The organism is Mesorhizobium sp. M0045 (genome assembly GCF_040323385.1).
In the GTDB taxonomy this organism is placed as follows: Bacteria; Pseudomonadota; Alphaproteobacteria; order Rhizobiales; family Rhizobiaceae; genus Mesorhizobium.
On the sequence record NZ_JAMYUY010000002.1, the window covers coordinates 113861 to 170882 of the forward strand.

The following is a 57022-nucleotide window of genomic DNA, read 5'->3' on the forward strand; positions in this document are numbered from 1 at the left end:
CGTTGAAACGCGAAATACGTCGCAAATGTCTGACGGTTTCGCGCTTCTAGGCATGTTCTGTATCGGCGGTGTGTCGCGCGGGTCACAGGAAAGGTTCATCGCGGTTGCACGCAAGATGCAGAGCGGGCGCCTTTTAGGCTGGCGGACTGACACAGGCCAAGGATGAAACGCGTTATCCCCGGCGGATTTGCCGCCGCGTGCCAAATATGCAACGTCGCCAAAATACGTTGGCTGTATGAGCCGTCAGATGGTCGCCACCCAGGCGCGGGCGATGGCCAGGCCGGCGGCATCGGCTTGCGGTCCGTTGCGGGCCATTTCATCGTCGAGCCGTCCCGCCCATTCAGGATGCCGCTCGGCGATCAGCGGTGCGAAGGAGGTGCTCCAGTCGCGCACCATCGGACTGTCGGCCTCGAAATGGAACTGGAAGCCGTAGATGGCGCGGCCGATGCGGAACGCCTGGTTCTCGGCGACGGCATTGCCGGCCAACCGCACGGCGGTCTCGGGCAAGACAAAGGTGTCGTCGTGCCATTGGAAGATCGGGAATTTTTCGGGCAAGGCGGCGAGCACCGGATCGGCCTGCGCCGCCGCGGTGAGCGCGACCTCGTGCCAGCCGAACTCCGAGGCACCGCCTATCTGGTTCTCGCCGCCAAAGGCGCGCGCGACCAACTGGCTGCCAAGGCAGATGCCGAGCACCGCGCGATCCCTGTCGGCAAAGTTGCGCGTCAGATCGAGCAGGCCCGGGAAATACGGGCAGAGCTCGTCGTCGAGCGCATTCTGGGCGCCGCCGAGCACCACCATGGCGTCATGCCAGCCGCTATCTTGGGGCAGCGCGTCGCCGCGATACGGCCGGCGCAGGTCGATATCGGCGCCCGCCTCGACAAGCGCCGCGCCGATCTGGCCAAGGCCCTCATTGTCGAAATTCTGGACGACCAAGACCCGCATCGAAACCTGCTGACATGAAATTGATGCAGCGAGCGATATCATGGCGTCAGCATTGCAGCCAACAGGGAACGCCTATGCCACTGCAAAACCGGGTCGACCCGTTCGGCGCCATCCATGCCGTGCCGGAGCGCGGCCTGTTCATGGGCAATCGCGGCATCATTCACGACCCCGAGACGAGAACGCTGTTGAAGAAGCGCTGGGCGCTGCAAGCCTGGATCATCTGTGTCTGCGAATACGGCGACGTGCGGCGCCAGCCGATGGGGCGCAACCGGCAAAGCAACGACCAATTAGGCGGCAAGGCCGGCTGGACCGAGCTGTTTTTCCTCGACGAGGTCACGGCACTTGCCGCCGGGCACCGGCCCTGCTTCTTCTGCCGGCGCGAGCGGGCCAGGGATTTTGTCCAGCGCTTCGGCGATGCCTTCGACATTGCCGAGCCACGCGCGCCGCAGCTCGACAAGCGCCTGCACAAGGAGCGCCTGGCATCGGGCGGGCGGGCGCCGCGACTGAAACCGGAGGCGCTTGCGGACTTGCCGGACGGCACGATGATCTCGTCAGGAGACAGGGCGTACGCCCTGTTTGACGGCGCCGCGCTGCCCTGGAGTTTCGGCGGCTATGGCGATCCGGTGGGATTCGGCGATTTTACCCACGGTCCAATCGGCATGCTCACGCCGGCGACAACTGTTTCCGTGCTGAAGCGTGGCTACAGACCTGTCTGGCACGCCAGCGCGGAGGCTTGACGCCGGCGACGGCCTCGCCCATTCCTCGGCGATGCGCGCCAATTACAAGATGCAGCGGCTATTCGTGCCGGACGAACTTGGACTGGATATCGAGTTCGACGTCGGCCAGCAGCAGAGCCATTATCTCTCGCATGTGCTGCGGCTCGGCGAAGGCGCCGAGGTTCTGGTCTTCAACGGGCGCGACGGCGAGTGGTCGGCGGCGATCGCCGCGAAGTCGAAGAAGGCGTTACGCCTGAAGGTGATGAGGCTGCAGCGCTCGCAGCCGCCGCTGCCCGATCTCGTCTATTGCTTCGCGCCGCTGAAGCAAGGGCGGCTCGACTACCTCGTGCAAAAGGCGGTGGAGATGGGCGCCGGCATCCTGCAGCCGGTCATCACCCAGCATACGCAAGTGGCAAAACCCGGCATCGAGCGCCTGCGCGCCAATGTCGTCGAGGCGGCCGAGCAATGCGGCATATTGGCGGTGCCGGAGCTGCGCGAAGCCGAAAAATTCGAGCGCCTGCTGGCGGGCTGGGACCGCGAGCGGCGGCTGATCTTCTGCGACGAGGATGCATCGACCAACAATCCCCTGCCGGCATTGCAGGCGGTGCGGGAGAGAAAGCTCGGTCTGCTGGTCGGGCCTGAGGGCGGCTTTTCCGACGAGGAACGCAGGATGCTGAGAGCGCTGCCCTTCGTTACCGCCATTCCGCTCGGGCCGCGCATCCTGCGAGCGGATACGGCGGCGGTGGCGGCACTGGCGCTGATCCAGGCGACAATCGGCGATTGGTGATCAATTCCCGTTATCCTCTGGCTCAGGATTTTTCGCTTGATCGGCTACTGACATTTCGTCCATCTAGCGCCGGCAGTGGCCGCGTGTCCTTTCGGACACGCAAAGGACGCTGTAGCATTTGATTGGGCACCTGATCCCTTCAGAAAATCGAAGCCGGTTTTCGGGGTCATGTGCGGAGGGCTATTATGGCGCGCGATACCACCGATTTCCGGCCGATCGAAGGCGTCGACGAACTCGTCGAGCACCTGGCCGAAGGCAACAAGCCGCGCGACAAATGGCGCATCGGCACCGAGCACGAGAAATTCCCGTTCTATGTCGACGGCAATGCCCCGGTGCCCTATGGCGGCGAGCGCGGCATCCGCGCCATCCTCGAAGGCATGCAGGACAAACTCGGCTGGGACCCGATCATGGATGCCGGCCGCATCATCGGACTGGTCGAGCCGACCGGTCAGGGCGCGATCTCGCTGGAACCAGGCGGCCAGTTCGAGCTGTCCGGCGCGCCGCTGGAGACGATCCACCAGACCTGCCGCGAAGGCAATGCGCATCTGGCGCAGGTGCGCGAGATCGCCGAACCGATGGGCATTCGTTTTCTCGGCCTTGGCGGCAGCCCGAAATGGTCGCTGGCCGAGACGCCGAAAATGCCGAAATCGCGCTACGAGATCATGACCCGCTACATGCCCAAGGTCGGCACCAAGGGCCTCGACATGATGTACCGGACCTGCACGATCCAGGTGAACCTCGACTTCGAGAGCGAAGCCGACATGCGCCGCAAGATGCAGGTGTCGCTGAAATTGCAGCCACTGTCGACGGCGCTGTTTGCCAACTCGCCCTTCACCGAAAGCCGGCCGAACGGCTTGCAGAGCTGGCGCGGCGAGATCTGGCGCGACACCGACAATCAGCGCTCCGGCCTGCTCGAATTCTGCTTCTCGCCCGATTTCGGCTTTGCCGATTATGTCGAATGGGCGCTCGACGTGCCGATGTATTTCGTCATCCGCGACGGCCAGTACCATGACATGACGCACATCACCTTCCGCCAGTTCATGGCGGGCGCTGCCCGTGACGAACTGCCGGACGGGCTGCCGACGATGGGCGACTGGGCGAACCATCTGTCGACGCTGTTCCCGGACGTGCGGCTGAAGCGCTTTCTCGAAATGCGCGGCGCCGATGGCGGGCCGTGGCGGCGCATCTGCGCGCTGCCGGCCTTCTGGGTCGGGCTGCTCTACGACGCGGCCGCGCTCGACGCGGCCGAGGCGCTGACCTCGAGCTGGAGCTATGACGAAGTGCTGGCAATGCGCAACGCGGTGCCGCAACATGGCATTTCGGCGCCCTTCCGCAACACGACGTTGCGCGAGATCGCCCGCGACGTGCTCGTCATCTCGCGCATGGGACTGAAGAACCGTGGCCGCAAGAACCGCGACGGCTACGACGAGACCTCGTTCCTCAACACGCTGGACGAGGTCGTCGCGCGCGGCACGACCAGCGCCGAGGAGATGCTCTCCGCCTACCACACACGCTGGGGCGGCTCGATCGAGCCGGTATTCATGGAATACGCGTATTAACGCTTCCCTGTCCGCATGAGCCACGGTCCGGCAAATTCGCTTCAATCAGTGATGGAAACGAACTAGGCTTCTCCAACGAGGATTTTCGCGGAGGAGAAAACAATGCCTTCCTTGTTCGATATTCTGGCACAGGCCCAGAACGGCAACGGCATGCAGGCGCTGGCCCAGCAGTTCGGGCTGTCGCAGCAGCAGACGCAGGCGGCGGTCGCGGCGCTGCTGCCGGCCTTTTCGCAGGGGCTCAAGCGCAACATGGCGGACCCTTATGGGCTCGGCTCCTTCATGACGGCGATGGCCAGCGGTCAGCACGCCAAATATTTCGACGATGCAAGCCGGGCCTTCTCGCCGCAGGGCCTCGATGAAGGCAACGGCATTCTCGGCCATTTGTTTGGCTCGAAGGACCTGTCGCGCGCAGTCGCCAGCCAGGCCGCGCAGGCGAGCGGCGTCAGCCAGCAGGTGTTGCAGCAGATGCTGCCGGCAATCGCCTCGATGATGATGGGCGGGCTGTTCAAGCAGACCACCAACCGGCTAGGCGGACAGATGCATGCGGCAGGCAGTGGCGGCAATCCGCTCGGCGAACTCATCGAGCAGATGATGCGGCAGGCGGGCGGCGGCAGCCAGGCACCGGCCCCTCAGCCTGCGGCCCCCACGGATAACCCGCTCGGCAAGGTGCTGCAGGATATGTTCGGCGGGCAGCAGCCCCAAAGCCAGCCGCAGCAGACACAGAACCCTTATGGTGACAATCCGCTCGGCAAGGTGCTGCAGGATATGTTCGGAGGCGGTGCACCACAGCCACAGCAGCCGCAAAACCAACCCCAGCAGACACAGAACCCTTATGGTGACAATCCGCTCGGCAAAGTACTGCAGGACATGTTCGGTGGTGGCGCACAACAGTCTCAGCCGCGTCAGGCGCCGCAGCAACCCCAGGCGCCGCAGCCGCAGGCCAATCCGAGCGGCAGGCCGAGAAATCCGTTCGACGACCTGTTCGGCAAAATGTTCGAGACAGGCGCCCAGCAGCGCGACGACTACCAGAAAGGCATGGAGTCGATCTTCGACCAGTTCAAGCAAGGCATGGGCCGGCGCTAGACCAGACACCGGCAAGCAATCATCAGTGCCGCCCAAAAAAGAAAGCCCGGTCCTGGGAGGACCGGGCAGCGCGCAGGCTGGCCGGGGGGATCCGGCAGGGAGTGGGGAGCCTGCGTAACTTGGTGGCGTCGTGCCTCAAGAGGTTCAATGCGACCAAAATCGCGAATTTGTGCGATCACACCACCTTGCGGGCAAGATCCTCGATCGTTTCGGCGCGCTCGATGGCGATGACGCGAAGCCTTTCTGTCGGATCTCGGCCAAAAGGTACACCGACAGCGACGTGCAGGTCGGCGCGGGTCAGGCCGATGTCGGCGAGCTCGGCATCCGACATCTCGCCGAGGCGATAAAAGGCGCGGCGGTTTTTCCAGGCGCGGTAAACATTGGCAGCGGCATTGGCCACGCGCGTCGCAACGGCCGGACGCGAGGTGATGCGCGAGGTCTCGGTAGCGAAATCAAACGTAGCCATGTCGGTCTCCTTCACATTCGAACGGGCGAAACCGATCGATCGGGCGCTGGCAACAGCGGCCGTTCCGGCTTCGATTCACATGCGTTCATGTGGACAATCGGAATTTGCCATGGCCCGATTGATTAATCCAACGAATGTTTCTAATCTTTAGCATCAGCATCAATGATGGATTAGGCCAATGAAAGCGCCGCTCGATCTCGATCAGTTGCAGACCTTCATCTCGATTGTCGACACCGGCAGCTTTACCCGCGCGGCGGAAGCGGTGCATCGCACCCAGTCGGCGGTGTCGATGCAGATGCGGCGGCTGGAGGAACGGATCGGCAAGCCGCTGTTCGAAAAAGACGGCCGCACCAACAGGCTGACCGAGGAAGGCGATAGACTGCTCTCCTACGCAAGGCGGCTGCTCTATCTCAACAAGGAAACACTGGCCGCCTTCGACGACCGCCGGCTCGAAGGCACCATCCGCATCGGCACGCCGGATGACTATGCCGATCGCTTCCTGCCAGAGATCATGGCGCGGTTTGCCCGCTCCAACCCGCATGTCGAACTGACCGTTATCTGCGAACCGACGCCGGGACTGGTCGAACACATCAAGCGCGGCAATCTCGACCTGGCGCTGGTGACGCACAATGACGCGCGCGGCCAGTCGGAAGTGGTGCGGCGCGAACCGCTGCTGTGGGTTACCTCGGCCAACCACGCGACGCATGAGCAGCCGATCCTGCCGATGGCCTTCGGCCGGCCGAACTGCATCTGGCGGCGGGCCGCCGCCGACGTGCTCGACCAGCAGAGCCGCGACTATCGCATCCTGTTCACCAGCTTCTCTGCCACCGTCATCGCTGCGGCGGTGCTTTCCGGCCTGGCGATCTCGGTGCTGCCGGAATGCGCGCTGCGGCCCGGCATGCGGGTGCTGGGCGAGGCCGACGGTTTCGGCGCCCTGCCCGATTGCCGCATCGGCATCATGCGCGGCCAGACCTCGCGGCCGGAGATCGTCGACGCGCTTGCGCGCCACATTTCGGAAAGCCTCGACAATATTTCCGTGCCGCTCGGCGAGGAGACCGGCACGTTCGATTTCGCCGCCCTCGCCTTCGCCAAGATGAAACGGACCAAGCCGAACCAGATCCTGCCGGGCTGGTGATCGCGCGATTGGGGCCGACATCGAACACGGCCGCCTTGACGGCGGCCAACAACCGTTCCCCAATCGGCCAATGAGCGACGCAACATCCGAATCACGCACCAACGCCACCGAGTATACGGTGAGCGAGATTTCCGGCGCGCTGAAGCGCACGGTCGAGGACGTCTTCGGCAATGTACGGGTGCGCGGCGAGATTTCCGGCTATCGCGGACCGCATTCGTCCGGCCATGCCTATTTCTGCCTGAAAGACGATCGCGCGCGGCTCGATGCCGTGGTGTGGAAGACCACGATGAGCCGGCTGAAATTCCGTCCCGAGGAAGGCATGGAGGTGATCGCCACCGGCAGGCTCACCACCTATCCCGGAAAATCCAACTACCAGATCGTCATCGACAATCTCGAGCCGGCCGGTGCCGGTGCGCTGATGGCGCTGCTGGACGAGCGCAAGCGCCGGCTGCAGGCCGAAGGGCTGTTCGACGCGGCCCGCAAGCGGCGTCTGCCGTTCATGCCGCGCGTCATTGGCGTGGTCACCTCGCCAACAGGCGCCGTCATCCGCGACATCATCCACCGCATCAAGGACCGCTTTCCGCTGCACGTGCTCGTCTGGCCGGTGCGGGTGCAGGGCGAGACGGCTGGTGTGGAAGTGACCGCTGCCGTCAACGGCTTCAACGCACTGCCATGGGACGGCGCCATCGCGCGGCCCGACCTGTTGATCGTGGCGCGCGGCGGCGGCAGCCTGGAGGATCTGTGGGGCTTCAACGACGAAGCGCTCGCCCGGGCCGTCGCCGCTTCGGGCATTCCCGTGATTTCGGCCGTCGGCCACGAGACCGACTGGACGCTGATCGATCTGGCAGCGGATGTGCGGGCGCCGACGCCGACAGGCGCCGCCGAGATCGCCGTGCCGGTCAAAGTCGACCTCGAAGCGACGCTTGCCGGCCTTGGCGCGCGGTTGAAGACCGCACTGTCGCGCAATTTCGAACGCAAGCGGCAGGCGGCGCGCGCAGCCGCCCGGGCGCTGCCCTCGCCCGACCAGTTGCTGGCGCTGCCCCGGCGGCGCTTCGACGAGGCGACGAGCCGGCTCGGCCGGGCGCTGTCGGTCAGCGTCGAGCGCAAGCGGGCCAGGCTTCTGGGCCAGCGTCTGACACCGGCGACCTTGTCGCGGCGCATGAACGAAGCCCGCACACTGACCCGCCGCGACCTCGCCCGAGCGCAAGCGGCGTTCTTCGCCATCGTGCGCGAGCGTCGGGCACGGTTTTCGCGCACGGCCGCCAGACTGTCATCGGCGCCGATCGCCAGACGGCAGAAACTGCGAGGCGATGCCCTGCTGGCACTGGCATGGCGGCAGGACCAGGCGATTTCGCGGCGGCTGGACCGTCTGCGTGGAAAACTGACGCAGGCCGATCGATTGCTGGCGACGCTGTCGCACAAGGCCGTGCTGGCGCGAGGCTTCGCACTGGTCAAGGATGCGGACGGCGCGGTGGTCAAGCGTTCGGCGGAGGTCGTGTCGGGAATGGCGCTTTCGCTGGAGTTCGCCGACGGCACCGCCGATGCCGTCGCCATCAGTGGCACGGCGCGGCCGAAGGCGATTGCCAAGTCGGCAGCCAAGCTCAAGGCGCCGGGCGGCCAAGGCTCGCTTTTCTGAGGAAGACCAAGGCGCTTTTCTGAGGAAGAAATGACCGATCCGCATCTTACGACGCCCTCGGGCAAACTGCGTGCACGCGCCGTCGATATCCCATTCGAAGGCACCCCAGGCCGCTTCAATGCCATCACCGATGTGCCCGGCGTGACGGTCGGCTATACGACGCTGATCTCAGGGGACGGGCCGCTCGTTGTCGGCAAGGGTCCGGTACGCACCGGCGTGACCGCGATCCTGCCAAGGCCCAGAGACGAGTTGGCCGTCCCGGCGTTCGCCGGTGTGTTCAGCGCCAATGGCAATGGCGAACTGACCGGCTCGCCTCTGATAGAGGAGCTCGGAGCGTTCAATCTTCCCATCACCATCACCAACACGCATTCCTGCGGCGTCAGCCGCGACGCAACGTTGCGCTGGATGCAGACGGTGCTGCCGCACGCGCTCGACAGCGCCTGGGCGCTGCCGGTGGCGGGCGAGACTTATGATGGCTTTCTCAACGATATCAACGGCCATCATCTGAGCTTCGAGCACGTGTTTTCCGCGCTCGACACGGCTGAAAGCGGGCCGATCGACGAGGGCAGCGTCGGCGGCGGCACAGGCATGATCACCTTCGGCTTCAAAGCAGGGTCCGGCACATCCTCGCGCAGCGTCGACTGGAACGGAGAGCGTTTCACGATCGGCTGCTTCGTCCAGTCGAATTTCGGTGCAAGGCGAAACCTCGTCATCCGTGGCATCAGGGCCGGAGCGGAACTCGCCGAACCGGCGATCCGGGACAACACGCCGCGAGCCGAAAAGAGCTCGATTATCGCGATCGTCGCCACCGATGCGCCATTCATGCCGCACCAGTTGAAACGGCTGGCGAAACGCGTGCCCCTCGGCGTCGCGCTGACCGGCGGCTATGGATACAATTCGTCCGGCGATATTTTTCTGGCGTTCAGCACGGCCAATGCCGATGCGGCGCGCGGCGCGGCCGGCAGATTGGCCAGCGCCGGTTACATACCGGATGCCGACATCAACCCGTTCGTCGACGCCGTCATTCAGAGCGTGGAGGAAGCAATCCTCAATGCTTTGGTCGCCAATGAAGACATGAGCGGGCGCGACGGCAATTTCGTACCGGCGTTGCCGAAAGGGTGGCTCGAAGGTAGATTCGGGGCGCATCACACTGCAGATCGATCTTGGTTAAGCTTTCGCGGTCTTCGCCGTCTTCGGCACGGAATGGCCCTGGAAGCCGCGAAGGATTAACCCAAAGCAGCTCAACGACGAATAAACGACCCCAAAAAATATCAATTGGAAGACTCATCGCCCAATCGGAGCCATAGTATGAGCAACCCAGATGGTCCCGCACCCGTGCACAAGGCGGTGATGAGACATAGCTCGGCTGAAGTCATCCAGGCCATCTCAGAGGGGAAAGATGTCGATGCGTTAGATCGCGAAGGCCGGACGCCGTTGTTTTATGCGTCAAAAGATGGCGAGACCGCAATCGTCGCTGCACTGATCGAGCGTGGAGCGAAGGTGAATGTGCAGGACAAGAATCTGGAAACACCGCTGCACTTTGCTGCTCGCGAATATCGGCTCGAGGTGGCGGAACTTCTAGTCAAGGGCGGCGCAGATGTTTCTTCCCAAGACATTCATGGAAACACGCCGCTGTGGCGTGCCGTGTTTGAATCACGGGGCCGTGGCGAGTTGATCAAGCTCCTTCTCTCAGCTGGCTCAGATAAGACACTGAAAAACAAGCTTGGCTGTTCGCCGCAAGACCTCGCAAAGACCATTGGAAATTACGACATTAACGCGTTCCTGGGCTGAAAATCCGCTAGCTTCACCCAGCAAGCAATTAATGGTGTATGCTGTGCTTCAAATAGTTGGCGCCAGGAACTTCGATCTCGACAAGCCACTGTCGCATACTGTTCCTAAGCATATTACTCGGCGGGCTTGTTCGAATTCTTTTCGTCCTGCTCGGCCTCGGCCGCCTCTTCGAGCCTCGAAGCAATGAGTTCCTGAATGTCGCCGACCTCTTCCTGAATATCCTCCAGGGGTATGCCGGCTTCGGCAGCCTTGGCCGCGCATTCCCTGGCGAGGGTCTCGGCCTGCTTCTCGATTCTGGCTGGCGAGGGCTGGCAGTGGACTTTTTCGCCAATCCACCCGCGCAAGAACTCGATCGCGTGTTCACTCATACTGCTGTTTCCCTAGCGGCTATGCCGATTGGTAATCATAAACGTCGGCATCTTCGAAAAGATGCGTGCTGCCATTCGAGCCGAGTCGGCTTCGCCCGGCAAGCCGAACTTGTCCGAGGTCCACAGAGCCGAAGGGAATGGAGGGTTCAAGGAGCACGTTCTAGTTCTTGAGGACTGATTCTCTCGAGGAAACTCGTTCGACCCGCGCTATTGTTTCTATTTGCTTTTTTTCGGTTTTCAAGCCGTTTTAGATCACAATAGATGTCACAATAGCTAGCACATTTACCGCGCTCTCGCTGGCACGACGTAAAAGGCGAGCCGTCAAAGCCGCCGCTATATAGTGACAACCATTTGCAATGTCGACTCCGCTCCCGGTCCTGCTTCTTTCCGCCGCGCTTGCTGGGAGAGATGTGGTGTGACCGGCCTTGCAGTGCAAGCTGCCGAGCGCCTCATGCAAGGCATGCAATAGCGTCTTGTGGAACCCTGAAGTGCTTGTCTCAGGGTGGCTCTCTATCGCTGGCGGTAAAGGATCATGCCGGCATGATGGAGGACGCCTTCGACGAACTCACCATCCGCGGTGAAGCCCGTATCGTCCCAGTATTCTATGTGGTTGCCCCGCACTTCCTAGCGTCCCCGGTAGGCGCTCTCGCGGTCACCGCGCGCTTCGTCATAACGGCCGTTCGGCAGGAGTTCGTGCCTGATATGGCGATCCTCGGTGACCCAAAGTCCGACGTAAGGATGATCTTGCTGCGTCATTGGTTCCTCTGCAAGGATTGGAGTTGAAGGAAGGGTCAGGCCGGTTGGAGCTACAGCAAGGGCAATCCCCGTAAGCACTGCGCTCAAAGTGGATGGCATCAATGCGCCGCCTTCGTCGGACGCACGACGATCTCGTTGACGTCGACATCGTCGGGCTGTTCGATTGCGTAGCGCACTGCCTTGGCGATGGCATCGGGTTGCAGGGCAATAGCACGCCAGGTTTTCATGGCGGCGGCAGCGGCTTCGTCGGAGATCGTGTTCGCCAGCTCGCTTTCCACCACGCCGGGATGAATGCAGGTTACCCGGATATCGTCACTCTCCTGGCGGAGCCCATCGGAAATCGCGCGGACAGCGTATTTCGTTGCGCAATAGACGGCAGCCATGGGCGAGACGGCCAGTGCGCCAATGGAACCGATATTGATAATATGCCCGGAGCCACGTGCCGTCATCTCAGGCAGCACCGCCGCGATGCCGTACAGAACACCCTTGATGTTGACGTCCACCATCAGCTCCCACTCGTCGACCTTCATGGCTGACATGGCCGACAGCGGCATGATGCCCGCATTGTTGACGATGACATCTACCTGGCCCCATTCGGCCCGGGCGGCATCGGCGAATGCTGCGACGTCCGCCCTCCTGGTGACGTCGAGCGCTCGCACGCGAACCGTTCCACCAGCCGCCTCGATTTCTGCCGCAAGCGCTTCAAGGCGGTCGGTGCGCCGCGCGCCGAGCATCAGCTTTGCACCTGCCGCGCCAAGTTCGCGGGCGATGCCAGCACCGATGCCGCTGGAGGCACCGGTGATCAGAACAACTTTGTTCATGGTCATCGTAGATGATCCTTTTGGTTTTTATTTCACGATGTGAAGGGATGGCGTGCGGATGAGCTCCCGCGGCGCGCCGGCTTTATAGGGGATCACTGGGCGGTGTAGCCGCCATCGACCAGAAGCAACGCCCCGGTGATGAAGCTGGATGCCGGCGAGGCAAGAAAGGCGATGGCCTCGGCAACTTCTTGCGGCTGGCCGATCCGGCCGATCGGATGCGCATTGCCGAAGCTGCGCAGCATCTCCCGGCCATTCTCCACCACACCTTCCATGATGTCGGTTTCGATCACGCCAGGGGCAACGGCGTTGCAGCGAATGCCCATACGCCCATATTCGATCGCGATTACCTTGGTCAGCTGTGCGACAGCCGCCTTGGAGGAGGCATAGGCCGCCTGCGTCTCGAAGGCCGCGACGGCCGAGATTGATGAGACATTGACGATCGCGCCGCCACCACCGGCGGCCATCAGTTCCACAGCGGCACGGGCGGTGACGAAGCTGCCGCGCGCGTTGATCTGCAGAATGCGGTCGTAGTCGTCGACCGAGGTCTCCGTCAGACGTTTGTTGAGCGTGCGACCGGCATTGTTCACGACGATGTCAAGGCGTCCGAAGCGCTTCGCTGCGAGCTCGACCGAGCGTCGGGCCAGATCCTCGTCGGCGACGTCGCCGACCAGGGTTGCCACGTCCTCGGCTTCCAATTCGCGTACGGTGTCGCTGAGATCGCTTGCCACGATCCGGGCACCCCGCGCACGCAGCAGCTCCGCCGTGCAGCGACCGATGCCGCGTGCCGCGCCGGTCACGAGGGCGACTTTTCCATCCAGGTCCCAGGAGGAAGGGAGTGATGTCATGGAATATCTCCTTGTCGGTCGGCTTCGGCTTGGGTCGGGAGGATCAAGCCTTCTTGCCGTTGCGACAGAGATAGAGCCATGGCATTGTCGCGATAAGCCGCCCATTGTTAACCTCTAAGATAAGTCTTGCTAACCAATGGACATCGATCTCAATGCAATTGCCGTCTTCGTCACGGTGGCCGAGGAACGCAATTTTCGCGCTGCGGCGGACCGGTTGGGCGTGACGCGCTCAGCGGTCAGCCAGAGCATCCTCAGGCTTGAACAGCGCCTTGGCATCGCATTGCTGCAGCGCACGACACGCAGCGTAAACCTGACCGAAGCGGGCGAGCGCCTGCTGGCGAGCGTCGCACCGGCGATCGCCGACGTGAACGCGGCAGTCGAAGCCACTACGGAGTTTCTGGACCGCCCGCGCGGCCTGCTGCGGATCGCGGTTTCGTCGATCGCAGAGGCCTTCCTGTCAGGACCGTTGCTGGCGTCCTTCACCGAAACGTTTCCCGAGGTGCATCTGGACATCGTGGTGACAGACGAGGAGTTCGACATCGTGGCCGAAGGCTATGATGCCGGGGTCAGGCTCGGCGAAGTGATCGAGCAGGACATGATCGCCGTGCCGGTATCGGGCGATCAGCGGCAGATGGCCGTCTGCGCTCCGCGCTATCTCGAAAAGTTCGGAGCACCCGCCCATCCGCGCGAGCTTGTGGCTCATCGCTGTATCGGCTGGCGGCCGGCGCCGGGAGTTTCGCCCTATCGGTGGGAGTTTGGCGAGGACGGGCGCGAATTCGACGTGGCGGTTGCGCCCGAGATCACGACCAACGACATGTGGCTGATGATCCGGCTGGCGGTTGCAGGCGCTGGGATCACGTTCGGCATGGCGGATACATTCCGCCCCTGGATTGACCGCGGCGAGCTTGTACCAATCCTCGACGGCTATTTCCCGCCGTTTGCGGGTTTCTATCTCTATTTCCCCAGCCGACGGAATGTCGCGCCGAAGCTGAGAGCCCTCGTGGACCACCTGCGCGGCGCGCGTCAGGCGCGGGACCGTGGGTGAGGCAACCGGTCATAAGACCGCTTTAGCAGTATTTTGCCGGTCAGAAGTGTGGCTGAAAGGTGATGGTACCGTTGGCTGGGATCGAACCAGCGACCTCCGGATCCACAATCCGGCGCTCTAACCATCTGAGCTACAACGGCACGTTTTGCCAGAGCGGGATCGAGATGAAACGTTCGGGACCCGCTCTGTCGTTCGGCGATGCGTCCATACGGGCTATCGGAGTTTAATTCAAGGCTTTTGGCAAGGCAAAAGCTCGCTCCGGCATCGCGTCGTTTTCCGCCGGACAAAGAAAAGGCCGGCGGGAGGAGGTGCCGGCCTTTTCCTGTTACGAGCCAGCGGGAGGAGGTGCTGGCTGGTTACCCCGGTGAGCAGAGGGAGGAGGTTCCACCCGCCGGGTATTCACTTAAACCACTATATCGCACATCTATTTGTCTGACGAAATGCGACCTTTTGATGCATCGTTAGACTATGTGCAAATACTAGGCGATCTTGATTTCTTTCACGGCCTTCTCGAAGGCGGTCTTGATCGGCTTGGATACGTCCTCGGCCGCCTTGGCAGCAACCGCCTGGAAGTCCTTGGCCTGCTCGACGGTCATTTCGACGCGCTTGCGCAGGAAAGCGGTCTGCAACTCGACGACTTCCGACAGCGACTTGGCGCCGATCAGCGCTTCGAAATGCGAGAAGCCGGCTTCGGCATTGGCGCGCAGGGCGGCGATGGTCTTGAGCGACAGGTCGCTGGAAACGGACTTGGCGGTCTCGTAGGTCGACTCCAGAGCCTTCTGGGTCTCCTCGGCGCCGGTCTTCAGCTTGGCATAGGCCTCTTTCGACTGCTCGACGCCCTTTTCGGCGAAGGCGCGGATCTGGTCAGTGGCCTTGGAAGCGTCGAAGCTCGGGAATTCAACGTTTTCGATCGTTTCAGCGGTCTTGGTCCTGGACATTTTCCATCCTTTTCAGCGGCAGCGGCTTTGACGAAAAGCCGTCTCGTTCATGTATCATGGCAATATAAAGGCAATTTTTGTGCATTGCAACATGTTTGTTGCATCGCACCATATAATATTTGTTCGTGGCGTTAACCACGCGCCTAGAGATTCCATTGGTTGCACGCTATGACTTGTGGACCTTCGCGCCGTCGGCTTTTATTAACAAAGCGTTAACCGCAAATTGCCCGCTCTGTGAGGGTCGCCAAACGCATGCCGGCTGAAAACTACTCCTTCCTCGATGTCGCCGTGCTCGACGCGGTCCGCCTGCGCTTCGCCGCAGGCGACGCGATCGCTATTCTGTCGGCAGATCTCGAGCAGGTGATCTGGGCCAACGGCCCCGGCGCAGCGGTATTCGGCTATCCCGACATCGGCGCGATCATCGGCGCCTCGGCAGGTTTGCCGCTGATCGCCAGGCGCCAGATCATGGCAACCAGCGGTTTTCCGCAGATCGGCCGCGACCGTGCCATCACGGTTCGGCTGGCGACCGGCCTGACCAGCCGCGCGGTCGGCTTCCTGGCCAGCGCAGTGACCATGCCCGATGGAGAGGAAGCAATCATGCTGGCGCTGCCGGCGGCGCAGACCGGCTCGCGCAGTGCGGCCGAGATCGCCGATCGCGCCATCGGTGGTTTTACGGAAGACGGCCACTACATCGCCTTTGTCGACGCCAAGGGCAATATCGACGCCGCATCGGACGGCTTTTCGGCACTCGGCATCCGGCCTGAGACGCTGGCCGCGCTTGTCGCCGACGTGGCGAACGAGAGCGACCGCATCGTCAAGCGCCTGGTCCCGGGTGGATCCAGCTCCTATCCGGCGGGCCTTGCCCGGCTGACGGACGAGCGGCATCTGCTGGTGGTGATCGACGAGGACCGGCTCGACGGCGGGGCCCCTGATGGCGAGCGCGCCGGGGGGGAAACCGGCAGCGAAGCAGCAGCGGCACCGAGCGGTGGCGATCTTCCCCAGCCGACGGGCCAAGACAACGAGCCGCCAATCGCCAGGATGGGCGCGGCGGAGATCAACCTTGCAGCGATGGAAGGCACCTCAGCATCGGCGGAGCACGAAGCTGTCGACGCGGCTGACAATCAACACACGGTTGGCGAAACGCCGACGCAGCATGATCATTGGTACTTCAATGCCGGCGACGACGCGCAGGTCCCGCCCGGGGCAGCTGCGTCCGGCAAAGCCGAGACCAGCCCGGACGCTTCGGAGGCCGGCGCGGATACTTCGCCGGAAAGCGCCGCAAAAAAAGCCACCAAAGCCGCCTCCCCGGCCGAACGCCGCGCTTCGGCGATCGATCGCACCGCCGCGCCCATGCGTTTCGTCTGGCGTACCGACGCGGAGGGCCGGTTCAGCGCCCTGTCGCCGGAATTTGCCGAGCTTGTCGGCAGGCCTGCCGCCGACGTGATCGGCCGCCGCTTCGAGGATGTTTCGGCCGCCTATGGCCTCGATGCTTCTGGCGAGATTGCCGGCCTGCTCGAACGGCGCGACACCTGGTCCGGCCGCTCCGTGCTGTGGCCGGTCGCCGGCACCGATCTGAAGATACCCGTCGATCTGGCGGCGCTCCCGGTTTACAGCCGCAGCCGGGTTTTCGAAGGTTTTCGCGGCTTCGGCGTCGCCAGGAGCGGCGATGCGGTGGTCGATCCGGATGCCGTCGGCATGGCGCTTGTCGCCGAGGAGAAGCCCGCCGCGAGCGTTGGGCCGGAAGCCGTCGAACCTGCCCCGGCGACACCGAAACCCGCCGATCCGTTCAGGGGCGAAGTGCCGGCGTTGACCATCGTGCCAAAGCCCGAGCGGCGCTTTGCCGACAAGGTGATCCGGCTGGCCGAGCACCGGCAGCCGGCCAACGACAAGGGCCTGTCGACGCTGGAACGCAGCGCGTTTCGCGAGATTGGCGAGCGTCTCAAGAAGGACAGCACCCCGGCCGAAGAACAGCCCAGCGCCGGAAAGCAGAAGCCGGTTGAGAAAGTCGAGGCAGCCGCCAATGCCGACGAGCCAAAGCTGAAAGGAGCCGGCCCGACGGACAAGGGTGAGATGCCGGAACCAGGTCCGGAAAGCGGGGCGGCTGCCGCCGAACCACCCGAGGCCGATGCCGAGGACCAGAAGGACCTCGCCCGGCTCGACAGCGAGCAGCCGGATGAGGCGGTAGCAGAGGCGCAAGCCGGCGAACCCGTCACACGCCCTGTTTCCGGATCTCTGCTCGACTATGCCAACCGCGAACCCAGCGATGAAGCGCAGGAAGGCGACGAGCCCAGCACGGACGGTCGAACGATCGTCGCCGAAGCGCCGCGGGATGGCGACGATGATAGCATGACGGCCGAAGATTTCCGTGACGCCGAGGACAGCGAGGATTGGTCCGAGGACAGCGCAGCCGACGCTGCCGGCCAGGTGCCGCCCGTCGAGCGGCCGCAGGCACCACCGCTCAAACTCGGCGGCTTCGTGCCGTCGGCGTTTGCCGGAGCGGACAACAAGGGGCCGGATACCTCGATCCTCGGCAAGCTGCCGGTGCCGTTGCTTATCCATTCCGGCGATCAACTGCACTACGCGAACGACGAATTCCTCGGCTTGACCGGCTATGCGACGCTCAACGCCCTGGACGAGGCGGGCGGGCTCGGCGCGCTGTTTGCCGACCCTTATGCCGACGACGGCAGTTCGGAGGGCGGCGACCGCGCATTGCGGCTGAAGACGCGCGACGGTCAGGAGTTTCCGATCGACGCAATTTTGCGTTCCGTCCCCTGGGCAAACGGCAAGGCACTGATGCTGGTCGTACGCCGTTCCGGCGACGACGAAGCAGCAGCCATTCCGCATGGCGCTGCCGACGACCAAACGCAGCCGGATGTTTCCGAGCTCAAGGCGCGCATTGCCGAAATGCGCACCATCATCGACACCGCCACCGACGGCGTTGTGCTGATCGGCCGTAACGGAACGATCCGTTCAATTAGCCGTCCGGCGGAAGCGCTGTTCGGCTTCGACAGCGACGAGGTGACCGGCAAGCCGTTCGTCTCGCTGTTTGCGATCGAAAGCCAGCGCGCGGCGCGTGACTATCTCGAGGGTTTGTCGGAGCCCGGCGTTGCAAGCGTGATGAACGATGGCCGCGAGGTGATCGGACGCGAGGCGCAGGGGCGCTTCATTCCGCTGTTCATGACCATCGGCAGGCTGCCCAACGACAGCGGCTTCTGCGCAGTGGTGCGCGACATCACCCAGTGGAAGCGGGCCGAAGAGGACCTGACCCAGGCGCGCGCGGTCGCCGAACGCGCCTCGTCGCAGAAGACCGATTTTCTGGCCCGCATCAGCCACGAGATCCGCACGCCGCTCAACGCCATCATCGGCTTTTCCGAGCTGATGGTCGACGAGAAATTCGGACCGGTGGCCAATGACCGCTATCGCGACTATCTGCGCGACATCAACCGTTCGGGCAACCACGTGCTCGATCTGGTCAACGACCTGCTCGATATTTCGAAAATCGAGGCCGGCCAGCAGGAGATGGCCTATGAGGCGGTGTCGCTTAACGACACGCTGGCCGAAACCGTGGCGATGATGCAGCCGCAAGCCAACCGGGAACGCGTCATCATCCGCTCCAGCTTCGCCTCACGACTGCCGGAAGTGGTGGCCGATCTGCGCAGCGTTCGGCAGATCGCGCTCAACATCCTGTCGAACGCCGTCCGCTACACGCAGGCCGGCGGCCAGGTTATCGTGTCGACGGCCTACGAACTCTCCGGCGATGTCGTCATGCGCGTGCGCGATACCGGCATCGGCATGAGCCCGTCCGAGATCGAGCAGGCGCTGAAGCCGTTCAAGCAGATCAATGCGCTGAAGCGCGGCCGCGGCGACGGCACCGGTCTTGGGCTGCCGCTGACCAAGGCGATGGTCGAAGCGAACCGGGCCCGGTTCACCATCAACTCGACGCCCGGCGAGGGAACCCTGGTCGAAGTCGCCTTTCCCTCGACCCGTGTGCTCGCCGGTTAGCTATGGTTGCGCAAAGAAAAAAGGCGTCCAACAGGACGCCTTGAATGATAGGATTGCTGTCACAACGGGGCTTGAGCGAATCAGATCCTCTCGGGGCTAAGAGGAACGGGATTTCTCCCTCAAGTTACGCACGACTATCGATGCCGGGCCTTAACAAATCCTTACCGGCACGCCGGAAAATTTACCAATGTGTACCACTCATGAAATCTAGGTAAATTCCGAAGAGATAATTTGTTAACGATACCTGAGACCTCAAAACGGCTCCCGCCTTGGATCCCGGGTCAGTCGGCAAGCTGCGGCAGGTTGCGGAACAGCTCGAGCGCTTCGGGATTGGCGAGCGCTTCCTTGTTCTTGATGGCGCGGCCATGCACCATGTCGCGTACCGCGAGCTCGGTGATCTTGCCCGATTTGGTGCGCGGAATATCGCTGACGGCGACGATCTTGGCCGGCACGTGGCGCGGGCTCGCCCCGATGCGGATTTTCGCGCGGATGCGTTTTTCCAGCTCGGCATCGAGATCGACGCCTGCCGCCAGCCGCACGAACAGCACGACGCGAACATCATTCTCGAAATCCTGGCCGATGCATAGTGCTTCGAGGATTTCCGGCATCTGCTCGACCTGATTGTAGATCTCCGCCGTGCCGATCCTGACACCGCCCGGATTGAGCGTGGCGTCGGAACGGCCATGGATGATCAGGCCGCCATGGGCGGTCCATTCGGCGAAATCGCCGTGGCACCAGACATTGTCGAACCGTTCGAAATAGGCGGCTCGGTATTTCCTGCCGTCAGGGTCGTTCCAGAAGCCGAGCGGCATCGCCGGAAACGCCTTGGTGCAGACGAGCTCGCCCTTCTCCTGGCGGAGCGGCCGGCCGTCATCGTCCCAGACATCGACGGCAAGACCGAGCCCGGGCCCCTGGATCTCGCCGGTCCATACCGGTTCGATCGGCACGCCGAGCACGAAGCAGGAGACGATATCGGTGCCGCCGGAAATCGAAGCCAGATGCACGTCCTTCTTGATGCCTTCGTAGACGAAGCGGAAATCTTCCGGCGATAGCGGCGAGCCGGTCGAGGAGATGGTGCGCACGCTGGAAAGATCATGCGTGCGGGCCGGCTTGAGGCCAGCCTTGCGCACGGAATCTATGAATTTGGCCGAGGTGCCGAAATACGTCATCTTCTCAGCATCGGCGAAGTCGAACAGCGTATTGCCGTCCGGGTAGAAGGGCGAGCCGTCGTAGAGCAGCAAGGTGGCACCCGACGCCAAGCCGGACACCAGCCAGTTCCACATCATCCAGCCGCAGGTGGTGAAGTAGAAGAAGCGGTCGCCGTCGAGCAGGCCGGCGTGCAGCCGTTCTTCCTTGACGTGCTGGATCAGCGTTCCGCCGGCCGAATGGACAATGCATTTGGGGATGCCGGTCGTGCCGGACGAAAACAGGATGTACAGTGGATGCGAAAACGGCAGCCTCTCGCAGCTGACAGACCTGGCGGCAAAGGGTGACAGCGCCTCTTCGAGCGCGGCCGCCTTGCCGATGGTCGCCGCGACGTCGAGCGAGGTGCCGAGATAGTCGACAATGAGGACCTTGCGGACGGTGGCGAGCTTGCCCGCCACCGCCGCGACCTTGTCGGCGACTTCGATCGCCTTGCCATTGTACCAGTAGCCGTCCGGCGCGATGAATATGACCGGCTCGATCTGGCCGAACCGGTCGAGAACGCCCTGCTCACCAAAATCTGGGGAGCAGGACGACCAGACGGCGCCGATCGAGGCGGCCGCCAGCATCGCAGCAACGGTCTCCGGCATGTTGGGCATCATCGCGGCGATGCGGTCGCCCTTCTTCACCTTGAGCGACAGGAAAAGCTGCTGCAGGCGCGAGGTCAGCGCATGCAGCTCGTTCCAGGACAGCCGCCGCTCGACCTTGTCCTCGCCGCGAAAAACGATTGCGTCGCCAAGCCCGGTTTTCTTGAGGAGATTCTCGGCGAAGTTCAGCTTCGCATCAGCGAAGAAGGTCGCGCCGGGCATCTTGTCGCCATCGATCAGCACGCGTTCGCCCTTGTCGCCGACGATGCCACAAAAGTCCCAGACCAAGCTCCAGAAGGTCTCGCGGTCATCGATCGACCAGCGATGCAGGTCGGCATAGGAGGAGAAAGACTCGCCGGCCATGCTCGCCGCGGCGTTCATGAAGGCGGTCATCGGCGCCGCGTCGATGTGCTCTTGCGTCGGGATCCAGAGCGGTGCGTCGTCAGCCATCATTGTTCCTCCGCAGGCTGCATCGCTTATGCAATATCGCGATGCAGCAGAGCAAGATTTTGTTGGACCGCGCCGGTCAGGGTGTGCGCAAATGCCATCGCCGGGCCATAAAGACTTGAAATGCGTCAGCCGTCGGTTACACCCGTCGGGCGATTTTGTCGGAATGGAAGCATACAGGGCGATATGCCATCACCTTTGATCCGACGCGGAATATGGGCGATCGGCGCAGCCGTCATCGTCATCGCGCTGGTCGTCGCAGCCTTGCCGCTGATCGCCTCGACCCGTATCGTGCGCGACCGCATCGCATGGGAAATGAGCGCCTGGAGCGGTTTCCGGGTCACCATCGACGGCGCGCCGCGCATCGAGGTCTGGCCGAATTTCCGGGCGATCCTGAGCGACGTGACGCTGTCGCAATGGACAGAGACGGATGCGCCGCCCGTGGTCGAAGCCGAACGGGTCGAGGTCGACCTCTCGGCGATGGCGGCGCTGCGTGGCGACGTGGTGTTTTCGACGGCGCGGCTGGTACGACCGACGATCCGGGTTCAGCGTACCGCGAGCGGGTTTTTCCTGCCTGCGATTCCCAGCGGCGGGCGCATTACGCGTTCGATCGATGCTGCCCGCGCGGTGATCAACACAAATCCCGCCAAGCCGGATCTCGGCAAGCTGCCGACAGATCCGTTCGGCACAGTCGAGTTCAGGGACGGCCGCGTGGTGGCTGCCATCGGCGGCAAGGACCAGGAGATATTGAGCAGCCTGAGCGGCCAGGCGAACTGGGCCGCGATGAACAGCAATGCGACGCTGTCGGCGACCGGGATATGGCGCGGCGAAAGTGTTGCCATCGACGCCGCATCGCCGAACCCGCTTGTGTTGTTTGGTGGCGGCACAGCACCGGTCACGTTTTCCTTCAAGGCGGCGCCGGCCAGTTTTTCGTTCGACGGCCGCGCAAGCATGTCGGAAAACGGCTATTTCGACGGCCAGGCAAAATTCGCCGCACCTTCGCTCCGACGTGTGCTCGAATGGTCGCAGGCCGGCATCGCGCCCGGTGCGGCAATCGGCTCGATCTCGGTTTCAAGCAAGATCACGGCGACGGCCGGGCGCGTCAAATTCGAAAACACCGCCCTGACCCTCGACAACAACCCCGGAATGGGCGCGCTGGACTTCACCTACGGCGAGGCATTGCCGGTGATCTCCGGCACACTTGCCTTCGATACGCTCGACCTCAGATCATTTCTCTCCGCCTTTGCCCCGGTGCCATCGGCCGGCGGCACCGATCCGGGCGAAATCGATACGAGCTTCGCCGACCGGATCAATCTCGATCTCAGGCTGTCGGCGGCGCATGCCACGGCCGGCGCCATCCAGCTTGCCGACGTCGCCGCCACCGCCCAGGTCAAGAACGGCCTTGCCGTCTTCGACATCTCGGATGCATCCGCCTTTGGCGGCAACGTCCAGAGCAGCGTCCGTTTTGACCGCAAGCCCGCCGGCACCGAAGTCGAGATCCGGCTGCTTGCTTCCGATATCGACGGCGGCGCTTTCGGCACCGCGGCCGGGATGACACGGCTGGTGCCGATCGGCACTGGAACCGTTTCGGTCATCCTCAAGGGGCCTGGCAGAACCTGGGACTCCATTTTCGAAAACGCCAATGGCTCGCTGTCCGCGACGTTTGGCGCGGGCGCGCTGAGCCGGCTTAACCTGCCGGCGTTCCTCAAGCACACCGAACAGGGCGGATTCTTCGCGCTGGACGACGTCTCGGACGGAACGCTGCCGATCGACGGGGCCGAGCTCAAGGCGAGCATTTCGAACGGCGTCGCGCGCATCGACAAGGCCGAGGTGAATTCCGCGCAATACAAGATCTGGCTTTCCGGTATTGCATCCTATGCCGGACGCGGGCTGGCACTGTCCGGCGGCATCGTCCGGCCGAGCCAGGCTGCCACGCAGACGAACGGCCAGGGACCCAATCAGTCGTCGTTCTTCGTCGGCGGCACGTGGAGCACGCCGTTCATCTCGCCGGTAAGCCGCGGCGTTTCAGGAGAGTAAGCAGCAGCAGCTTCAACCGCGCTGCGCGGCCTGCTCGTCGCGCTGGCGCTGCACTTCGCGGCTCTTGTTGACAAGCGAAGCGATGATCACACCGACGGCGACAACGGCGATCAGGATGGTGCAGGCGGCGTTGATTTCCGGCGTCACGCCGAGGCGAACTTGGCTGTAGATCTTCATCGGCAGTGTCGTGGCGCCGGGACCCGAGGTGAAGCTGGCAATAACCAGGTCGTCGAGCGAGAGCGTGAAGGCCAGCATCCAGCCGGAGACGATGGCCGGCATGATGACCGGCAGCGTGATCTGGAAGAAGGTCCTTACCGGCGGTGCACCGAGGTCCATCGCGGCCTCTTCCAGCGAACGATCGAAGGTGATCAGGCGCGACTGCACCACCACCGCGACGAAGCACATGGTCAGCGTGGTGTGGGCAAGCGTCACCGTCAGAAAGCCGCGGTCGAGGCCGACGGCGACGAAGAGCAGCAGCAGCGACAGGCCGGTGATGACTTCCGGCATGACCAGCGGCGCAAACACCATGCCCGAAAACAGAAGCCGGCCGCGAAAGCGCGTGTAGCGCGTCAAGGTGAGCGCCGCCAGCGTGCCGAGCACGGTCGCCACGGTTGCCGAGATGACGCCGACCCGGGCCGTCACCCAGGTGGCGTCCATCAGACCCCGGTTGTGGAACAGCGAGACGTACCATTTCGTCGAAAAGCCGCCCCAGACGGTGACCAGCTTCGACTCATTGAAAGAGAACACAACGAGCAGGACGATCGGCAGGTAAAGAAAGGCAAAGCCGAGCACGATCGAAATGACGTTGAAGCGGCTCCAGGTGGCGTTCATTGGTCCTGCTCCTGAGCACGCGCCTGGGCCCGCTGGAAAATCATGATCGGCACGATCAGCAGCAGCAGCAGGATGACGGCAACGGCGGACGACACCGGCCAGTCACGGTTGGCGAAGAACTCGTTCCACAGCGTCCTGCCGATCATCAGCGTCTGCGAGCCGCCGAGCAGGTCGGGAATGACGAACTCACCGACGGCGGGAATGAACACCAGGAGGCAGCCGGCGATGACGCCGGGCAGCGATAGCGGAAAGGTGATCTTCCAGAAGGCGCTGGTCGGCGGACACCCGAGATCCTTCGCCGCCTCGATCAGCGTATGGTCCATCTTCTCCAACGACGAATAGAGCGGCAGCACCATGAACGGCAGATAGGAGTAGACGATACCGATGAAGATAGCCGTATAGGTGTTGAGGATGATCAGCGGCTGGCTGATGATGCCGCTGGCGAGCAGCAGCTGGTTGAGCAGGCCCTCGGGCTTGAGGATGCCGATCCAGGCATAGACACGGATCAGGAACGAGGTCCAGAACGGCAGGATCACCAGCATCAGCAAGGTCGGGCGGATCGTCGCCGGAGCGCGCGCCATGCCATAGGCAATGGGATAGCCGACAAGCAATGTCAGGACCGTCGAGATGGCGGCGACGACGACGCTCGTCACATAGGCGTTGAAGTAGAGCGCATCCTTCGTCAGCCACGTGTAGTTGTCGAAATTGAGCGCGCCAACCCCCGAGATGAACCCGGAAATGCCGCCGCGGAAATCGAGCACCGGAGTATAGGGCGGCATGGCGATCGCCGTCTGCGACAGCGAAATCTTGAAGACGATGATGAAGGGGACAAGAAAGAAGAACAGCAGCCAGAGATAGGGGACGATAATGACGAGACGGCTAACGAAAGCCGCGCTCAGCCTGGCCGGGGCGGATTTGCCGGCAGCATTTGCCGGAGAGCTTGTTGCGGCAGTGACAGCGGACATGATCAATCCCTACCGTGTCAGCACGACGCCGGCGTCAGGGCGGAAGGAAATCCAGGCGCGGTCGTTCCAGCTCAGCGGATCCTCGGTGAGGCGTGCCGCGTTCATGGTGCTTGCCCGCACCACCTGACCATCGTCCAGCCTGACGTGATAGACGGTCATGTCACCGAGATAGGCGATATCGTAGACCTCGCCCTGGATGGCATTGACGGCACCGGCGGGTTTCGTCGAGGACACCTTGATCTTCTCCGGCCTGATGGCGAAGGTGACGGATGTCCCGGCGGCGGCACTGCCGGCGTTTTCGGTTCGGATGGTGATGCCGTTGCCGGCATCGATGCTTGCGCTGCCGGCCTCGCCAGCCGCGATCCTGCCGTCGAACATATTCACGTTGCCGACGAAGCCGGCGACGAAGCGCGAGCCCGGCGCTTCGTAGACCTCGGCCGGTGTCGCCACCTGCATCACCTCGCCCTTGTCGATGATGGCGATGCGGTCGGCCATCGTCATCGCCTCTTCCTGGTCATGGGTGACGACGACGAAGGTGAGGCCGAGATTCTGCTGCAGGTCCATCAGCTCAAACTGGGTTTCCTCGCGCAGCTTCTTGTCCAGCGCGCCAAGCGGCTCGTCGAGCAGCAAGACTTTCGGGCGCTTTGCCACCGAGCGCGCGAGCGCGACGCGCTGGCGCTGGCCGCCCGACAATTGGTGCGGCTTGCGCTTGGCGAACTGCTCGAGCTTGACCAGCTTCAGCATCTCGGCGACGCGCTTTTCCATATCGGCCTTGACCATGCCTTCCTGCTTGAGGCCGAACGCGATGTTGTTCTCGACCGTCATATGCGGAAACAAGGCGTAGGACTGGAACATCATGTTGACCGGCCGCCGGTAGGGCGGAATGCCGCGCAGATCCTGGCCATCGAGCAGGATGCGGCCGGCGGTCGGCTCCTCGAAGCCGGCAAGCATCCTGAGCAGCGTCGATTTCCCGCAGCCTGAGGCTCCAAGCAAGGCAAAGAATTCGCGTTCGAAGATGGTCAGCGACAGGTTGTTGACCGCCGTGAACTCACCGAATTTCTTGGTGACGTTGTCGAACTGGATGTATGGCTTGGCGTTCGGGTCGTTCCATGGCGCGAAATCCCTGCGGATGCTGCCAAGCGATTTCATGTCCCACTCCGTCCTGCTGCTCGCCCCATGAGAAAGCGGCCCCGCCAACCGGCTGCCGGGGCCTGGCTCAGATTGTTATTGGCCAGTGACGATCTTGGTCCAGGTGCGAGTGATGATGCGCTGGGTCTTGGGATCGTAAGGCGAAACGGTGTAGAGCTTCTGCAAGGTGGCGGCGTCTGGATAGATCGCCGGATCTTCCAGGATCGCCTTGTCGATGAACTGCTGCGAAGCCTTGTTGCCGTTGGCGTAGAGCACATAGTTCGACGATTTGGCGATCACTTCGGGCTTCATCATGTAGTTCAGGAACTCATGCGCTTCGGCGACATGCTGCGCGTCGGCCGGGATCGCCATCTGGTCGAACCACATCTGCGCACCTTCCTTCGGCACGGAGTAGCCGATCTCGACGCCCTGCTTGGCTTCGTCGGCGCGGTTGCGGGCCTGGAAGACGTCACCCGACCAGCCGACCGCCAGGCAGATGTCGCCATTGGCAAGAGCGTTGATGTATTCGGACGAGTGGAACTTGCGGATATAGGGCCGGACCTTCAGCAATGTTTCTTCGGCCTTGGCGATGTCGTCGGGCGATGTGCTGTTCGGGTCGAGGCCCAGATATTTCAATGCCGCCGGTATGATGTCGGCCGGCGAATCCAGCACATAGACGCCGCAGTCCTTCAATTTGGCCAGGCTTTCGGGATTGAAGAACACGTCCCAGCTGTCGATCTTGTCGGTGCCGAGCGCTGCCTGCACCTTCTTGATGTTGTAGCCGATGCCGACAGTACCCCACATGTAGTTGATCGAATATTCGTTGCCGGGATCATATTTGGCGGTCCGTTCCATGACCGTGTCCCACATATTGGAAATGTTCGGCAGTTTCGACTTGTCGAGCTTCTGGAACACACCCGCCTGGATCTGGCGTGCAAGGAAATTGCCGGTCGGCACGACGACATCGTAGCCGCTGCCGCCGGCGAGCAGCTTCGTTTCCAGGATCTCGTTGGAATCGAAAGTGTCGTAGACGACCTTGATGCCGGTTTCCTTGGTGAAGTCGTCGATGATCGAACTGTCGATATAGTCCGACCAGTTGAACACGTTGACGACGCGATCCTCGGCATGCGCGCCTAGGGTGAAAACTGCCAGAAACGCCGAAGTCGCCGAAAGCCAGAGCGCTTTGCGGGTCATGCTATTCTCCTTTGATGAGTGTTCCGTCGCCAGCTCGTCGCGGCGTTCGCGCGGCTGGGCATTTGCTTCAGGGTATTGGGCTTGCAGGCAGGCGACAAGCGCGAATTGCCGGCGCCATTATGCTTCGGCGACGAGGCGACAGCGAAGACTTGGCGTGGCGTTGCTGGTGTTCCGGCGCCGTCGGAAGCTTTCGCTACGGCGCGGGCAGGGAGACGACGATGTTGTCCGGCCTCGATGCGGCCGGCATGGAGACTTGGCAAGATACGCCTGTCTTGTTGTTGCCGTGATCGCAGCCTGCCCGCGCGGCCGCGACATTGTCAATGGTTCATCTCGCTTTGACGCGTGCGCTGCATCAATTAGGCGACGGCACACCGGTGACGCCCGCTCGAGCGGGCCGCGTCTGACGCTTGAATTCGAGCCCGATATGGACGAGCAGCGCGGTGACGACGACCGCACCGCCGACGATGGTGCGCGCCGACGGCACCTCGGAATGGATGAGCCAGACCCAGATCGGGCCAAGGATCGGTTCGAACGTGCCGAGCAGCGCCGCGACGGCGGCCGGAACAAGCCGGGCGCCGGTGGCGAAGAAGGCGAGGCCGAGTCCCAGATTGATCACGCCAAAGACAAAGAGAAAGCCCATATCATGGCTCGAGACGCCGAGGGCCGACCCTTGCGATGCCGCAAAGGCGGCCGCCAGCATCGTGCCGAGGCAAGTCGCCGGGGTCATGCGCACATGGGCAAAGCGGCGCGTGATGACGGTTGCGACCGAGAACATGACGGCGATGAGCAGCGCCAGCCCGTCGCCGATCGGCGATACCGCGCCATCGAGCGATTCCGATACCATGATGGCGACGCCGGCAATGACGGCGGCAATCGCCAACCAGGTCGCCACCGCCACCCGTTCGCGAAAAAGCGCCCAGGCAAACAGCGCCGCCAGAAGCGGCACGCCGGCCTGCATCAACAGGATGTTGGCGACGGTGGTATAGGCAAGCGCGACGACGAAAGAGGTCGAGGCCGTGGCGAAGCAGAACGCCACCGCAAGGCCGGCCAGGCCCATGCCACGAAACAGCTTCAGCGTGCCACGCCAGCCGTCGCGCCAGACCATGAAGCAGAGCAGGAAGGCGGCGGCCCAGACCGAGCGCCAGAACACCACCGTCCAGCTGTCAGTGCTGTCGATGAAGCGCGCAATTGTGCCGCCAAAACTCCACATCAGCGCCGACAGGAATACCAGCAGGAAGCCGACGCGTTCCCCTTGCGGCGACACGATCTGCGAAGCGGCAACCGGAGATGATGCGGTATCGGTCATGGGTGCGACTGTCGGCGAATTCGGAGCAGCACGACGTGCAATGGACGACAGAGACGTGCCTCATTCGCGTAACGCAAAGCAGAAGGCCGGGCGTGATCCAGTTCAATGTTCCGTTTGGCGCACTGATGAGGGCGCCTCGCCCTCGCCCGGCGATGATCCGAGGCGACCTGTCGACGATCGCTTTACGACGTGCCCCTGTTGCCGCGGATAAAGCGCCAGAGACCGGCCAGGGGAACCAGCAGGAGCAGGCCAAACTTTTTCAGCGCGATCAGCGCCACGACCAGAAAACCTGCTTTCGCCGCCAGCTTTCCGGCAATCAGGCCACCGACGCCAATCGCCGCAACCGTATCGACGCCCGGCACGAAATCGGCGTATGTCTTGCCAGTATTGAAGTCCGCGAGGCCAAGCACTTCATCCAGGCTTTGTCTTATCTCCGGCAATTGTTCCACCGTCGCGATATAGCTCATCACGAAGACGCCCTCCCTGCCAAGGAAACGGACGTCGTAGTTGAGCGTATGGGCGGCATCGTTCCCAAATTGCAGCTCCTTGGCCCAGTGAAGGCGCTTGTGGGCCGCGTCATAAACCGGCGGCGACGCCCAGCCGATCAGCGTAATGGGCGCGTAGCCGTCCTTTACCCTCTGATCGTTGCCGGACAGAGTGTCTGACTGCATGTTGCGCAGCAGTTCATTGTAATCGATGGACGCGGCGTCACTGTCGTCGACGTAACCAATCTTTTCCCAGCGCAGCTCTATCCCCCAATTGTTATCGGCAATGGGATCATGGGAGACTGGAAAGATCATGCCGAGGGCATCGGAACCAGAGTCGGGCGGATTGCCCCAGGCTTCGGTGAGGACGGAGAGCGTGTCCTTCTTGTCCAGAAAATAGAACTTGTCCTTGAGATCGAGATGGATGCCTTCGGCAAGATTTATCGCGCCGGTCTTCGGATCGATCTTGTCCAGGAACGCCTTGCCGGCATCATTATACTGTTGATAGGACTTGAAGAAATCCGAGGACTTTTCAGCCAATGCGGGATCGGCCACCGAAAACGCGAGCGCCAAGCCAAGCCAAAAAACCGTCCTGCCCATCATTGATCCCCCGACCGTTGCGCAGTTCTTTTTTTTGATACCGTACTGTCAATGCTGAATCAATATTCGGCTGAATCAATATTCGGCTGAATCAATATTTTGGCTGAATCAATATTTTGGCCGGCAGCTGCGAACCAGCTTACTGGTTGCCGCCGCAGGAACAGATGAGGTTCTTCGGTCGAAGATTCAGCCGCAATATTGCTGGAGCCGAATCACTGAAAATCGAATGCCGACAGCCCCGTCACCATCTCATCGAGGCCGAGCGGGCGTGTAACGGGTGGCTCGGCGCGGGCGAGGCAGCCGATGCGCTCGCACAGCCGGCAGGCAGGGCCGACCGGCGTCGCCGTCGCCGTGGCGCTCTGTCCGGTCTTGCCTATGGCAGCTGGCCTCGGCAACGCCGCTCCATAGACGACCTCGTCGCTAAAACCGATGTCGCAGCCGAGCAGCAGCGCGGTGCGGCGCGGCCGCTCGGCAAACGAGCCCTGCGGCCCCTCGAGCGTGCGGGCAATGCAGAGAAACGCTGCGCCGTCGGGCATTTCCACCGCCTCGACCAGGATCTGGCCGGGCTGGGCGAAGGCGGCATGGACCGGCAGCCTCGGACAGCCGCCGCCGAAGCGGCTTTGCGGAAAGCCGTGGCTGCCCGCCTTGCGGAAGCGATTGCCGGCACTGTCGACCTCGAGCATGAAGAACGGCACACCTGACGCACCCGGCCGCTGCAGCGTGGCCAGCCGGTTCGCCGCCTGCTCGAAGGAAACGCCGAAGCGCGACCGCAACATGTCTATGTCGTAGCGGGTGCGGACCGCAGCGGCGTGAAAAGGCTGATAGGGCATCATCAGCGCGTGCGCGGCATAGCGGCCGAGCTCGAAACGCGCCAGCCGGCGGGCCTCGTCCGTGGTCAGCTTCAGCGCCTGGATCTCAGCGGCGACAGCGACGCTCATCCGGATCAGACAGGCCTCCATAGCCACCTCGCGCAGCTGATCGAATGGCGACAGGCGCTCGGACAGGAACAGGCGTTGCGAGTGACGGTCATAGCGACGGCGCCAGTTGGGCATGGTGGCGACCGGCAGTACCTTGACGACGATGCCGAATTCACGCCGCAGCCAAGCCTTCAACGCACTGAAAAGATCGTCGCCGGGATCGAGCACCGACGTGAATGCCTCGGCTTCCTCTTCGAGCGCGGCAAAATGATTCGGCCGGTGTTCGAAAATCTCATGCACCTCGTCGATCGGCAGCCGGGCACCGGAGAGTGCGGTGGCCTTGCCCTCGCGCGCGAGCAGCTCGTTGAGATCCGATAATCGCTTAGCCTGCTCGCGATAGGCGCGAAACAATTTTATCACAGCGGCGGAAGCGTTGGGCGCCGCCTCGGCAAGCTCGATGAGTTCCTGGTCGCCCGGCAGTTCGCCGGCCAGCAACGGATCTGAAAACACTTCCTTCAAATCGGCGACCGATCCCCGCGCCTCGCCTTGCAGTTCGTGCGGGTCGACCTTGTAGACGGATGCCAGCCTCAGGATCAGCTGCACCGTCAGCGGCCGCTGGTTGCGCTCGATGAGATTGAGATAGGACGGCGAGATGCCGAGCCCTTCGGCCATCGCCGTCTGGGTTAGCCCCTTGGCGTTGCGGATGCGACGAATGCGCGGCCCGGCGAAGATTTTATGGTCGGCCAATCGACTGCCCTTGACAGAAATTTACATCCGCCGATGGTATGGCGGCCTTTACAATCATGACAGATTTACAGCTCTCATTAGTCAAACACAACACAGGTTTTCCCTTATTTTCTGGCTAATCTGGAGGTTTACCTCGCTTGCGTCGTGCCGGCGTGTAAATGATGTCACACATGGCGCACATATTTTTCCCTCTAAGACGCCATCCGAAAACCGACATCAAACCCGCCTGGAGTGACTAATGACCGACTTTTACAACCTTGTCCCGTCGGCGCCGCAAGGCCGCTTTGATGGCATCGAACGGCCTTATTCGCCGGAGGAGGTGAAGCGGCTGCGCGGCTCGGTGCAGATCCGGCAGAGCCTCGCCGAAATGGGGGCAAACCGGCTGTGGCAGCTCATCCATGAAGAGGATTTCGTCAACGCGCTGGGTGCCATGTCGGGCAACCAGGCGATGCAGCAGGTGCGGGCCGGGCTGAAGGCGATCTATCTGTCGGGATGGCAGGTCGCCGCAGATGCCAACACCGCTTCCGCCATGTACCCGGACCAGTCGCTCTATCCCGCCAATGCGGCGCCCGAACTGGTCAAGCGCATCAACCGCACCCTGCAGCGCGCCGACCAGATCGAGACTTGCGAAGGCAAGGGGCTGTCGGTCGACACCTGGTTCGCGCCGATCGTCGCCGATGCGGAAGCCGGTTTCGGCGGGCCGCTCAACGCCTTCGAGATCATGAAGGCATTCATCGAGGCGGGTGCGGCCGGCGTCCATTACGAGGACCAGCTGGCTTCAGAGAAGAAATGCGGCCATCTCGGCGGCAAGGTGCTGATCCCAACCGCCGCACACATCCGCAATCTCAACGCGGCGCGCCTTGCCGCCGACGTCATGGGCACGCCGACACTGGTCGTGGCGCGCACCGACGCGGAAGCGGCAAAGCTCCTGACCTCCGACATCGACGAACGCGACCGGCCCTTCGTCGATTATGGCGCCGGCCGTACGGCGGAGGGCTTCTACCATGTCAGCAACGGTATCGAGCCCTGCATCGCCCGTGCCGTCGCCTATGCGCCCTATGCGGACCTGATCTGGTGCGAGACCTCCAGGCCCGATCTGGGGCAGGCAAGGACGTTTGCCGAGGGCGTGCGCAAGCATCATCCAGGCAAGCTGCTTGCCTATAATTGCTCGCCGTCTTTCAACTGGAAGAAGAATCTCGATGACGCGACGATTGCGAAGTTCCAGAAGGAACTCGGCGCCATGGGTTACAAGTTCCAGTTCATTACGCTGGCCGGTTTCCACCAGCTCAATTTCGGCATGTTTGAGCTCGCCCGCGGCTACAAGGAGCGGCAGATGGCAGCCTATTCGGAATTGCAGGAGGCGGAATTCGCCGCGGAAGCCAATGGCTACACCGCCACCAAGCACCAGCGCGAGGTCGGCACCGGCTATTTCGACGCCGCCTCGATGGCGATCACCGGTGGGCAGTCTTCGACCACGGCCATGCATGGATCGACCGAGCACGCCCAATTCAGGCCGGCGGCGGAATAGCGGAATAGCAGACAAACAGAGGAACGCCCAAACGGCATGGCAACACAACAGGCATGGCAACACAGGGAGAAGACCAATGGCATCGATAAGCCGCGTCAAGGAACGGGCCGAAGAGCAGGCCACCAGCATGAATGTCGACCAGCAGGCGACCATCCGAATGCTAGCGAACGATCTGCACAGGCTCAATCAGTCGGTAATGAAGGCGGTCGAGGCCGGCGTCTCGGTCGAACTGGTGCGCTCGGCACGGCACCATGGCGGCGACGGCAACTGGGGCGACCTGCTGATCCCGGTCATCGTCACGCAACGGAGCCACGACTGATGAATTCTACCGCACCGCGCCTTTTTTGAGCGCATGTTATCGCACCCCGCACGCCGCGGCTCTGCCTAGTCCGGCAGAGCCGCTAGTGCAACGATTTCAATGACAAGATCAGGCTGCGCAAGTGCTGCAACGCCGATAACTTCCGAGGGCGGCGGGTTGTTGTAGCTGCAGTGCTTCGGGCAGTGCTCGGCAAAGAATTCGTCCAGGACGTCCAGGCGAAAATTGGGAGAGCTCAGAACGCCGCCATCGGGAAATGGCCCCTTAACAAAGAAGGTCAGCCTGATGAGATGGTCGAGCGCAGTGCCAAGCTCTTCCAGGTCTGATTTGATGTTGGTGAGAATTTCGCGCCACTGCGCCGCCGCACCGCCGACGGCGCCGCCGCCGCTTTTGCCGATCGGATCGTAGTCCTCGACGGTCGCGGTGTTTCCGGAAAGATAGACAAACCCCTTTGCGCCGGTAACGACCGTACCCTTTCCCCACGGCATCAACCGGCCATTTTTGAATTTCTTGTGAGTCACGAGTTCCATTGTCATCTCCCGTCGATCAAAGAGACGTGCTTAGCCAACGAGGAAGGGTAGTCCGCCGAGACGATACGACAAGCTCGCGACAGACCTGCCTCGCCTTCATCCAATCTTTCGTCAACCCGGCTACGGCTGCGTAGTTGGTCGTTCGCGCTGCAAAGCTAAAGTTCACTGGAGCCTGCCCGGTTGTGGTGCAACTTCTCCTTCGGGCGGCGACAAAGAAAGCACTTAATTTTAATTTTAATGTTTCTTGCGATATTCTCCTGATATGCCATTTGAGCTTGACATGAGCAGTGATCTCACGCCAATTACCGCTCGAGTTTCAACCCTGCATTGAAATGTTGAACAACGGCCTGCCCCGCCATGTGCCCAGCGAATCGCGATATCGAGCCTGCAAAACAGCCGCCTTTCGTTAGCCGGGACATGGAGACGCGGATGCTGCCGGATTTCTCGCGGGTGCTGGTGGTCGGAAAATCACCGATCAACCGCGTCGTGGTTTCAAAAATCGTGGAGCGGTCCGGCCTCAAACCGATCTCGGAAACTCCCGAAACCGCGGCAAAGGCCTTGCACGCGCTGATACCCGGGACTGTCGTTCTCGACGGCGGCGCGCAGAACGGGGACTGCGACGCCTTGCTGTCGGGTATCGATGCACTGCGAAGGGCGTCAGGCAGATCGCTTCCGTCGGTGATCCTGCTTTCGGTCAAGACCGGCACTCCGGAGAGCCTGGGCCTGTCGAGCGTCGTCGATGCGGTGGTCGTCAAGCCGATCACCACCGAACGGCTGCAGCCGGTGATTGACCGGCTGGTCGGGGTCGGCCGCAACTGACCTCTACGGCGACGCGCCGACCGCAGACCTAATCAATCAATCTCGCCGATACGCTCGATCAGGCCTGGCAGTTCACCGAGATTGGCTATCTGGCGAAAGCGCGGTGCTGAGACCGGCGGCTCGACATGCTCCAGCACCCAGGTCAGTTCATGCGGCACGTGGATGCCCCAACTGCCGGCTTCGATGGCTGGCACGACGTCCGATTTGAGCGAGTTGCCGACCATCATGCCCTTTTCCGGGCCATCGCCGTGGCGGCTGAAGATGCGGCTATAGGTGGCAGCGCTCTTGTCGCTGACGATTTCGACCGCATGGAACAGCGCTCCCAGTCCGGATTGCGCCAGCTTGCGTTCCTGGTCGAACAGGTCGCCCTTGGTGATCAGCACCAGGCGGTAGGCGCCGGCCAGCTTTTCCACGGTCTCGCGCGCATACGGAAGCGGCTCGATCGGATGACTGAGCATCTCGCGGCCCGCGTCGAGAATTTCGGCTATGGTTGAGGCCGGCACCTGGCCCTCGGTGACCTCGATAGCCGTCTCGATCATCGACAGCGTAAATCCCTTGATGCCGAAGCCGTAGACCGCGAGGTTGCGCTTCTCGGCCTCCAACAACCTTGCTGAAATCCGGTCCTCCTCGGCGTGATCGGCGAGCAGTGCGGCAAAGCGCTTCTCGGTCATGCGGAAGAACTGTTCATTCTGCCACAGCGTGTCATCGGCGTCGAAGCCGATCGTCGTCAGTTTGCGGCTGTGTTGCATGCGGCCCATTAATTGCAGCGTTGCGGGAGGCCGACCCTAGACCAGGAGGCTTTTATCCGGAAGTCGTTGTGTTTCCCCGATTATCGAGGCGCATGCCAGCCGGCTCCCCTTCCCTTCCGTCGTCGGCAACAGCTATACTCCACAATCTGCAACAAATCTGGTGATTGATGCCGCCTGCAAAAAAGGAAGTCCGTCCGTCGAGCCGCGGAGGACGTGCCCGCACGCCTGCCTTCGTGAAAAACCAACGTGGCGTCAAGAACTGGAAGGAAGTCAGCGCCTGGCTGGAATGGCGCGGCATCGAAGACATCGAATGCATCACGCCCGACCAGGCCGGGGTTGCGCGCGGCAAGATGATGCCATCGAAGAAATTCACCTCCAATACCTCGCTGGCACTGCCTTCGGCGGTGTTCATGACGACGATTTCCGGCGGCTATCCGGAGGACGGCAACGGCTTCCACTATCCGGAGGACGATGGCGACCTCAAGCTGATGCCTGACCTCTCGACGCTGACCGTGGTGCCATGGGAGGAAGACCCGACGGCGGCGGTTATCTGCGACCTCGTCCACCAGGACGGCCGCTCGGTCGAGTTCACGCCGCGCAACGTGCTGAAGCGCGTGCTCGCCGCTTATGACAGACGCGGGCTGAGACCGGTCGTGGCGCCCGAGATCGAGTTCTACCTGGTGCGCAAGAACCCCGATCCGGACTACCCGCTCACCCCGCCTGTCGGGCGCTCCGGGCGGCCGATCGGCGGCGGCGCTGGCTATTCGATCGCCGGGGTCAACGAATTCGACGAACTGATCGACGACATCTATCATTTCTCCGAAAGCCAAGGGCTGGAGATCGACACGCTGATCCACGAGGAGGGCGCCGGCCAGCTCGAAATCAATCTGCGTCACGGCGATCCGATCGAGCTCGCCGACCAGGTGTTCATGTTCAAGCGCACAATCCGCGAGGCGGCGCTGAAGCACGAAATCTACGCCACCTTCATGGCCAAGCCGATCCAGGGCCAGCCCGGTTCCGCCATGCATATCCATCAGTCGATCATCGACAAGAAGACCGGCAAGAACGTCTTTTCGGCGGAGGACGGCTCGGAGACCGACGCCTTCTTCCACTTCATCGGCGGCATGCAGAAACATGTGCCGAACGCGCTGGTGATGTTTGCGCCCTACGTCAATTCCTACCGGCGGCTGACGCAGTCGGCCTCGGCGCCGGTCAACAACAAATGGGGCTACGATAACCGGACCACGGCCTTCCGCGTGCCCCGCTCCGACCCGGCGGCGCGGCGCGTCGAAAACCGCATTCCCTCCTCTGACGCCAACCCCTATCTGGCGCTGGCGGCATCGCTCGCCTGCGGGCTGATCGGCATGACCAACAAGATCCAGGCCGAGCCGCCGGTTCTGACGACCGCCAACGAGGACCAGATCGACCTGCCGCGCAGCCTGCTCGAAGCCGTCGACCTGTTCGAGGCCGACGAGGAACTCTGCGCCCTGCTCGGCAAATCCTTCGCAGCGACCTATGCGGCGATCAAGCGAGCGGAATTCGAAACCTTTATGGAAGTGATCAGCCCGTGGGAGAGGGAGTATTTGCTGCTGAATGTGTGAGTAGTGAGTAGTCATTAGTGGGTAGTGAACGGGGCTGGATCGCACCAAGACCGTTACTGTCCGTTCCTATTCACCAACTACTACTCACTACTCACTATTTCTCTCCGCCTCTGCAAAAATCTCCGAGTCTTGGCTGCACCATGCCCTACCAATCCCCAATCTCCCCCGGCCGCTCCTGGTACGAAGACACCGCCGGGCCAAGGCCCGAATATCCGGCGCTCGACGGCGACCGGACATGCGATGTGGTGATTGTCGGCGGCGGCTTTACCGGCCTGTCGGCCGCGGCTCACCTCGCCAAGACAGGCGCGAATGTCGTGCTTATCGAAACGCATCGTTTCGGTGATGGCGCATCGGGCCGCAATGGTGGCCAGCTCGGCACCGGACAGCGGGCCTGGGCAGAGGAGCTGGAAGCGGAATACGGCTTTTCCCGCGCCAAGGCGCTGTTCGACCTGGCCGAAGAGGCCAAGGCGCATCTGCTCGACTTCGCCGCGGTGAACCAGATCGAGATCGACTATATGCCCGGCCAAATGTCGGTGGCGCACAAGAAGCGCTATGTCGACGACTACAAGGCTCATGCCGAGATCATGGCAAACCGGTTCGGTTATCCGCACATCTCATTCATGGATGCCGCGGAGACTGCCGAGCGGCTCGGCTCGACGCATTATTTCGGCGGCACCCGCGATACCGGCACCGGCCACATCCATCCGCTGAAGCTGGTGATCGGCACCGCGAAAGTCGCGACACAGGCCGGCGCAAAGCTTTTCGAGCAGACGCCGTCGACCGGCATCACCTCCGGCGGCGGCAAGGTCAATGTTGTGACGCCGAAGGGCACGATCACCGCCGCTAAATGCCTGATCGGAGTCAACGCCTATGGCGGCACGCTCGAACCGGTGAGTGCCGCGCATATCATGCCGATCGGCTCCTTCATCGGCGCAACGGTGCCGCTGGGAGCCGATTCCAAAGTGTTGCCGGGTGGCGAGGCGGTCGACGATTCGCGCTTCGTCGTGCGCTATTTCCGCAAATCGAAGGATGGGCGGCTGCTGTTTGGCGGGCGCGAGATTTACGCGGTCAACGATCCCAAGGACATCCACATCCACATCCGCCGGCAGATCGCCGAGATCTATCCCTCATTGAAGGACGTCGAGATCACCCATGGCTGGGGCGGCTATGTCGGCATCACCGTGCCGAGAAAGCCGTTCGTGCGCGAAGTGATGCCCAATGTGATCTCGATCGGCGGTTATTCCGGCCATGGCGTCATGCTGTCGAACTTTTTCGGCAAGCTTTATGCGGAGACGGTCGCCGGCAACCGCGACCGGCTGAAGCTGATCGAGGACCTGAAAATTCCTCCCTTCCCCGGCGGCCGGCGTTTGCGCGCGCCATTGCTCTTTCTTGCGCTCAACTGGTACGCGTTGCGGGACAGGATTTAACCAGACGTTGCAGAATCCTTAACCTGGGCGCAGAATTCCCGCCAAGGGCGCAGTGATGCCACAATCGCGGGCGAAAGATGATGCTCGTGGGCAGCTGAACGGGGAATTTTGCGGGCTTGCCCGCTTTTTGGTTTGGGACCGATGCCGATCGAAATGCCGGCTCTCCGGCATGGGGTCGTAAGAACATCGGCCCGCAAATGGAGGTGGCAAGAGTGAGAGAGCCCTTCAGTTTCGGCGCGCCGGAACGACGGCGCCTTGCGATGCAATTCGGTTACGATATGCGGCCGACGTTCTGGCATCGGGTCCGGTCGAACGCGCATCTGGTAATCGCCGCGCTTGGCACGGCCGCACTGCTCGGCGTTGCCGCGGTGGCACTATGGCTGGCATTGCCGGCAAATGAGCGACAAGCGGCCGCAAGCCCGGAGCAGATCGTTCCGACCATCCCGGTCAAGACGACGAAGATCATGCCTGCCAAGGTCGCTGCGGCGCCGCGGACGACGGGCAAGGCAGATGCGGTTTCCCCGGCGGTTGCCGCTGCGGAAGCCGAGATACCAGCGCTGGCTCCCAATGATCCGCGCTGGACGGGGCCAAAGACGGCATCGGCCGCCGCCACGGCAGCATCCGACCAACTGGCAAGCCAGACCGAGCAGGCGGCCAATAAATCGTCCGCCGCGGTGGCGTTTGCTGACCCGGCAGCGAAGCCCGACGCTGCGGCACTGTTTGCCAAAGTGGCGGCTCCCGGCAGCTCGACGAAAAACACAGGGCCTGACGGTGCTCAGACCGCCGCCATCCCCACACCCAAGCCGCAACTGCCGGCGGCGCAGTCCGCGAGTGAGGACGGCGACGGCGCCAAGGCAAAATCCGGAAAAGCCAATACTGCGGGTACCGGACGCATCCTGAGATCCGTTACCATGCGGATCGGCCCGAAGAAGAATGCTGCCGCCATTCTCACCGTGCCTGCCAAGACCTCGGTGCAGGTGATGAGCTGCAAGCAATGGTGCCAGATCGTCTACAACGGCAAGCGCGGCTGGGTGTACAAGAGCTACGTCAAAACCGGGGCGTAAGGTCGGCACAGCGATCGCGGGTGGCTCGCCATCAGCCAGTCCTGCGCCTGAGGACTCGGCCGTTCAAATACAACGTCCGCCGTCGACTTCCAGCGCCACGCCAGTGATGAAAGCCGCTTCGTCCGAAGCAAGCCAAAGCGCGGCATTGGCAATGTCGAGCGGCGTCGAAAGCCGGCCGAGCGGGATCGATGCGCGGAACTTCTCGCGGATCTCAGGTGTGTCGGCGCCCATGAATTTCGCGAGCATGCCGGTCTCGCCGGCAACTGGGCAGAGGCAGTTGACGCGGATGTTCTTCGGCGCGAGTTGCACCGCCATCGATTTGGTCGCGGTGATCGCCCAGCCCTTCGATGCGTTGTACCAGGTGAGGCCAGGCCGCGGCCTGATACCGGCCGTGGAGGCCGTCGTCAGGATGACGCCACCGCCTTGCCGGTCCATGACCGGCACCACGGCAAGCGCTGCGTGGTAGATCGCCTTCATGTTGACAGCTGTGATCAGGTCGAAGGTCGCTTCGTCGACTTCCAGCAGGTCACCGTTGCGATGGGTGTAACCGGCATTGTTGACCATGATGTCGATGCGGCCGAAGGCGCTCATTGCGGCATGGACCATCTCGTCGAATTCGGACCGCAGCGAGACGTCGGTCTGGGTCCAGATCGCCTTTTCGCCGATCTCGCCGGCAACGCGCTCCGCGCCCTTGGCGTTCAGATCGGCGACGACTACCCGCGCACCCTCCTCGGCAAAGCGCCTGGCCATGCCCTCGCCAAAGCCCGAGGCAGCGCCGGTGATGATGGCGACTTTGTTTTGCAGGCGCATGCTTTTCTCACTCATCGTTGAAGGCGATCGACGACGCCTTTGGCCAGGCCATCGAAAGATGTGCGTCCATCGACGATTTCTCCTTTGGCTTTCGCTGCCATCCGGCACTATGCTGCACCTGCGAAGGCTCCGGAAGCATCGCTTGCCGACAAGCCTCCGGCTAGCGCCCGTGTCAAGAGCACACGCGGATGTGACGCAATGGCACTGGCAAGTTTAAATCGATTAGATTATATCAGCCGCGTTATCGCGACCGGCGTCACAGCGGACAGACCATGACCAGCCAGATCATTCCCGTCGACCCCTTCGACTTCATCATTTTCGGCGGCACCGGCGACCTGTCGGAACGTAAGCTTCTGCCGTCGCTGTACCACCGGCAGCGCGACCACCAGTTTTCCGAGCCGACGCGCATCATCGGCACATCACGTTCGAAGATGACCGACGAGGAATTCCAGTCGTTCGCCAGGCAGGCGATTGCCGATCATGTGAAACCGGAGGATATCGACGCCACGGAACTAAAGACGTTCCTCGCGCGGCTCTCCTATGTCCCGGCGGATGCAACCACAGGTGCCGGCTTCGACAGGCTGAAGAAGGCGATCGGCGACAGCGAACACATCCGCGCTTTCTATCTGGCGGTGGCGCCGGCGCTGTTCGGCGACATCTCGCACAAGCTGAAGGAGCACGGGCTGATCACGCCGAATTCGCGCATCGTGCTGGAAAAACCGATCGGCCGCGATCTCGCTTCGGCGCGCGCGCTCAACGACCTGGTCGGCGACGACTTCCATGAAAGCCAGATTTTCCGCATCGACCACTATCTCGGCAAGGAGACGGTTCAGAATTTGATGGCGCTGCGCTTTGCCAACGCGCTCTACGAGCCGCTTTGGAATTCCGCCAATGTCGATCATGTGCAGATCACCGTCGCCGAGACGGTCGGCCTGGAAGACCGCGTCACCTATTACGACAAGGCCGGCGCATTGCGCGACATGGTGCAGAACCACATGCTGCAGCTGCTCTGCCTGGTCGCGATGGAGGCGCCGTCGTCGATGGACGCCGATGCCGTCCGTGACGAAAAGCTGAAGGTGCTGCGGGCGCTGAAGCGCATCAACGGCAACGAAGCGCCGAAGCACACGGTGCGCGGGCAATACCGTGCCGGCGCCTCGGCCGGCGGGCCGGTGAAAGGCTATGTCGAGGAGCTCGGCAAGAACAGCAACACCGAGACTTTCGTTGCGCTCAAGGCCGAGATCGGCAACTGGCGCTGGGCGGGCGTGCCGTTCTACCTCCGAACCGGCAAGCGGCTGGCGACCCGCGTTTCGGAGATCGTCATCGAATTCAAGCCGATCCCGCACTCGATCTTCGGCGAGAGCGCCGGGCCGATCTCCGCCAACCAGCTGGTCATCAGGCTGCAGCCCGACGAAGGCGTCAAGCAGTTCATCATGATCAAGGATCCGGGGCCGGGCGGCATGCGACTGCGCCAGATTCCGCTCGACATGAGTTTTGCGCAATCCTTCGACGGCCGCGCCCCCGATGCCTATGAGCGGCTGATCATGGACGTCATCCGTGGCAACCAGACGCTGTTCATGCGCCGCGACGAGGTCGAGGCGGCGTGGAAATGGATCGACCCGATCCAGGATGCCTGGGAAAGCGGAAGGCAAGAGGCGCAAGGCTACACCGCCGGCACATGGGGCCCCTCGGCATCGATTGCGCTGATCGAACGCGACGGGCGGACATGGCACGAGAGCAATTAGGCGGCGCCTACAACTGGCACGAATTTGCCGGACGCCAAGAGCTGGCGACAGCGCTTGCCGGCCACGTCGCCGGCCGTCTGTCAAGGGCGATCGCCGAGCGCGGCACGGCACTGCTCGCGGTCTCGGGCGGCACGACGCCGGCGAAATTCTTCGCGGCGCTTTCGACCGTTCCGATCGCCTGGGAAAAGGTGATGATAACATTGGTCGACGAGCGCTTCGTGCCGCCCTCATCGCCGCGCTCCAATGCCGGCCTGGTTGCCGCCAACCTGCTGCAGAACGCGGCCGCGGCCGCGAATTTCGTGCCGCTCTACCGCGCCGCGGCAAGTATCGAGGGTGCAGCGGTCTCCGACGGTGAGGCGCTGCAAGTGCTGCCCTGGCCACTCGACGTCGTTGTGCTCGGCATGGGAACTGATGGCCACACCGCCTCGTTCTTTCCGGATGCCGACAACCTGGCAAGATTGCTCGATCCGTCGTCGCAAAGGATCGTGCTTCCGGTTCACGCGGCAAGCGCCGGCGAGCCACGGCTGACGCTGTCATTGGCGCGGATCATCAATGCCGCCTTCATCGCGCTGCATATCGAGGGCGCGGAAAAACGCACCGCATTCGAGGCCGCGCTTGGAACTGGAACACGAAAGCCCATTCGCGCTGTGCTCGATGCCACTCAAAAGCCCGTAGAGGTTTTCTGGGCACCCTGATCTCAACTTGGCTGCAGGTCCCGGCAACAGCCGGAAGGTATTTGCGGGACCTCGCCTGAAAGGACCGACCGCCATGACCGCAAGACGCGACATCGAAGCCATCACCCAGCGCATCCGTGAGCGCTCCAAGCCCGGTCGCGAGGCCTATCTCGGCCGCATCGCCGAAGCCTCGAACCGCACCGCCAACCGGGCCGTGCTGTCCTGCGGCAACTTGGCCCACGGCTTTGCCGTCTGCAGCCCTTCCGAAAAGGTGGCGCTTGGCGGCGACCGGGTGCCGAACCTCGGCATCATCACCTCCTATAACGACATGCTGTCGGCGCATCAGCCTTTCGAGACATTCCCGGCGCTGATCAAGGACGCGGCGCGCGAGGCCGGCGGCATCGCCCAGGTGGCCGGCGGCGTGCCGGCGATGTGTGACGGCGTCACCCAGGGCCAACCCGGAATGGAGCTGTCGCTGTTCTCGCGCGACGTGATCGCCATGGCCGCGGCAATCGGCCTGTCGCACAACATGTTCGATGCCGCCGTCTATCTCGGCGTCTGCGACAAGATCGTGCCGGGGCTGGTGATCGCGGCGCTGACCTTCGGCCATCTGCCGGCGGTCTTCATCCCGGCCGGGCCGATGACGACCGGCATTCCGAACGACGAAAAAGCCAAGATCCGCCAGCTCTATGCCGAGGGCAAGGCGGGGCGGGCCGAACTGCTCGAAGCGGAATCAAAATCCTATCACGGGCCGGGAACCTGCACTTTCTACGGTACCGCCAATTCCAACCAGATGCTGATGGAGATCATGGGCCTGCACACGCCTGGCGCTTCCTTCGTCAATCCCGGCACGCCGTTGCGCGACGCGCTGACCAGGGAAGCGACCAAGCGGGCGCTGGCGATCACCGCGCTCGGCAACGCCTACACGCCAGTCGGGCGGATGATCGACGAGCGCTCGATCGTCAATGGCATCGTCGGCCTGCACGCCACCGGCGGTTCGACCAACCACACCATCCACCTGATCGCCATGGCAGCGGCGGCCGGCATCGCCATTACCTGGCAGGACATCTCCGATATCTCGGAAGCGGTGCCGCTGCTGGCGCGGGTCTATCCGAACGGCCTTGCCGATGTGAACCATTTCCACGCCGCCGGCGGGCTCGGCTTCCTGATCCGCGAACTGCTCGACGCAGGCGTCTTGCATGAGGATGTGCAGACTGTGTGGGGCGAAGGGCTGCGCCCCTACGCGGTCGAGGCCAAGCTCGGTGCGGACGGCGGCGTCGTACGCGAGGCCTCCCCGCGCCAAAGCGGCAACGAGAAGGTGCTGGCACCGTTCAAGAAGGCGTTCCAGCCGAGCGGCGGGCTGAAAGTGCTTTCAGGCAATCTCGGCCACGCCGTCATCAAGACGTCGGCGGTCAAGCCGGAGCGGCGCATCATCGAGGCGCCGGCCAAGGTGTTCGACAGCCAGCAAGGGCTGAACGAGGCGTTCAAGGCGGGGTCGCTGACCGGCGACTTCATCGCCGTCATTCGGTTTCAGGGTCCGAAGGCCAACGGCATGCCAGAATTGCACAGGCTGACCACCGTGCTCGGCATCCTGCAGGACCGCGGCCAGCATGTGGCGCTGGTCACTGACGGGCGCATGTCGGGCGCTTCAGGCAAGGTGCCGGCGGCGATCCACGTGACTCCGGAAGCGGCGGAGGACGGGCCGATCGCCAGGATCCATGACGGCGATATCATCAGGCTCGACGCCGAGGCCGGGACTCTCGAAGTGCTGGTGCCGGCCGGCGACTTTGCCCTGCGCCGGCCCGCCGACAGCGACCTCATAGGCAATGAATTCGGCTTCGGCCGCGAGCTTTTCGCCGGGTTCCGGCAGTTGGTGGGCCGCGCCGACCATGGCGCCAGCGCCTTCGGTACAGCGTGACCTTTTTTCGGCAATAAGGAAGAGCGGCTGACGGCTCTCCCCTGGATCTATTGAACCGTCAGTTCGGCTCGCGCGCCGGCCCTGACCGTTACCGTGCCTTCCTTCGAGCTGTTGTCCGATTTCTCCGAAACCACCGCGTAGTCACCGGCCGACAGGGTGGCTTCATACTTCTGGTCATAGGCGTAGCCCACCGACTTGCGGGTTCCGTCGATGTTCTTCCTGGCCTCGAATATCTCGATCTTCGAGGCCCCTGGCGCGGTTATCGTCAGCATGCCGGCGTTCATCGCGATCTTCAGATCCTGATGGTCGCCAACCTTGACGCTGAACGGCTGCTCGGCAACCGCAAGGTCGACCGTCGCGACCAGCACATAATCGTCGGGCGGCAGATCGAACTTGCTGTCCGGACCGTAGGCATAAGTCACCTCCCGCCTGGTTCCGTCGACGCTCTTTTTCGCCTGGAGCACCTTGAAGCCGACGCCCGAACCCTCGGCCTTGTCGCCGCCGGCAGCATAATAGGCGTTGGCGACGATACGCCCGACGCCGACGATGACGTCCTTGTCGATGACCCTGCCGGCGGCAAGCGGGATCGTCTCGGTAACCATGCCCTGGCCGATCGTGACGGTAACCTTCTGGTCGCCGGCCGGCAGCACGACTTTCGTGTCGCCGTAATAGGTCGGCGGGGTGTCGACGCCGGGATAGCCGACTACGACAGCCGCGCCGCCGTCAACGTCCGCTCCTTCGCTTGGCCGCGGGTGGATGACCAGCGTGCCGGCATTCAGGTTGAAGTGCGGCTTGGCGGCCTGGCCAGGCTCTATCTTGATCTTCTGTTCGGCCCTGGCCTCGCCGGCGCGTGCGACGACGATATAGTCGCCCGGCTCAAGATTGCCCTTGTAGGCGCCATATTCAGTGGTGACGGGATCGCCGCGCGTGCCGTCGGAATTTGCCTTGTAGATCTCCCAGGCATTGCCGTCGGTGACGGGATCGCCACCCTCGGCAAGCACGACGGTGGGCACGAAATTGGACTCCGCCGGCTGCGCGGGCGCCGGCTGGGGAGCAGGCTGCGGGGCGGGAGCCGGTTCAGGGGCGGGCGGCGGAGGCGCGACGGTCTCGACGAGGGCGTCCTGCAATGCCTTTTCATCCGACGCTTCGATATATTTGCCGCCGGTGTTTTCGGCGAGGCAAGCGACCTGCTTGCCCTCGGCCGCCGTCAGGCCGAAGCCGACGACATTGACGGTGAAGTCGACGCCGGCAGCCTCCAGTTCCTTGCCGAGCGCACAGGGGTCGCCGTTGCATGTCTCGATGCCATCGGTGATGAGAACGACCGTCGCCTTGCCCTCGGTGTATTTCAACGCCTCCGTCGCTTGTTTGACGGCGGCGGTCAGCGGCGTCTTGCCCTGAAATTTCAGGCTGTCGGCCGCGGTTGAGATCGCACTGGCCGAGCCGGCCTGCGGTGGCACGATGAGTTCGATGTCGTCACAACTGGCCTTCTCGCGATGGCCATAGGCCATCAGGCCGATTTCCTCGTCGTCCGGGACCGATTGCAGTACGTTCCGCAGCGATTGACGGGCGATTTCGAGCTTGGGCTTGCCGTCGATCTGCGCCCACATCGAGCCGGAGGCATCAAGAACGATAATGACGCGATCGGCGGCGAAGCCGAACCCCGTCATCCACAGCAGCAGGGTCGCCGCCGCGGCGCTCCGCACAAATCCCACCATCGAATATTTCCCCATCAGTCGCCGCCGCTCGGCGCCGGAAAGCTATTTGACGCCGCGTCGCGGCACAAGCCCGGCTGGAGCACGAAGCTGCGCCGCCGCTGTGCAAAACCCTCAATAGGTCGTGCGCCGTTCCTCGGAAGGCGGCCGGCCGAACTGCAGCCGATAGCTCTGGGCAAAGTAGGAATGCGAGGTGAAGCCGGTGGCGATCGCCACGTCGAGGATCGGCATGTTGGTCTGGCGCAGCAGTTCGCGCGCCCGCTCGAGCCTAAGCCGCATATAGTAGCGCCCGGGCGTCACGCTGAGATGGCGCAGGAACAGGCGCTCGACCTGGCGCACCGACAGGCCCGCCGACTTGGCAAGCTGCACCGCCGACAGCGGCTCGTCGAGATGGTCGGCCATCAGCTCGACGATGCGGCGCAGCTTCTCCGACTTGCCGGTCAGGTCGCGCTCCGGGCCGACGCGCTGGCGGTCACCGGCCGAGCGGATGCGCTCATGCTGGAACTGGTTGGCGACGCCATTGGCGAGGCTCGAGCCGAAATCACCGCGCACGATCTCCAGCATCAGGTCGATCGAGGTGGTGCCGCCGGCGCAAGTGTAGCGCTTGCGGTCGATCTCGAAGACGTTGCCGGTGCAGTTGATATCCGGGAAACGCTCGAGGAAACCGGCGCGGTTTTCCCAATGGATGGTGCAGCGATAGCCATCGAGCTGGCCTGCCTCGGCAAGCAGATAGGAGCCGACCGAAAGCGCGCCGAGCGCATTACCGCGCCGGCCCCAGCTGCGCAGCGCCGCCAGCACCTTGCTCTTGCCGGGAAATTCCGTCGTCAGCCCGACCGAGACGAACAGGATATCGACCGGCGGCAGATCGGCGACGGCGTAGTCGATCTTGAGCGGCAGGCCGTTGGACGCCATGACGGCATCGCCGTCGGCCGACACCGTCGTCCAGCCATAGAAATCGCGGCCGAGCAGCCGGTTCGCCGACCGGAACGTGTCGATTGCCGCGGCCAGCGAGAACATAGAGAACTTGTCGACCAGCAGAAACCCGAACTGCCGGCCGCCCTGAACGGGATCATTGGTGACCGGCCGTTCTAAGGGAACAGTGAGGTTCGGCAAGGACGCTGCTTTCTGGTCAGAAGGAAGGCCGTTTCAACCCGGCCGCGAGATAGGCGGAAGCTAGCGTGTTGGCCATCAGCATGGCAATGGTCATCGGTCCGACGCCGCCAGGCACCGGCGTGATGGCGCCGGCCGCCGTCGCTGCTTCGGCAAAGGCGACATCGCCGACGAGGCGGGTCTTGCCTTCACCCTTCTCAGGTGCGGCGATGCGGTTGATGCCGACGTCGATGACGGTTGCGCCAGGCTTGACCCAGTCGCCGCGGACCATTTCGGGCCGGCCGACGGCTGCAACTAGAATATCGGCGGTGCGGGCAAGCGCTGGCAGGTCCCTGGTGCGGCTGTGTGCGATAGTGACGGTGCAGTTGGCGGCAAGCAGAAGATTGGCCATCGGTTTGCCGACGATGTTCGAACGCCCGACGACGACCGCATTGAGGCCGGACAGGTCCTTGCCACGCACCCGTTCGATCAGCAGCATCGAGCCGGCCGGCGTGCAAGGCACGAAGGCGGTCTCGAGCTCGCCGGTGCCGAGCTTGCCGACATTGATGAAGTGGAAGCCGTCGACATCCTTCTCCGGCGCGATGGTCTGGATGATCTTGCCGGCGTCGATATGGCCGGGAAGCGGAAGCTGCACCAGGATGCCGTTGATGGCCGGATCGGCATTGAGCTGGCCGATGATCTTCAAAAGGTCCGGCTCGGAGGTTTCGGCCGGCAGCGTGTGCTGAACCGAATGGAAGCCGCATTCCTTGGCGGTACGGGATTTGGAGGCGACATAGACCTGGCTCGCCGGATCCTCGCCGACGATGACCACCGCGAGACCGGGCTGCTGCCCACCTTTTTCCGCTAGTTCGGCGGTCAGTGTCTTGACCCGCCGCACCACGTCTTCGGCGACGCTTTTTCCGTCAATCAACTCGGCCATGAACCACCCTCGACGCCTATTGCTAGCCTGCCGCATCCATGCGGCGTGCTCCAGATATGTTTTTATGCAGGTCGTTGCCCAGAACCATGCGCGGGCGGGCGACATGCAGCGCGGCATTTTCACGAAAATCGAGCCGGGCAATCCCGTCAATGCGCCGTCCCATGCCGTTAACTCGAAACCGGCATGTTTTATTCGACGCTCAGAAATAGCGGCGATGCGTGCGGTTTTCGGTGAGCTCGCGAACCGCCTCGCGGAATTCGCGCAGGCTGGCGCGGATTTCCTCGATCTGGCTTTGCTGATCGGCGGCTTCCGAGGCCTGAATTGCGTCCCTCGACCAGGCCTGAGTATGGGCCGAATGCGGCGGCGTGGGTTGCTGCGGATACGGTGCCCGACCGGCATAGAGCGGCTGCGGGTAGAAGGCAGGCGACATGGCTGCGCTTGAATTTGTCGCGGTGGAAGTTTCACCGGATGCCCTCTCCGCCGGCGCTCTGCCGGGCATGAGCCGGCCCAGCGCCGACAACACGGCACCGATCGGACCCGGCCGTTTGGTGCGCGCGACCTCGAGCAGAGCGGTAGGCGGCGTTGCCGGGTATGCGGCGCGATCGGCGAAACCGGAATCGGAGCCGCCAAGGGAGCCAGCGGGGTCGAAAAACCGATCGGCAGCTGTAGCCTCTTCCATCAGCATGGGGCCGGCCTTTGACGCATCAGGATGGGGCTGGCCTATGCCTGCGGCTGCCAACAGGATCGGGCTGGCACGCGCTTCGCGGCGCGAGCGGGCCAGACGATGGCGTGTGGCGGCATCCTCGCGCCATGACGGGGCTGTACGGTCCTCCAGGGAAACCAGCGCTGCTTCGTCTTCGTCGCGCGCTGCCTCGACGAACGACAGCAGGGACTGCTCGTTCCTCCAGTGTTCACGATTATTCCTATAAGCCATGGTTTCTGGAGCTTCCCCCTCGGGCTGGGACGTAGCGACCGCCACTGGTTAAGCGATGCTAAACAGGCATAGGAAATAAAAGGTTAATGTGGTCGCCGCGCCCCTGCGCGACTACATGCGCATCCCAACCGCACGGTCCGGGTTTCCGCCTGATCACGGTCCCAAAAGGGCTTCCCCGCCCCGCCGCGAACGTCTATGGGAAGCCATCTCTATGGAGGCTTTCGATGACGATCAGGCTTGTTCTCGCCGGTTGCGGCAATATGGGCTCCGCCATGCTCTCGGGCTGGCTGAAAGCCGACAAGCTCCCTCCGGCTGCGGTGTTCGTGATCGAGCCCAATGCCGAGTTGCGCAAGCGTGCCGAAGCACTGGGCTGCTCTGCTGCCGCGGACGCCGACGCCATCCCGGCGCACGCCGTGCCGACCCTCGTCGTCATTGCGGTCAAGCCGCAGGTGATCCGTAACGTGACGGCTGGCTACATCCGCTTCAACGATGGCCGAACCACTTTCCTCAGCATCGCCGCCGGGACGCCGGTCGCTACGTTCGAAGGCATTCTCGGCGATCGCGCGCCGATCCTGCGCTGCATGCCCAATACGCCGGCGGCGATCGGCAAGGGCATGATGGTGGTGTTTTCCAACAGGCTGGTTTCCGAAGACACCAAACGCCTTGTCGCCGACCTGCTTTCGGCAAACGGGCAAGTGGCCGATATCGGCGACGAGGGCCTGATGGACGCGGTGACGGCGGTCTCCGGGTCGGGGCCGGCGTATATCTTCCACTTCATCGAAGCGCTGACCGTGGCCGCCGAGAAGGCCGGCCTGCCTGGCAAGGTCGCAAAGCTCCTGGCCATGCAAACGGTCTACGGCGCCGCCTCGCTTGCCGCCGAAAGCGGCGAGGAGCCCGGCGTGCTTAGACAACAGGTGACCAGCCCCAACGGCACCACGGCTGCCGCGCTTGCCGTGCTGATGGGCGAGGACCGTCTGACGCGCCTGCTCACCGAGGCGGTGGAAGCGGCGCGGCTTCGATCGATCGAACTGGGGAAGTAACAGCCGATTGCGGATACGCGAGATCGGTATGCGAAAAGTCGTTGCCGTTGTAGAGCAGTGCGGAGCCATGACTTTTTGCGCAAGCATAAGAAAGGCAGTCGGCTAAGTTGAGCTGGGCAGGATGTCCGCGCCCCTTTCCGTAGTCTGAAAATGCATGGATTGCGAGCTTGGCATAGCTGGCGTCGATAGGCACAATTTCGATTTCAGCCTCGCGAAGAAACGCCTCTATCGCATCTCCGGCGACAACCGGCGGCACGGCAAGCATCGTCGAAAGCCGCATCGCCGCTTCAAGCACCACCAACGCCGAAGTTATTCTTGCGGGCGCTGCCTCGATGCGGTTGCTCCACTCGCCGGCATCCTCTTCGCCTGAAAGAATCGCGACAACCACGGAGGTGTCGACGAACATCAGGAATGGCCCCACATCTCATCGATCTCATCCTTCGTCATAGCCCGACCATCTTGGCCTGCCTTGGCCTTGAAGTCGTTGGCAATGGCAGCAAGCCGCTCGGCCAAGGGAATGCGTCCGCTCTCCCGCTTCAACTCGGATTCAAGCGCTTCGATGACCGCTTCCGTCATCGAAATCTTGCGTTTGGCAGCAAGCTCTCGCGCCAGTTCGCGTGCGCGCGGATCCCTGATCTGAAGATTCATGTAATCGCCTCCGCCTTCATCGTCACTACAATATAGAGAATTCGTCATGACAACGCCAGTGCTCGGCCGGACGCGATTGCGACGGCTCACCGGTCGAGAGCCTTACGCCCCATACAGCATCCCGTCCTGCAGCCGGCGCAAGGCGAACAGCCTGGTCGTCGGGTCGGGCGCGGCATTGTCGGCGGTGAGCAATTCGCCTTTCCGCACCTGTTTCAGCACCTTGCCGCCTTCGAGCAGGCCGACGGGCACGGCGCGATGGGCGCGGGCTTCTTCGACGGTCATGGTCCAGGAGCGGTAGCAGGTCTCGCCGATCGCATCGAACGTCTCGCCCGTCGCCAGATCGCGCTTGGCCACGGCGCAGACCTCGGCCACCGGCCGTGGCAGCGGCACCATGTCGGGCCTGCCATAAAGCGCGATGCGAGCGGCCGTCAGCGGCACTTCCAGCGAGGTCAGATGGTAGGGCCTGAAGAAGCTGTAATAGGGGCCGTGGCCGATATGCAGATCGTCCATGCGCTCGATGATGCGCGGATGCGTCGCCTCGACGATTACGAAGACGCCGGGCGCCACGCCCTTGCCGACGGTGTAGTCGACGACGCCCTTTTTCGACAGGATGCCGCCCTGCTCGCGCGGGATCAGCACCTTGACCAGCTCGTCGCGATCGGCCTTGGGGCCGTGCATGCCGGGAACGTCGGGCACCAGCCCGGTGGCGTTGGCAATGGCGCACATCTCGACCATGGTTTTCGAGCCGTCGACGAACTCGACCAGCATGCGCGGATTCATGTTGCGGCGTAGCGCTTCCTCGCGATAGTCGTCAGGAACGGCGTCGTGGTTGAGCGGGTTGTTCTTGCCCTTGCCGGCGGAGACGATGGTGTAGCCGAGCGTCGAGGCGAACTCGATCAGCTCCATGCAGCTCGACGGCTCGTCGCCGGCGCCGACCGAATAGACGACGCCGAGCCGGTCGGCCTGCTGCTTCAGATAGCAGCCGATAGTGACGTCGGCCTCGACATTCATCATCACCAGATGCTTGCCGTGCTGCATCGCCATCAGGTCGAAATCGGCGGCGACGCCGGGCTTGCCGGTAGCATCGATGACGACATCGATAAGCGGATTGGTGACCAGCATTTCGTTCGAGGTGATGGCGATCTTGCCGCTTTCGATCGCCTGGCTGAGCTTCGACGGCGTATCGGCCTCCCGTGCCATCGCCTCGTCGCCATAGGCGATGCGGATGGCATCACGCGCCGTATGCGGGCGGCGCGTCGAGATCGCGCAAACCGAAATGCCCGGCATCAGCATGCCTTGCGTCACCAGGTCGGTTCCCATCTCGCCGGAACCGATGACGCCGATGCGCACCGGGCGGCCTTGTGCCGCGCGCTTGGCAAGATCGCGGGCAAGCCCGGTCAAGGCGACATTGGTCATGCGAGAGCGTCCACTGCTTTACGTCTTTGTTTTGTGCATGTCGCTGTCCCAAAACCGCGGCACACTTGGGCAACATGCATCAGGATGCGGGAATAGCAGGGAACGGTAACGGTTTGCCAACGAAACCGGCCGCCGGCGGTGTTTTCTTGCGCTTGGCCCCAAAATTCGGATTGCTCTCTGTGAAGACAATGCACCCGGCCAAAGTGTTACCGACGGTCCTGTGGGCCCAACGTCCGCGTTCTCAGATATTAGAAAATGCCTCTCAGGGCACAACCGGCGAACTGGTGCAGCAGAACCGCTAAGCGCCGTTTGAATGGATCACAGCCAAGAAATGGACGGAAATTCTTAGTCATTCCTTTATGCATCCCGGCTTAAATGAGGAATGGACTGGCGTGCCCGTATCTTCAGGCGTTTTTTCTGCATGCGACGAACCGGCAAGAGTGGCAACGTTGCCACTATTTTTGCCCTGTCGTTGCCGATCGTCGTCGGCGGCGCGGGTCTCGGCGTTGAGACTTCCTACTGGTATTACAGCGGCCTGAAGCTACAAGCGGTGGCGGATGCGGCAGCCTATGCTGGCGCTTTGGAAAAGGTTTCAGGATCCGACAAACCAAGGATAGTCTCCGCCGCGACATTGTCTGCGACAACGAATGGCTGGGACCCGTCGACAGGCACAATCGAAATCTTCACGCCCCCGTCCTCCGGCCCGAATGTGGCCCAAAAGGCTGTCGAGGTCATCGTTCATCAGACCCTCGATCGGTTTTTTACATCGATATTCACGCAAAATGCGGTCGGCGCACAGGCAAGGGCGGTGGCTCTTATCACCGACGCCTCAAAGGCCTGCGCTCTAGCTCTCAATCATTCCGCTCCGAAAGCGGCGCTCTTTTCCGGCAGTTCGAATCTCAAACTGAACGGCTGCGTCGTGATGTCGAATTCGATAGCCGCGGACGCCATCAAGCTTCAGGGATCGGCAAGCCTTCAGGTCGATTGCCTGGTATCGGCAGGCGGTGTTTCGTTGAGCAACCCCGTGACGACCGTGTGCGCCAGGCCGATAACCCAGGCGTTGCCCGCTGCCGATCCTTTTGCCGACTTGCCGGCGCCACCGGCCACGAACCCCTGTCGAAACAGCAATCAGTCGGTGTTGCAACCTGGAACATACTGCAGGGGGCTCAGCTTGAGCGGCAATGTAACGCTTTCGCCCGGGATATACGTCATTCAAGGCGGTGATTTCAAAGCGAACTCGAACGCGAATATTTCCGGCGACGGAGTCATCATTTATCTGGCCGGCAGCTCCGGCGTCAGCATGAACGGCACGGCCACCATCAAGCTCAGCGCACCAACGTCGGGCACCTATTCGGGGGTGCTGTTTTACGGCGACAAAGCCAACCTGACTGGATCGAACACGGTTAATGGCACGGCAGATTCGCTTTTGACCGGCGCTTTGTATTTTCCAACGCAAGACGTTAATTATCTCGGCAATTTCTCGGGCAAAGGCGGTTGCACTCAGGTCGTCGCCAGTACCGTGCAGTGGTCCGGCAACGCGAACGTCAATCAGGACTGCACGAGCCTTGGAATGCGAGACATTCCGGCCACGCAATCCATTAAGCTTGTCGAGTAATCTTCGTGACAGGGTCAGCAGTCCGGATGTTCCGCAGCGATTCGGGTGCTGCCGCGGTAGAGTTTGCGCTGATTGTGCCGATCCTTTGCCTGGTACTCCTTGGCATCATTGACGGCTGGTCCTTTGTGTCGAACGCGTTGTCGATGCGTGCAGGCGTCAAAACGGCGGCGAATCTCGTGATGCAAGGAGCAGCCGAGGATGCGACTATCCAAGCTGTCGCTCTTTCAGGCTGGGAAAACCATCCCGGCGACGCGCAGGTGACGCTGAGCCGGAAATATATGTGCGGGACCACCGTGGTCGATCCATCTGTCCTGTGCGACAGTTTGAAAGCTCCCGCGGTTTTTGTCGAAATCCAAGCGACAGCCACTTGGTCACCGCCCTTCAGTTTCGGCGCGTTTTCGCTCTCGCGCGCGCTCACTCACCAACAGGTGATCCGTGTTCGCTAAAGCGAGGGCCTTCATACGGGAAGCATCAGGCGGAGCTGCGTTGGAGTTCGCGCTGATCGCCCCTGTTCTGATAATGGTCTTGATCGGCGTCTTCGCATTCGGCTGGGCCTTGAATGCCATGTCCAGCGTTCGGTATACGCTGGAAACGTCCGCGCGTGCGCTGCAGATGAAGAACTCGCTGACGCAGGCCGAGATAGAAGCCATAGCCACGGCAAAATTGCTAACTTTGGGATTGAAAGACGTAGACGTAACAATAGCAATCGACGCCCCCAGCGGCGGCTTTCGAATGGCACATCTCACGGCCAGGTATGCTTTCGTTATCGAGTTCCCGTACTTCGATCGGTATCCGATAAATTATGGGACGACTGTCGCAGTTCCATTGGTTGGATCATGAGCGCGTCCAATTTCCTTAGGCAATAAGGGTGAGCGGCTCAACGAAAGCGGCTGCGTCGGTTTCTCGCGGGCTACCGCAATTCGGCCAGCAACACCTGCGCCTCGGCGAGGTTTTTTCAGAGCCGGGGGCCAGGTCGTCCACTACCCCTCGCCCACTTCTATCTCGCCGCTACTTGTTTAATGACAAGTATGCGAGGCCCACATGTGGAACTTGGCGACGGAGGGCTGGGTACTCCTCAGGCAGAGCATCCTCGGCTTCGTCAACGACAATGCGCTGAGCCATGGGGCGGCGATAGCGTTTTATGCCACGACGTCGCTTGCGCCGATCCTGCTCATCGTTGTCGCTATCGCCGGCATGGCCTTCGGGCACGAGGCGGCGCAACTCGCCCTTTCGGCACAGATCGCCGGCCTGATGGGGCCGCAAAGTGCCGAGCTGCTGCAGGCGACGATCGAGAACGCCTCGCAGAAGGAAGCGGGAACCCTTGCCAGCATTCTGGGGCTGGTCACGCTGTTCGTCGCCGCATCCGGCGTGTTCGGCGAAATGCAGCTGGCGCTGAACGAAATCTGGAAAGTCAAACCGAGCGGGGCAACGATCTCGCGGCTGGTTCGGGCACGCATTGCAAGCCTGGGCCTGGTCGCCGCGCTTGGCTTCCTGCTCCTGGTGTCGCTGGTCGTAAGCGCTGCAATTTCGGCGCTCGGAGAGGTCATCAACGCCTATCTGCCGTTCGGCACCATCATCCTCAGCGCCATCAACGGGATCGTCTCGTTTGCCCTGATCACGCTGCTGTTTGCCGCGATCTACAAGGTGCTGCCCGACCGCAGCCTGCAATGGCGCGATGTCGGCCTGGGCGCCGTGGTCACCGGGTTTCTGTTCACCATCGGCAAGTCGCTGATTGGCTGGTATATCGGAACCAGCGCCATCTCATCGTCATACGGCGCAGCCGGCGCCCTGCTCGTCGTGCTGTTATGGGTCTATTATTCGGCGGAGATATTTCTGCTCGGCGCCGAATTCACGCGAGCCTATTCGGTTCGACACGGCAGCCGGACCGATTTGAAGAACAAGGTGGAATCGCACGGCAGATGAATTCACGCCGAAATTCCACCTCGCCGGCAAGATGGTGCTGGTCACCGGCGCCTCGCGCGGCAGCGGCCGCGCCAGGACAACCGCACTGGGTGAAACCTGGTGTCCGGCTTTCTCATTCATCGCCGGCGAGCCAACGGACCATGTTCGCCATCAGTCTTCCGTAGAACGGCCATGCGAGGAAATCCTGCGAGAGCCAATGCGGGCCGATATCGGTTGCCCAGGCAATCGTGCGGCCGCGGCTGTAGCTGCCGACGGCAAGGAGCGGCCAGTCGGTGCCGCGATGATGGCAGGTCGCCAGAAGCCGGGACGAACCGTCGCGCCTGAATTCCAGCTTGTTCATGCCGAGAATCGGCGGCAAAGGCCCCTCCACCCCGGAAAAAATCGGATGTGACGACTGCAGGATGGAGGCCTGCAGGCCTTGCGGCACCTCCATGCCGTCGCAGTAGGGTAGGCAACGGACCGGCAGAATGTCCTCGACCGGGGTGTCGTGGAAACGCGCCGTCCCGAACATGCCCTGAAAGCCCATGTAACCGCCGGCCAGCATCAGCCCGCCGCCAGCTTCGACATAGGCCTTGAGCACATCGAGGCGGTTGACGCCGACACGCCCGGCGCGGGCATCCGGCGTGACCAGCAATGTCAGGGCGCCGACGTCGGAGATCACCACCGCCTGATATTGGGCGAGCCCATCGAGATCATAGGGAAACTCCGCGCTGCAACGCTCGCCGCCGATCTGCGTGACGGCGATGCCTTCAGTGGCCAGCGCGGCATTGAAGGCCGTCGCGCCATTTGTCGAGGCCGCACTTGTAAGCACGTCGCTGCCGATGGCAACCGAGGTCGTCGCTGCAAAGGTTTCGCCTGCAAGCAAGATCTTCATTGCCGCCCCGCACTGTTTTCATTCGAGAGGTTTTTAGGAAGGGCGCCGGATCGACCAGCGCCCCTCTGGAGCGTGAGCTCCATAGAATTAGAACTTGAACTCGGCCAGATTTTCGGGGGTCACGATCTTGGCCGGACCAAGGATCAGTTCGCCGCCGGCGCCAATCGTGTATTCGCCGAGCCTGCCTGCCGTGAACTTCTCACCCTCCTTGCCGGTGATCTTGCACTGCGCAATCGCCTGGGCTGTCTGATAGGTAAGATAGCCAAGATCGGTGACGTTCCACCAGATATCCTGAGCCGCCCCGTCCTTGATGTAT

General features: G+C 62.6%; 52 protein-coding genes, 1 tRNA gene and 1 pseudogene (1 of these 54 only partly in view). 25 read left to right on the forward strand and 29 right to left on the reverse strand.

Annotated features, from left to right (window positions below; genetic code table 11):
• Positions 1-243 precede the first annotated feature (243 nt).
• On the reverse strand, positions 244-942 hold the full coding sequence (locus NKJ72_RS03265) for a type 1 glutamine amidotransferase (protein ID WP_352475831.1): 699 nt from the start codon (positions 940-942) through the stop codon (positions 244-246).
• 74 nt (positions 943-1016) lie between these two features.
• Between NKJ72_RS03265 and NKJ72_RS03270 the strand changes: the two genes are divergently transcribed.
• From NKJ72_RS03270 to NKJ72_RS03285, 4 genes are all read left to right on the forward strand, one after another.
• Complete coding sequence (locus NKJ72_RS03270; RefSeq protein ID WP_352475832.1) at positions 1017-1679, forward strand: hypothetical protein; 663 nt, start codon at positions 1017-1019, stop codon at positions 1677-1679.
• A 31-nt stretch (positions 1680-1710) separates the two neighbouring features.
• Positions 1711-2445 (forward strand): 16S rRNA (uracil(1498)-N(3))-methyltransferase, encoded by a 735-nt coding sequence (locus NKJ72_RS03275; RefSeq protein ID WP_352476072.1) that lies wholly within the window; start codon positions 1711-1713, stop codon positions 2443-2445.
• A 185-nt stretch (positions 2446-2630) separates the two neighbouring features.
• On the forward strand, positions 2631-4004 hold the full coding sequence (locus NKJ72_RS03280; protein WP_352475833.1) for a glutamate--cysteine ligase: 1374 nt from the start codon (positions 2631-2633) through the stop codon (positions 4002-4004).
• A gap of 102 nt (positions 4005-4106) precedes the next feature.
• Positions 4107-5087: a DUF937 domain-containing protein gene (locus NKJ72_RS03285; RefSeq protein ID WP_352475834.1), complete on the forward strand. Its 981-nt coding sequence runs from the start codon at positions 4107-4109 to the stop codon at positions 5085-5087.
• Between the two features lie 175 nt (positions 5088-5262).
• Here the strand turns inward: NKJ72_RS03285 and NKJ72_RS03290 are convergent, their stop codons facing one another.
• Positions 5263-5553 carry a DUF1127 domain-containing protein gene (locus NKJ72_RS03290; RefSeq protein ID WP_352475835.1) on the reverse strand — a complete coding sequence of 97 codons (291 nt, stop codon included), beginning with the start codon at positions 5551-5553 and terminating at the stop codon, positions 5263-5265.
• A gap of 178 nt (positions 5554-5731) precedes the next feature.
• Here NKJ72_RS03290 and NKJ72_RS03295 point away from each other — a divergent pair, with 178 nt between their 5' ends.
• From NKJ72_RS03295 to NKJ72_RS03310, 4 genes are all read left to right on the forward strand, one after another.
• Positions 5732-6688 carry a LysR substrate-binding domain-containing protein gene (locus tag NKJ72_RS03295; protein ID WP_023680469.1) on the forward strand — a complete coding sequence of 319 codons (957 nt, stop codon included), beginning with the start codon at positions 5732-5734 and terminating at the stop codon, positions 6686-6688.
• Between the two features lie 70 nt (positions 6689-6758).
• On the forward strand, positions 6759-8324 hold the full coding sequence (xseA, locus tag NKJ72_RS03300) for an exodeoxyribonuclease VII large subunit (RefSeq protein ID WP_352475836.1): 1566 nt from the start codon (positions 6759-6761) through the stop codon (positions 8322-8324).
• 30 nt (positions 8325-8354) lie between these two features.
• On the forward strand, positions 8355-9554 hold the full coding sequence (locus NKJ72_RS03305; RefSeq protein WP_352475837.1) for a DmpA family aminopeptidase: 1200 nt from the start codon (positions 8355-8357) through the stop codon (positions 9552-9554).
• Between the two features lie 78 nt (positions 9555-9632).
• Positions 9633-10115 (forward strand): ankyrin repeat domain-containing protein, encoded by a 483-nt coding sequence (locus NKJ72_RS03310; RefSeq protein WP_352475838.1) that lies wholly within the window; start codon positions 9633-9635, stop codon positions 10113-10115.
• Positions 10116-10228: 113 nt separating this feature from the next.
• Here the strand turns inward: NKJ72_RS03310 and NKJ72_RS03315 are convergent, their stop codons facing one another.
• The 4 genes and pseudogenes from NKJ72_RS03315 to NKJ72_RS03330 all read right to left on the reverse strand — a co-directional run bounded on the left by NKJ72_RS03315 (position 10229) and on the right by NKJ72_RS03330 (position 12905).
• Positions 10229-10483, reverse strand: coding sequence for a hypothetical protein (locus NKJ72_RS03315; RefSeq protein ID WP_352475839.1), 255 nt, complete (start codon positions 10481-10483; stop codon positions 10229-10231).
• Positions 10484-10993: 510 nt separating this feature from the next.
• Positions 10994-11338 (reverse strand): annotated as a pseudogene (locus NKJ72_RS03320) (Atu4866 domain-containing protein).
• Positions 11338-12066: an SDR family oxidoreductase gene (locus NKJ72_RS03325; RefSeq protein ID WP_352475840.1), complete on the reverse strand. Its 729-nt coding sequence runs from the start codon at positions 12064-12066 to the stop codon at positions 11338-11340. The pseudogene NKJ72_RS03320 and the gene NKJ72_RS03325 overlap by 1 nt, the downstream one beginning before the upstream one ends.
• A gap of 86 nt (positions 12067-12152) precedes the next feature.
• Positions 12153-12905, reverse strand: coding sequence for an SDR family NAD(P)-dependent oxidoreductase (locus NKJ72_RS03330; protein WP_352475841.1), 753 nt, complete (start codon positions 12903-12905; stop codon positions 12153-12155).
• A gap of 136 nt (positions 12906-13041) precedes the next feature.
• Between NKJ72_RS03330 and NKJ72_RS03335 the strand changes: the two genes are divergently transcribed.
• Entirely contained in the window at positions 13042-13950 is a 909-nt protein-coding gene (locus NKJ72_RS03335) for a LysR family transcriptional regulator (RefSeq protein WP_352475842.1), read from the forward strand.
• A gap of 63 nt (positions 13951-14013) precedes the next feature.
• On the opposite strand, the gene NKJ72_RS03340 is transcribed toward NKJ72_RS03335, so the two are convergent.
• Positions 14014-14090, reverse strand: a tRNA-His gene (locus NKJ72_RS03340).
• Positions 14091-14429: 339 nt separating this feature from the next.
• On the reverse strand, positions 14430-14888 hold the full coding sequence (locus tag NKJ72_RS03345) for a phasin (RefSeq protein WP_254819298.1): 459 nt from the start codon (positions 14886-14888) through the stop codon (positions 14430-14432).
• A 252-nt stretch (positions 14889-15140) separates the two neighbouring features.
• Here NKJ72_RS03345 and NKJ72_RS03350 point away from each other — a divergent pair, with 252 nt between their 5' ends.
• Positions 15141-18890 carry a PAS domain S-box protein gene (locus NKJ72_RS03350; protein ID WP_352475843.1) on the forward strand — a complete coding sequence of 1250 codons (3750 nt, stop codon included), beginning with the start codon at positions 15141-15143 and terminating at the stop codon, positions 18888-18890.
• Between the two features lie 281 nt (positions 18891-19171).
• Here the strand turns inward: NKJ72_RS03350 and NKJ72_RS03355 are convergent, their stop codons facing one another.
• Positions 19172-21130 (reverse strand): acetoacetate--CoA ligase, encoded by a 1959-nt coding sequence (locus tag NKJ72_RS03355; RefSeq protein ID WP_352475844.1) that lies wholly within the window; start codon positions 21128-21130, stop codon positions 19172-19174.
• 183 nt (positions 21131-21313) lie between these two features.
• On the opposite strand from NKJ72_RS03355, the gene NKJ72_RS03360 reads away from it, so the two are divergent.
• Positions 21314-23164: an AsmA family protein gene (locus NKJ72_RS03360; RefSeq protein ID WP_352475845.1), complete on the forward strand. Its 1851-nt coding sequence runs from the start codon at positions 21314-21316 to the stop codon at positions 23162-23164.
• A 12-nt stretch (positions 23165-23176) separates the two neighbouring features.
• On the opposite strand, the gene NKJ72_RS03365 is transcribed toward NKJ72_RS03360, so the two are convergent.
• From NKJ72_RS03365 to NKJ72_RS03395, 7 genes are all read right to left on the reverse strand, one after another.
• A complete protein-coding gene (locus NKJ72_RS03365) occupies positions 23177-23995 on the reverse strand; it encodes an ABC transporter permease (protein ID WP_254819294.1) in 819 nt (272 codons plus the stop codon).
• Entirely contained in the window at positions 23992-24960 is a 969-nt protein-coding gene (locus tag NKJ72_RS03370) for an ABC transporter permease subunit (RefSeq protein ID WP_352475846.1), read from the reverse strand. Before NKJ72_RS03370 ends, NKJ72_RS03365 begins: the two co-directional genes overlap by 4 nt.
• Positions 24961-24969: 9 nt before the next feature.
• Entirely contained in the window at positions 24970-26109 is a 1140-nt protein-coding gene (locus NKJ72_RS03375) for an ABC transporter ATP-binding protein (protein WP_352475847.1), read from the reverse strand.
• 75 nt (positions 26110-26184) lie between these two features.
• A complete protein-coding gene (locus NKJ72_RS03380; protein WP_352475848.1) occupies positions 26185-27282 on the reverse strand; it encodes a polyamine ABC transporter substrate-binding protein in 1098 nt (365 codons plus the stop codon).
• Between the two features lie 352 nt (positions 27283-27634).
• Positions 27635-28588 (reverse strand): DMT family transporter, encoded by a 954-nt coding sequence (locus tag NKJ72_RS03385; RefSeq protein WP_352475849.1) that lies wholly within the window; start codon positions 28586-28588, stop codon positions 27635-27637.
• 182 nt (positions 28589-28770) lie between these two features.
• On the reverse strand, positions 28771-29676 hold the full coding sequence (locus NKJ72_RS03390; protein WP_352475850.1) for a DUF2167 domain-containing protein: 906 nt from the start codon (positions 29674-29676) through the stop codon (positions 28771-28773).
• A gap of 209 nt (positions 29677-29885) precedes the next feature.
• Complete coding sequence (locus tag NKJ72_RS03395; RefSeq protein ID WP_352475851.1) at positions 29886-31337, reverse strand: helix-turn-helix domain-containing protein; 1452 nt, start codon at positions 31335-31337, stop codon at positions 29886-29888.
• Between the two features lie 238 nt (positions 31338-31575).
• On the opposite strand from NKJ72_RS03395, the gene aceA reads away from it, so the two are divergent.
• The gene (gene aceA, locus NKJ72_RS03400; protein WP_352475852.1) at positions 31576-32865 is read left to right on the forward strand and encodes an isocitrate lyase; all 1290 of its coding nucleotides are present in this window, start codon (positions 31576-31578) and stop codon (positions 32863-32865) included.
• Between the two features lie 76 nt (positions 32866-32941).
• Entirely contained in the window at positions 32942-33184 is a 243-nt protein-coding gene (locus NKJ72_RS03405) for an SMc00767 family acetate metabolism repressor (protein ID WP_023719402.1), read from the forward strand.
• Between the two features lie 65 nt (positions 33185-33249).
• On the opposite strand, the gene NKJ72_RS03410 is transcribed toward NKJ72_RS03405, so the two are convergent.
• On the reverse strand, positions 33250-33711 hold the full coding sequence (locus tag NKJ72_RS03410; protein ID WP_254819286.1) for a RidA family protein: 462 nt from the start codon (positions 33709-33711) through the stop codon (positions 33250-33252).
• Positions 33712-34140: 429 nt separating this feature from the next.
• Between NKJ72_RS03410 and NKJ72_RS03415 the strand changes: the two genes are divergently transcribed.
• Positions 34141-34530, forward strand: coding sequence for an ANTAR domain-containing protein (locus NKJ72_RS03415; RefSeq protein WP_352475853.1), 390 nt, complete (start codon positions 34141-34143; stop codon positions 34528-34530).
• A 32-nt stretch (positions 34531-34562) separates the two neighbouring features.
• Here the strand turns inward: NKJ72_RS03415 and NKJ72_RS03420 are convergent, their stop codons facing one another.
• Positions 34563-35279 carry an HAD family hydrolase gene (locus tag NKJ72_RS03420; protein WP_352476073.1) on the reverse strand — a complete coding sequence of 239 codons (717 nt, stop codon included), beginning with the start codon at positions 35277-35279 and terminating at the stop codon, positions 34563-34565.
• 167 nt (positions 35280-35446) lie between these two features.
• On the opposite strand from NKJ72_RS03420, the gene NKJ72_RS03425 reads away from it, so the two are divergent.
• The 3 genes from NKJ72_RS03425 to NKJ72_RS03435 all read left to right on the forward strand — a co-directional run bounded on the left by NKJ72_RS03425 (position 35447) and on the right by NKJ72_RS03435 (position 39371).
• The gene (locus NKJ72_RS03425; RefSeq protein ID WP_352475854.1) at positions 35447-36880 is read left to right on the forward strand and encodes a glutamine synthetase family protein; all 1434 of its coding nucleotides are present in this window, start codon (positions 35447-35449) and stop codon (positions 36878-36880) included.
• Between the two features lie 140 nt (positions 36881-37020).
• Entirely contained in the window at positions 37021-38307 is a 1287-nt protein-coding gene (locus NKJ72_RS03430) for an NAD(P)/FAD-dependent oxidoreductase (protein ID WP_352475855.1), read from the forward strand.
• Between the two features lie 260 nt (positions 38308-38567).
• Positions 38568-39371, forward strand: a complete 804-nt coding sequence (locus tag NKJ72_RS03435; protein ID WP_352475856.1) for an SH3 domain-containing protein — start codon at positions 38568-38570, stop codon at positions 39369-39371.
• A gap of 63 nt (positions 39372-39434) precedes the next feature.
• Here NKJ72_RS03435 and NKJ72_RS03440 read toward each other — a convergent pair whose 3' ends face one another.
• A complete protein-coding gene (locus tag NKJ72_RS03440; RefSeq protein ID WP_352475857.1) occupies positions 39435-40181 on the reverse strand; it encodes an SDR family oxidoreductase in 747 nt (248 codons plus the stop codon).
• A 272-nt stretch (positions 40182-40453) separates the two neighbouring features.
• Here NKJ72_RS03440 and zwf point away from each other — a divergent pair, with 272 nt between their 5' ends.
• The 3 genes from zwf (at position 40454) to edd (ending at position 44515) form a co-directional block, all read left to right on the forward strand.
• Entirely contained in the window at positions 40454-41923 is a 1470-nt protein-coding gene (zwf, locus tag NKJ72_RS03445) for a glucose-6-phosphate dehydrogenase (protein ID WP_254819279.1), read from the forward strand.
• The gene (gene pgl, locus NKJ72_RS03450) at positions 41905-42618 is read left to right on the forward strand and encodes a 6-phosphogluconolactonase (RefSeq protein ID WP_352475858.1); all 714 of its coding nucleotides are present in this window, start codon (positions 41905-41907) and stop codon (positions 42616-42618) included. The genes zwf and pgl overlap by 19 nt, the downstream gene beginning before the upstream one ends.
• Before the next feature lie 73 nt (positions 42619-42691).
• Positions 42692-44515 (forward strand): phosphogluconate dehydratase, encoded by a 1824-nt coding sequence (edd, locus tag NKJ72_RS03455; RefSeq protein WP_352475859.1) that lies wholly within the window; start codon positions 42692-42694, stop codon positions 44513-44515.
• 47 nt (positions 44516-44562) lie between these two features.
• Here the strand turns inward: edd and NKJ72_RS03460 are convergent, their stop codons facing one another.
• From NKJ72_RS03460 to NKJ72_RS03480, 5 genes are all read right to left on the reverse strand, one after another.
• Complete coding sequence (locus tag NKJ72_RS03460; RefSeq protein WP_352475860.1) at positions 44563-46230, reverse strand: vWA domain-containing protein; 1668 nt, start codon at positions 46228-46230, stop codon at positions 44563-44565.
• A 111-nt stretch (positions 46231-46341) separates the two neighbouring features.
• Complete coding sequence (locus NKJ72_RS03465; protein WP_254820541.1) at positions 46342-47340, reverse strand: GlxA family transcriptional regulator; 999 nt, start codon at positions 47338-47340, stop codon at positions 46342-46344.
• 16 nt (positions 47341-47356) lie between these two features.
• Positions 47357-48256, reverse strand: coding sequence for a bifunctional methylenetetrahydrofolate dehydrogenase/methenyltetrahydrofolate cyclohydrolase FolD (gene folD / locus NKJ72_RS03470; RefSeq protein WP_352475861.1), 900 nt, complete (start codon positions 48254-48256; stop codon positions 47357-47359).
• A gap of 22 nt (positions 48257-48278) precedes the next feature.
• The gene (locus NKJ72_RS03475; protein WP_352475862.1) at positions 48279-48419 is read right to left on the reverse strand and encodes a hypothetical protein; all 141 of its coding nucleotides are present in this window, start codon (positions 48417-48419) and stop codon (positions 48279-48281) included.
• 36 nt (positions 48420-48455) lie between these two features.
• Positions 48456-49190, reverse strand: a complete 735-nt coding sequence (locus NKJ72_RS03480) for a hypothetical protein (RefSeq protein ID WP_352475863.1) — start codon at positions 49188-49190, stop codon at positions 48456-48458.
• A gap of 224 nt (positions 49191-49414) precedes the next feature.
• On the opposite strand from NKJ72_RS03480, the gene proC reads away from it, so the two are divergent.
• Positions 49415-50230, forward strand: coding sequence for a pyrroline-5-carboxylate reductase (gene proC / locus NKJ72_RS03485; RefSeq protein WP_352475864.1), 816 nt, complete (start codon positions 49415-49417; stop codon positions 50228-50230).
• Here proC and NKJ72_RS03490 read toward each other — a convergent pair.
• The 3 genes from NKJ72_RS03490 to NKJ72_RS03500 form a co-directional block, all read right to left on the reverse strand.
• Positions 50178-50636, reverse strand: coding sequence for a type II toxin-antitoxin system VapC family toxin (locus tag NKJ72_RS03490; protein ID WP_352475865.1), 459 nt, complete (start codon positions 50634-50636; stop codon positions 50178-50180). The two genes, proC and NKJ72_RS03490, sit on opposite strands and share 53 nt — an antisense overlap.
• On the reverse strand, positions 50636-50878 hold the full coding sequence (locus NKJ72_RS03495; RefSeq protein ID WP_254820546.1) for a type II toxin-antitoxin system VapB family antitoxin: 243 nt from the start codon (positions 50876-50878) through the stop codon (positions 50636-50638). Before NKJ72_RS03495 ends, NKJ72_RS03490 begins: the two co-directional genes overlap by 1 nt.
• Positions 50879-50980: 102 nt before the next feature.
• Positions 50981-52294: an NAD(P)H-dependent oxidoreductase gene (locus tag NKJ72_RS03500; protein WP_352475866.1), complete on the reverse strand. Its 1314-nt coding sequence runs from the start codon at positions 52292-52294 to the stop codon at positions 50981-50983.
• A gap of 421 nt (positions 52295-52715) precedes the next feature.
• On the opposite strand from NKJ72_RS03500, the gene NKJ72_RS03505 reads away from it, so the two are divergent.
• From NKJ72_RS03505 to NKJ72_RS03520, 4 genes are all read left to right on the forward strand, one after another.
• Entirely contained in the window at positions 52716-53909 is a 1194-nt protein-coding gene (locus NKJ72_RS03505; protein ID WP_352475867.1) for a pilus assembly protein TadG-related protein, read from the forward strand.
• A 26-nt stretch (positions 53910-53935) separates the two neighbouring features.
• Positions 53936-54355, forward strand: a complete 420-nt coding sequence (locus NKJ72_RS03510) for a TadE/TadG family type IV pilus assembly protein (RefSeq protein ID WP_254820549.1) — start codon at positions 53936-53938, stop codon at positions 54353-54355.
• A gap of 40 nt (positions 54356-54395) precedes the next feature.
• Entirely contained in the window at positions 54396-54749 is a 354-nt protein-coding gene (locus tag NKJ72_RS03515) for a TadE/TadG family type IV pilus assembly protein (RefSeq protein ID WP_352475868.1), read from the forward strand.
• A gap of 201 nt (positions 54750-54950) precedes the next feature.
• Positions 54951-55832, forward strand: coding sequence for a YihY/virulence factor BrkB family protein (locus NKJ72_RS03520; RefSeq protein ID WP_352475869.1), 882 nt, complete (start codon positions 54951-54953; stop codon positions 55830-55832).
• A 112-nt stretch (positions 55833-55944) separates the two neighbouring features.
• On the opposite strand, the gene NKJ72_RS03525 is transcribed toward NKJ72_RS03520, so the two are convergent.
• Both NKJ72_RS03525 and NKJ72_RS03530 read right to left on the reverse strand, forming a co-directional pair.
• On the reverse strand, positions 55945-56706 hold the full coding sequence (locus NKJ72_RS03525) for a glutamine amidotransferase (RefSeq protein WP_352475870.1): 762 nt from the start codon (positions 56704-56706) through the stop codon (positions 55945-55947).
• Between the two features lie 87 nt (positions 56707-56793).
• On the reverse strand, positions 56794-57022 hold the end of the coding sequence (locus tag NKJ72_RS03530) for a rhamnose ABC transporter substrate-binding protein (protein ID WP_352475871.1). 773 nt of this gene lie beyond the right edge of the window; the window shows 229 of its 1002 coding nt (coding positions 774-1002); its start codon lies beyond the right edge, outside the window; the stop codon is at positions 56794-56796.

Coding starts and splice junctions, on each gene's coding strand:
- NKJ72_RS03265 (WP_352475831.1), bottom strand. CDS start 942: ATGCGGGTCTTGGTCGTCCAGAATTTCGACAATGAGGGCCTTGGCCAG.
- NKJ72_RS03270 (WP_352475832.1), top strand. CDS start 1,017: ATGCCACTGCAAAACCGGGTCGACCCGTTCGGCGCCATCCATGCCGTG.
- NKJ72_RS03275 (WP_352476072.1), top strand. CDS start 1,711: ATGCGCGCCAATTACAAGATGCAGCGGCTATTCGTGCCGGACGAACTT.
- NKJ72_RS03280 (WP_352475833.1), top strand. CDS start 2,631: ATGGCGCGCGATACCACCGATTTCCGGCCGATCGAAGGCGTCGACGAA.
- NKJ72_RS03285 (WP_352475834.1), top strand. CDS start 4,107: ATGCCTTCCTTGTTCGATATTCTGGCACAGGCCCAGAACGGCAACGGC.
- NKJ72_RS03290 (WP_352475835.1), bottom strand. CDS start 5,553: ATGGCTACGTTTGATTTCGCTACCGAGACCTCGCGCATCACCTCGCGT.
- NKJ72_RS03295 (WP_023680469.1), top strand. CDS start 5,732: ATGAAAGCGCCGCTCGATCTCGATCAGTTGCAGACCTTCATCTCGATT.
- xseA (WP_352475836.1), top strand. CDS start 6,759: ATGAGCGACGCAACATCCGAATCACGCACCAACGCCACCGAGTATACG.
- NKJ72_RS03305 (WP_352475837.1), top strand. CDS start 8,355: ATGACCGATCCGCATCTTACGACGCCCTCGGGCAAACTGCGTGCACGC.
- NKJ72_RS03310 (WP_352475838.1), top strand. CDS start 9,633: ATGAGCAACCCAGATGGTCCCGCACCCGTGCACAAGGCGGTGATGAGA.
- NKJ72_RS03315 (WP_352475839.1), bottom strand. CDS start 10,483: ATGAGTGAACACGCGATCGAGTTCTTGCGCGGGTGGATTGGCGAAAAA.
- NKJ72_RS03325 (WP_352475840.1), bottom strand. CDS start 12,066: ATGACCATGAACAAAGTTGTTCTGATCACCGGTGCCTCCAGCGGCATC.
- NKJ72_RS03330 (WP_352475841.1), bottom strand. CDS start 12,905: ATGACATCACTCCCTTCCTCCTGGGACCTGGATGGAAAAGTCGCCCTC.
- NKJ72_RS03335 (WP_352475842.1), top strand. CDS start 13,042: ATGGACATCGATCTCAATGCAATTGCCGTCTTCGTCACGGTGGCCGAG.
- NKJ72_RS03345 (WP_254819298.1), bottom strand. CDS start 14,888: ATGTCCAGGACCAAGACCGCTGAAACGATCGAAAACGTTGAATTCCCG.
- NKJ72_RS03350 (WP_352475843.1), top strand. CDS start 15,141: ATGCCGGCTGAAAACTACTCCTTCCTCGATGTCGCCGTGCTCGACGCG.
- NKJ72_RS03355 (WP_352475844.1), bottom strand. CDS start 21,130: ATGGCTGACGACGCACCGCTCTGGATCCCGACGCAAGAGCACATCGAC.
- NKJ72_RS03360 (WP_352475845.1), top strand. CDS start 21,314: ATGCCATCACCTTTGATCCGACGCGGAATATGGGCGATCGGCGCAGCC.
- NKJ72_RS03365 (WP_254819294.1), bottom strand. CDS start 23,995: ATGAACGCCACCTGGAGCCGCTTCAACGTCATTTCGATCGTGCTCGGC.
- NKJ72_RS03370 (WP_352475846.1), bottom strand. CDS start 24,960: ATGTCCGCTGTCACTGCCGCAACAAGCTCTCCGGCAAATGCTGCCGGC.
- NKJ72_RS03375 (WP_352475847.1), bottom strand. CDS start 26,109: ATGAAATCGCTTGGCAGCATCCGCAGGGATTTCGCGCCATGGAACGAC.
- NKJ72_RS03380 (WP_352475848.1), bottom strand. CDS start 27,282: ATGACCCGCAAAGCGCTCTGGCTTTCGGCGACTTCGGCGTTTCTGGCA.
- NKJ72_RS03385 (WP_352475849.1), bottom strand. CDS start 28,588: ATGACCGATACCGCATCATCTCCGGTTGCCGCTTCGCAGATCGTGTCG.
- NKJ72_RS03390 (WP_352475850.1), bottom strand. CDS start 29,676: ATGATGGGCAGGACGGTTTTTTGGCTTGGCTTGGCGCTCGCGTTTTCG.
- aceA (WP_352475852.1), top strand. CDS start 31,576: ATGACCGACTTTTACAACCTTGTCCCGTCGGCGCCGCAAGGCCGCTTT.
- NKJ72_RS03405 (WP_023719402.1), top strand. CDS start 32,942: ATGGCATCGATAAGCCGCGTCAAGGAACGGGCCGAAGAGCAGGCCACC.
- NKJ72_RS03410 (WP_254819286.1), bottom strand. CDS start 33,711: ATGGAACTCGTGACTCACAAGAAATTCAAAAATGGCCGGTTGATGCCG.
- NKJ72_RS03415 (WP_352475853.1), top strand. CDS start 34,141: ATGCTGCCGGATTTCTCGCGGGTGCTGGTGGTCGGAAAATCACCGATC.
- NKJ72_RS03420 (WP_352476073.1), bottom strand. CDS start 35,279: ATGCAACACAGCCGCAAACTGACGACGATCGGCTTCGACGCCGATGAC.
- NKJ72_RS03425 (WP_352475854.1), top strand. CDS start 35,447: ATGCCGCCTGCAAAAAAGGAAGTCCGTCCGTCGAGCCGCGGAGGACGT.
- NKJ72_RS03430 (WP_352475855.1), top strand. CDS start 37,021: ATGCCCTACCAATCCCCAATCTCCCCCGGCCGCTCCTGGTACGAAGAC.
- NKJ72_RS03435 (WP_352475856.1), top strand. CDS start 38,568: ATGCAATTCGGTTACGATATGCGGCCGACGTTCTGGCATCGGGTCCGG.
- NKJ72_RS03440 (WP_352475857.1), bottom strand. CDS start 40,181: ATGCGCCTGCAAAACAAAGTCGCCATCATCACCGGCGCTGCCTCGGGC.
- zwf (WP_254819279.1), top strand. CDS start 40,454: ATGACCAGCCAGATCATTCCCGTCGACCCCTTCGACTTCATCATTTTC.
- pgl (WP_352475858.1), top strand. CDS start 41,905: ATGGCACGAGAGCAATTAGGCGGCGCCTACAACTGGCACGAATTTGCC.
- edd (WP_352475859.1), top strand. CDS start 42,692: ATGACCGCAAGACGCGACATCGAAGCCATCACCCAGCGCATCCGTGAG.
- NKJ72_RS03460 (WP_352475860.1), bottom strand. CDS start 46,230: ATGGTGGGATTTGTGCGGAGCGCCGCGGCGGCGACCCTGCTGCTGTGG.
- folD (WP_352475861.1), bottom strand. CDS start 48,256: ATGGCCGAGTTGATTGACGGAAAAAGCGTCGCCGAAGACGTGGTGCGG.
- NKJ72_RS03475 (WP_352475862.1), bottom strand. CDS start 48,419: ATGGGACGGCGCATTGACGGGATTGCCCGGCTCGATTTTCGTGAAAAT.
- NKJ72_RS03480 (WP_352475863.1), bottom strand. CDS start 49,190: ATGGCTTATAGGAATAATCGTGAACACTGGAGGAACGAGCAGTCCCTG.
- proC (WP_352475864.1), top strand. CDS start 49,415: ATGACGATCAGGCTTGTTCTCGCCGGTTGCGGCAATATGGGCTCCGCC.
- NKJ72_RS03490 (WP_352475865.1), bottom strand. CDS start 50,636: ATGTTCGTCGACACCTCCGTGGTTGTCGCGATTCTTTCAGGCGAAGAG.
- NKJ72_RS03495 (WP_254820546.1), bottom strand. CDS start 50,878: ATGAATCTTCAGATCAGGGATCCGCGCGCACGCGAACTGGCGCGAGAG.
- NKJ72_RS03500 (WP_352475866.1), bottom strand. CDS start 52,294: ATGACCAATGTCGCCTTGACCGGGCTTGCCCGCGATCTTGCCAAGCGC.
- NKJ72_RS03505 (WP_352475867.1), top strand. CDS start 52,716: ATGCGACGAACCGGCAAGAGTGGCAACGTTGCCACTATTTTTGCCCTG.
- NKJ72_RS03510 (WP_254820549.1), top strand. CDS start 53,936: ATGTTCCGCAGCGATTCGGGTGCTGCCGCGGTAGAGTTTGCGCTGATT.
- NKJ72_RS03520 (WP_352475869.1), top strand. CDS start 54,951: ATGTGGAACTTGGCGACGGAGGGCTGGGTACTCCTCAGGCAGAGCATC.
- NKJ72_RS03525 (WP_352475870.1), bottom strand. CDS start 56,706: ATGAAGATCTTGCTTGCAGGCGAAACCTTTGCAGCGACGACCTCGGTT.